The sequence below is a fragment of the Sphingomonas crocodyli genome, from assembly GCF_004005865.1.
Classification (GTDB): Bacteria; Pseudomonadota; Alphaproteobacteria; order Sphingomonadales; family Sphingomonadaceae; genus Rhizorhabdus; species Rhizorhabdus crocodyli.
In genome coordinates this window covers 56,283-111,072 of the sequence record NZ_SACN01000002.1, presented here as the reverse complement: position 1 = coordinate 111,072, position 54,790 = coordinate 56,283, and the positions used below count along the sequence as shown (strand labels likewise).

56 protein-coding genes and 3 tRNA genes (2 of these 59 only partly in view) are annotated in these 54,790 nt (G+C 65.8%); 36 read left to right on the top strand and 23 right to left on the bottom strand.

Features of this window, described 5'->3' with window-relative positions; all coding sequences use genetic code 11:
- Positions 1-1,429, bottom strand: the 5' portion of a protein-coding gene (locus tag EOD43_RS15110; RefSeq protein ID WP_240653256.1) for an amidase. Its footprint begins 395 nt before the window's first position; 1,429 of the gene's 1,824 nt are visible here — the first part of the coding sequence; its start codon is at positions 1,427-1,429; its stop codon lies beyond the left edge, outside the window.
- 158 nt (positions 1,430-1,587) lie between these two features.
- On the opposite strand from EOD43_RS15110, the gene EOD43_RS15105 reads away from it, so the two are divergent.
- From EOD43_RS15105 to EOD43_RS15085, 5 genes are all read left to right on the top strand, one after another.
- The gene (locus EOD43_RS15105) at positions 1,588-1,959 is read left to right on the top strand and encodes a cupin domain-containing protein (protein WP_127744878.1); all 372 of its coding nucleotides are present in this window, start codon (positions 1,588-1,590) and stop codon (positions 1,957-1,959) included.
- Between the two features lie 74 nt (positions 1,960-2,033).
- Complete coding sequence (locus EOD43_RS15100) at positions 2,034-2,549, top strand: helix-turn-helix domain-containing protein (protein WP_127744877.1); 516 nt, start codon at positions 2,034-2,036, stop codon at positions 2,547-2,549.
- 58 nt (positions 2,550-2,607) lie between these two features.
- Positions 2,608-2,964 (top strand): hypothetical protein, encoded by a 357-nt coding sequence (locus tag EOD43_RS15095; RefSeq protein ID WP_127744876.1) that lies wholly within the window; start codon positions 2,608-2,610, stop codon positions 2,962-2,964.
- A gap of 46 nt (positions 2,965-3,010) precedes the next feature.
- Positions 3,011-3,451, top strand: coding sequence for a hypothetical protein (locus EOD43_RS15090; protein WP_127744875.1), 441 nt, complete (start codon positions 3,011-3,013; stop codon positions 3,449-3,451).
- Positions 3,452-3,464: 13 nt separating this feature from the next.
- A complete protein-coding gene (locus EOD43_RS15085; RefSeq protein WP_127744874.1) occupies positions 3,465-3,863 on the top strand; it encodes a helix-turn-helix domain-containing protein in 399 nt (132 codons plus the stop codon).
- A 51-nt stretch (positions 3,864-3,914) separates the two neighbouring features.
- On the opposite strand, the gene EOD43_RS15080 is transcribed toward EOD43_RS15085, so the two are convergent.
- A tRNA-Tyr gene (locus EOD43_RS15080) sits at positions 3,915-4,000 on the bottom strand.
- A gap of 123 nt (positions 4,001-4,123) precedes the next feature.
- Here EOD43_RS15080 and rlmB point away from each other — a divergent pair.
- Entirely contained in the window at positions 4,124-4,867 is a 744-nt protein-coding gene (gene rlmB / locus EOD43_RS15075) for a 23S rRNA (guanosine(2251)-2'-O)-methyltransferase RlmB (RefSeq protein WP_127744873.1), read from the top strand.
- Positions 4,868-5,013: 146 nt separating this feature from the next.
- Here the strand turns inward: rlmB and EOD43_RS15070 are convergent, their stop codons facing one another.
- Positions 5,014-5,331 carry a 2Fe-2S iron-sulfur cluster-binding protein gene (locus tag EOD43_RS15070; protein WP_127744872.1) on the bottom strand — a complete coding sequence of 106 codons (318 nt, stop codon included), beginning with the start codon at positions 5,329-5,331 and terminating at the stop codon, positions 5,014-5,016.
- Between the two features lie 75 nt (positions 5,332-5,406).
- On the opposite strand from EOD43_RS15070, the gene EOD43_RS15065 reads away from it, so the two are divergent.
- On the top strand, positions 5,407-6,051 hold the full coding sequence (locus EOD43_RS15065; RefSeq protein ID WP_127744871.1) for a DNA-3-methyladenine glycosylase family protein: 645 nt from the start codon (positions 5,407-5,409) through the stop codon (positions 6,049-6,051).
- 59 nt (positions 6,052-6,110) lie between these two features.
- Positions 6,111-7,382: an NAD(P)/FAD-dependent oxidoreductase gene (locus EOD43_RS15060; protein WP_127744870.1), complete on the top strand. Its 1,272-nt coding sequence runs from the start codon at positions 6,111-6,113 to the stop codon at positions 7,380-7,382.
- Between the two features lie 61 nt (positions 7,383-7,443).
- On the opposite strand, the gene EOD43_RS15055 is transcribed toward EOD43_RS15060, so the two are convergent.
- The 6 genes from EOD43_RS15055 to infA form a co-directional block, all read right to left on the bottom strand.
- The gene (locus tag EOD43_RS15055; protein WP_127744869.1) at positions 7,444-9,951 is read right to left on the bottom strand and encodes a TonB-dependent receptor; all 2,508 of its coding nucleotides are present in this window, start codon (positions 9,949-9,951) and stop codon (positions 7,444-7,446) included.
- 336 nt (positions 9,952-10,287) lie between these two features.
- Positions 10,288-10,363, bottom strand: a tRNA-Phe gene (locus tag EOD43_RS15050).
- 72 nt (positions 10,364-10,435) lie between these two features.
- On the bottom strand, positions 10,436-10,612 hold the full coding sequence (gene yacG, locus EOD43_RS15045; RefSeq protein WP_127744868.1) for a DNA gyrase inhibitor YacG: 177 nt from the start codon (positions 10,610-10,612) through the stop codon (positions 10,436-10,438).
- Complete coding sequence (locus EOD43_RS15040; protein ID WP_127744867.1) at positions 10,590-11,591, bottom strand: ribonuclease; 1,002 nt, start codon at positions 11,589-11,591, stop codon at positions 10,590-10,592. The genes yacG and EOD43_RS15040 overlap by 23 nt, the downstream gene beginning before the upstream one ends.
- Positions 11,584-12,168 (bottom strand): Maf family protein, encoded by a 585-nt coding sequence (locus EOD43_RS15035; RefSeq protein WP_127744866.1) that lies wholly within the window; start codon positions 12,166-12,168, stop codon positions 11,584-11,586. The genes EOD43_RS15040 and EOD43_RS15035 overlap by 8 nt, the downstream gene beginning before the upstream one ends.
- Positions 12,169-12,181: 13 nt before the next feature.
- The gene (infA, locus tag EOD43_RS15030; protein WP_003049127.1) at positions 12,182-12,400 is read right to left on the bottom strand and encodes a translation initiation factor IF-1; all 219 of its coding nucleotides are present in this window, start codon (positions 12,398-12,400) and stop codon (positions 12,182-12,184) included.
- Positions 12,401-12,537: 137 nt separating this feature from the next.
- Here infA and EOD43_RS15025 point away from each other — a divergent pair, with 137 nt between their 5' ends.
- The 10 genes from EOD43_RS15025 to cysK all read left to right on the top strand — a co-directional run bounded on the left by EOD43_RS15025 (position 12,538) and on the right by cysK (position 24,912).
- Positions 12,538-13,029, top strand: coding sequence for a flavin reductase family protein (locus tag EOD43_RS15025; protein WP_240653255.1), 492 nt, complete (start codon positions 12,538-12,540; stop codon positions 13,027-13,029).
- Positions 13,030-13,082: 53 nt separating this feature from the next.
- Positions 13,083-15,860 carry a DNA polymerase I gene (gene polA, locus EOD43_RS15020; protein ID WP_127744865.1) on the top strand — a complete coding sequence of 926 codons (2,778 nt, stop codon included), beginning with the start codon at positions 13,083-13,085 and terminating at the stop codon, positions 15,858-15,860.
- On the top strand, positions 15,857-17,368 hold the full coding sequence (locus EOD43_RS15015; protein ID WP_127744864.1) for a lipopolysaccharide biosynthesis protein: 1,512 nt from the start codon (positions 15,857-15,859) through the stop codon (positions 17,366-17,368). Before polA ends, EOD43_RS15015 begins: the two co-directional genes overlap by 4 nt.
- Complete coding sequence (gene folK, locus EOD43_RS15010) at positions 17,365-17,847, top strand: 2-amino-4-hydroxy-6-hydroxymethyldihydropteridine diphosphokinase (RefSeq protein WP_127744863.1); 483 nt, start codon at positions 17,365-17,367, stop codon at positions 17,845-17,847. Before EOD43_RS15015 ends, folK begins: the two co-directional genes overlap by 4 nt.
- A 17-nt stretch (positions 17,848-17,864) precedes the next feature.
- Positions 17,865-17,940, top strand: a tRNA-Lys gene (locus EOD43_RS15005).
- 343 nt (positions 17,941-18,283) lie between these two features.
- Positions 18,284-20,569 carry an ATP-dependent helicase gene (locus tag EOD43_RS15000; protein ID WP_127744862.1) on the top strand — a complete coding sequence of 762 codons (2,286 nt, stop codon included), beginning with the start codon at positions 18,284-18,286 and terminating at the stop codon, positions 20,567-20,569.
- Between the two features lie 67 nt (positions 20,570-20,636).
- Positions 20,637-21,272: a TMEM175 family protein gene (locus EOD43_RS14995; RefSeq protein ID WP_127744861.1), complete on the top strand. Its 636-nt coding sequence runs from the start codon at positions 20,637-20,639 to the stop codon at positions 21,270-21,272.
- Positions 21,269-22,630, top strand: coding sequence for an MFS transporter (locus EOD43_RS14990; protein ID WP_127744860.1), 1,362 nt, complete (start codon positions 21,269-21,271; stop codon positions 22,628-22,630). Before EOD43_RS14995 ends, EOD43_RS14990 begins: the two co-directional genes overlap by 4 nt.
- 81 nt (positions 22,631-22,711) lie before the next feature.
- Positions 22,712-23,998 (top strand): MFS transporter, encoded by a 1,287-nt coding sequence (locus EOD43_RS14985; protein ID WP_127744859.1) that lies wholly within the window; start codon positions 22,712-22,714, stop codon positions 23,996-23,998.
- Positions 23,995-24,912, top strand: coding sequence for a cysteine synthase A (gene cysK / locus EOD43_RS14980; protein WP_127744858.1), 918 nt, complete (start codon positions 23,995-23,997; stop codon positions 24,910-24,912). Before EOD43_RS14985 ends, cysK begins: the two co-directional genes overlap by 4 nt.
- On the opposite strand, the gene EOD43_RS14975 is transcribed toward cysK, so the two are convergent.
- Complete coding sequence (locus tag EOD43_RS14975) at positions 24,913-25,836, bottom strand: LysR family transcriptional regulator (RefSeq protein ID WP_127745331.1); 924 nt, start codon at positions 25,834-25,836, stop codon at positions 24,913-24,915.
- A gap of 109 nt (positions 25,837-25,945) precedes the next feature.
- Here EOD43_RS14975 and EOD43_RS14970 point away from each other — a divergent pair, with 109 nt between their 5' ends.
- From EOD43_RS14970 to EOD43_RS14960, 3 genes are all read left to right on the top strand, one after another.
- Complete coding sequence (locus EOD43_RS14970) at positions 25,946-26,257, top strand: hypothetical protein (protein WP_127744857.1); 312 nt, start codon at positions 25,946-25,948, stop codon at positions 26,255-26,257.
- A 23-nt stretch (positions 26,258-26,280) separates the two neighbouring features.
- Positions 26,281-26,979, top strand: coding sequence for a pirin family protein (locus tag EOD43_RS14965; RefSeq protein WP_127744856.1), 699 nt, complete (start codon positions 26,281-26,283; stop codon positions 26,977-26,979).
- Positions 26,980-27,198: 219 nt separating this feature from the next.
- Positions 27,199-28,119, top strand: coding sequence for a pirin family protein (locus EOD43_RS14960; RefSeq protein ID WP_127744855.1), 921 nt, complete (start codon positions 27,199-27,201; stop codon positions 28,117-28,119).
- On the opposite strand, the gene EOD43_RS14955 is transcribed toward EOD43_RS14960, so the two are convergent.
- The 3 genes from EOD43_RS14955 to EOD43_RS14945 form a co-directional block, all read right to left on the bottom strand.
- Positions 28,120-29,457, bottom strand: a complete 1,338-nt coding sequence (locus EOD43_RS14955) for an MFS transporter (protein WP_127744854.1) — start codon at positions 29,455-29,457, stop codon at positions 28,120-28,122.
- 202 nt (positions 29,458-29,659) lie between these two features.
- Positions 29,660-30,112: a nuclear transport factor 2 family protein gene (locus EOD43_RS14950; protein WP_127744853.1), complete on the bottom strand. Its 453-nt coding sequence runs from the start codon at positions 30,110-30,112 to the stop codon at positions 29,660-29,662.
- Positions 30,113-30,136: 24 nt separating this feature from the next.
- The gene (locus EOD43_RS14945; RefSeq protein WP_164857251.1) at positions 30,137-31,024 is read right to left on the bottom strand and encodes a Coq4 family protein; all 888 of its coding nucleotides are present in this window, start codon (positions 31,022-31,024) and stop codon (positions 30,137-30,139) included.
- Positions 31,025-31,226: 202 nt separating this feature from the next.
- Between EOD43_RS14945 and EOD43_RS14940 the strand changes: the two genes are divergently transcribed.
- Together EOD43_RS14940 and EOD43_RS14935 are read left to right on the top strand one after the other, a co-directional pair.
- Positions 31,227-32,081, top strand: a complete 855-nt coding sequence (locus EOD43_RS14940; protein WP_127744851.1) for an SDR family NAD(P)-dependent oxidoreductase — start codon at positions 31,227-31,229, stop codon at positions 32,079-32,081.
- Positions 32,082-32,188: 107 nt separating this feature from the next.
- Positions 32,189-33,043: a helix-turn-helix domain-containing protein gene (locus EOD43_RS14935; protein WP_127744850.1), complete on the top strand. Its 855-nt coding sequence runs from the start codon at positions 32,189-32,191 to the stop codon at positions 33,041-33,043.
- Here the strand turns inward: EOD43_RS14935 and EOD43_RS14930 are convergent, their stop codons facing one another.
- Complete coding sequence (locus EOD43_RS14930; protein ID WP_127744849.1) at positions 33,044-33,394, bottom strand: type II toxin-antitoxin system RelE/ParE family toxin; 351 nt, start codon at positions 33,392-33,394, stop codon at positions 33,044-33,046.
- Positions 33,391-33,663 (bottom strand): type II toxin-antitoxin system Phd/YefM family antitoxin, encoded by a 273-nt coding sequence (locus EOD43_RS14925; protein WP_127744848.1) that lies wholly within the window; start codon positions 33,661-33,663, stop codon positions 33,391-33,393. The genes EOD43_RS14930 and EOD43_RS14925 overlap by 4 nt, the downstream gene beginning before the upstream one ends.
- 167 nt (positions 33,664-33,830) lie before the next feature.
- On the opposite strand from EOD43_RS14925, the gene EOD43_RS14920 reads away from it, so the two are divergent.
- On the top strand, positions 33,831-34,991 hold the full coding sequence (locus EOD43_RS14920; RefSeq protein ID WP_127744847.1) for an LLM class flavin-dependent oxidoreductase: 1,161 nt from the start codon (positions 33,831-33,833) through the stop codon (positions 34,989-34,991).
- Between the two features lies 1 nt (position 34,992).
- Positions 34,993-35,778 carry an SDR family NAD(P)-dependent oxidoreductase gene (locus tag EOD43_RS14915; RefSeq protein ID WP_127744846.1) on the top strand — a complete coding sequence of 262 codons (786 nt, stop codon included), beginning with the start codon at positions 34,993-34,995 and terminating at the stop codon, positions 35,776-35,778.
- Positions 35,779-35,921: 143 nt separating this feature from the next.
- Here EOD43_RS14915 and EOD43_RS14910 read toward each other — a convergent pair whose 3' ends face one another.
- Positions 35,922-36,488, bottom strand: a complete 567-nt coding sequence (locus EOD43_RS14910; protein WP_127744845.1) for an HNH endonuclease — start codon at positions 36,486-36,488, stop codon at positions 35,922-35,924.
- Between the two features lie 188 nt (positions 36,489-36,676).
- Here EOD43_RS14910 and gluQRS point away from each other — a divergent pair, with 188 nt between their 5' ends.
- From gluQRS to EOD43_RS14890, 4 genes are all read left to right on the top strand, one after another.
- The gene (gene gluQRS / locus EOD43_RS14905; protein WP_420822455.1) at positions 36,677-37,528 is read left to right on the top strand and encodes a tRNA glutamyl-Q(34) synthetase GluQRS; all 852 of its coding nucleotides are present in this window, start codon (positions 36,677-36,679) and stop codon (positions 37,526-37,528) included.
- 67 nt (positions 37,529-37,595) lie between these two features.
- A complete protein-coding gene (gene pheS, locus EOD43_RS14900) occupies positions 37,596-38,687 on the top strand; it encodes a phenylalanine--tRNA ligase subunit alpha (protein WP_127744843.1) in 1,092 nt (363 codons plus the stop codon).
- Positions 38,684-41,059 (top strand): phenylalanine--tRNA ligase subunit beta, encoded by a 2,376-nt coding sequence (pheT, locus tag EOD43_RS14895; protein WP_127744842.1) that lies wholly within the window; start codon positions 38,684-38,686, stop codon positions 41,057-41,059. Before pheS ends, pheT begins: the two co-directional genes overlap by 4 nt.
- Before the next feature lie 141 nt (positions 41,060-41,200).
- Complete coding sequence (locus EOD43_RS14890) at positions 41,201-42,385, top strand: aromatic ring-hydroxylating oxygenase subunit alpha (RefSeq protein WP_127744841.1); 1,185 nt, start codon at positions 41,201-41,203, stop codon at positions 42,383-42,385.
- Between the two features lie 12 nt (positions 42,386-42,397).
- Here EOD43_RS14890 and EOD43_RS14885 read toward each other — a convergent pair whose 3' ends face one another.
- On the bottom strand, positions 42,398-43,591 hold the full coding sequence (locus tag EOD43_RS14885; RefSeq protein ID WP_127744840.1) for a cytochrome P450: 1,194 nt from the start codon (positions 43,589-43,591) through the stop codon (positions 42,398-42,400).
- A 187-nt stretch (positions 43,592-43,778) separates the two neighbouring features.
- On the opposite strand from EOD43_RS14885, the gene EOD43_RS14880 reads away from it, so the two are divergent.
- Positions 43,779-44,207: a hypothetical protein gene (locus tag EOD43_RS14880; protein WP_127744839.1), complete on the top strand. Its 429-nt coding sequence runs from the start codon at positions 43,779-43,781 to the stop codon at positions 44,205-44,207.
- Between the two features lie 97 nt (positions 44,208-44,304).
- The gene (locus tag EOD43_RS14875) at positions 44,305-45,003 is read left to right on the top strand and encodes a Crp/Fnr family transcriptional regulator (protein WP_127744838.1); all 699 of its coding nucleotides are present in this window, start codon (positions 44,305-44,307) and stop codon (positions 45,001-45,003) included.
- Between the two features lie 48 nt (positions 45,004-45,051).
- Here the strand turns inward: EOD43_RS14875 and EOD43_RS14870 are convergent, their stop codons facing one another.
- On the bottom strand, positions 45,052-45,468 hold the full coding sequence (locus tag EOD43_RS14870) for a hypothetical protein (protein WP_127744837.1): 417 nt from the start codon (positions 45,466-45,468) through the stop codon (positions 45,052-45,054).
- Between the two features lie 64 nt (positions 45,469-45,532).
- Positions 45,533-45,994, bottom strand: a complete 462-nt coding sequence (locus EOD43_RS14865) for a GFA family protein (protein ID WP_127744836.1) — start codon at positions 45,992-45,994, stop codon at positions 45,533-45,535.
- 48 nt (positions 45,995-46,042) lie between these two features.
- Between EOD43_RS14865 and EOD43_RS14860 the strand changes: the two genes are divergently transcribed.
- Positions 46,043-46,489 carry an EF-hand domain-containing protein gene (locus tag EOD43_RS14860; protein ID WP_127744835.1) on the top strand — a complete coding sequence of 149 codons (447 nt, stop codon included), beginning with the start codon at positions 46,043-46,045 and terminating at the stop codon, positions 46,487-46,489.
- Here the strand turns inward: EOD43_RS14860 and EOD43_RS14855 are convergent, their stop codons facing one another.
- Positions 46,490-46,918 (bottom strand): acyl-CoA thioesterase, encoded by a 429-nt coding sequence (locus tag EOD43_RS14855; RefSeq protein ID WP_127744834.1) that lies wholly within the window; start codon positions 46,916-46,918, stop codon positions 46,490-46,492.
- A gap of 124 nt (positions 46,919-47,042) precedes the next feature.
- Between EOD43_RS14855 and EOD43_RS14850 the strand changes: the two genes are divergently transcribed.
- The 4 genes from EOD43_RS14850 to EOD43_RS14835 all read left to right on the top strand — a co-directional run bounded on the left by EOD43_RS14850 (position 47,043) and on the right by EOD43_RS14835 (position 51,960).
- Entirely contained in the window at positions 47,043-47,870 is an 828-nt protein-coding gene (locus EOD43_RS14850; protein WP_164857250.1) for a Type 1 glutamine amidotransferase-like domain-containing protein, read from the top strand.
- Between the two features lie 80 nt (positions 47,871-47,950).
- A complete protein-coding gene (locus EOD43_RS14845) occupies positions 47,951-49,405 on the top strand; it encodes a tetratricopeptide repeat protein (protein WP_127744832.1) in 1,455 nt (484 codons plus the stop codon).
- 81 nt (positions 49,406-49,486) lie between these two features.
- Entirely contained in the window at positions 49,487-50,323 is an 837-nt protein-coding gene (locus EOD43_RS14840; protein WP_127744831.1) for a DUF3667 domain-containing protein, read from the top strand.
- Positions 50,324-50,355: 32 nt separating this feature from the next.
- Complete coding sequence (locus tag EOD43_RS14835; protein WP_164857249.1) at positions 50,356-51,960, top strand: TPM domain-containing protein; 1,605 nt, start codon at positions 50,356-50,358, stop codon at positions 51,958-51,960.
- Here the strand turns inward: EOD43_RS14835 and EOD43_RS14830 are convergent.
- From EOD43_RS14830 to prfB, 3 genes are all read right to left on the bottom strand, one after another.
- Positions 51,957-52,817, bottom strand: a complete 861-nt coding sequence (locus tag EOD43_RS14830; protein WP_127744829.1) for an ankyrin repeat domain-containing protein — start codon at positions 52,815-52,817, stop codon at positions 51,957-51,959. The two genes, EOD43_RS14835 and EOD43_RS14830, sit on opposite strands and share 4 nt — an antisense overlap.
- Complete coding sequence (locus tag EOD43_RS14825) at positions 52,817-53,680, bottom strand: Tle-like phospholipase domain-containing protein (protein WP_476712814.1); 864 nt, start codon at positions 53,678-53,680, stop codon at positions 52,817-52,819. Before EOD43_RS14825 ends, EOD43_RS14830 begins: the two co-directional genes overlap by 1 nt.
- Before the next feature lie 82 nt (positions 53,681-53,762).
- Positions 53,763-54,790: the 3' portion of a peptide chain release factor 2 gene (prfB, locus tag EOD43_RS14820; protein ID WP_127744827.1), read on the bottom strand. Its footprint extends 100 nt past the window's final position; only the last 1,028 of its 1,128 coding nucleotides appear in the window; its start codon lies off the right edge, out of view; its stop codon occupies positions 53,763-53,765.

Sequence of the window (54,790 nt, the reverse complement as noted above, 5' to 3'; positions counted from 1 at the left end):
ACCCGTAAGCGAGGCGCAGCAGGGTCGGCTCGGCAAAGGGCGCGCCCATCAGTTCGAGGCCGATCGGCAGCGCGCGATCGGTGAGGCCCGCGGGGATCGCGATGACGGGCAGGCCCGCCGATGCGCTCAGCTGGCAACTGGGCAGGATGCCGCTCTCATCCCCGCCGATCAGCGGCGGGCGGCGCAGCGTTGTGGGATAGAGGATCGCGTCGAGATGCTGTTCGGCCATCAGCTTGAGCACCGCCGCGCGGACCGCCGCGCGCTTCTCCATCGCCCTGGCATAGGCCGCCTCGTCGCGCTGCGCGGGCGCGTCACGCTGGCGGAAGCGCGCATCGAGTTCGTCGTGCTGGAGACCCAGCGCCAGGATCTGCGACAGCGACGCGACGGGCGGATAAGGCTGCGCCGCCAGATAGGCGGCCAGATCATATTTGAACTCGTGCAGGATCAGCGCGCTGTCCGCCAGCATGTCGTCGAGGCCGGGGATCGTCACGTCGGTCAGGTCCGCACCCGCATCGCGCATCTGGCCGAGCGCGCGATCGACCAGATCCTGCCCCTCCTTATAATCGGGCACCGGCCCGAAATAGCCGCGCAGCACGCCGATGCGCGCACCCTTCAACCCATCGCCGCGCAGCGCAGCGCGGTAGGAGCCGCGCGACTTGCCGTCGACGCGATCGGGCACGGTGGCGTCGAGCATGATCGCGAGATCGTCGACCGAACGGGCGAGCGGCCCCGCCACGTCCTGCGTATGCGACAGCGGCATCACGCCCTTCGTGCTCGAAAGCCCGCTGGTCGCGCGCAGGCCGACAAGGTTCTGATAGGCCGACGGGATGCGGATCGACCCGCACGTATCGCTGCCCATCCCCGCCGCCGCGAAGCTGGCCGCGACCGCAGCGCCCGTGCCCCCGCTCGATCCGCCGGGCGAGCGCGCGGGATCATAAGGGTTGCGGCTATAGCCGGTCAGCGAGGAGACGGTGGTCGTGCCCGCCGCCAGTTCGTGCATGGTCGTCTTGCCGATGATGATCGCGCCGGCCTTGCGGAGCATCGCAACCTGTTCGGCATCGGCTGTGGGCTGCAGCGTGGCAAGCGCGAGCGTGCCGCCGCTCGTCGGCATGCCGGCAGTATCGTAATTGTCCTTCACCAGAATCGGCACGCCGTGGAGCGGCCCGCGCGGCCCCTTGGTCCGCCGCTCGCGATCGAACGCGTCGGCCTCGGCCAGCGCCTTGGGATTGGTGCGGACAATCGCGTTGAGGCGCGGCCCCGCACGATCATAAGCCGCGATCCGCGCGAGATAGGCTTCGACCAGGTGGCGCGAAGTGACGCGGCCGTCCGCCAGCGCCGTATCGAGATCGGCGATCGACGCCTCGGTCACGTCGAAGGCCGGAGGCGATGCACCGACCGATAGCAGCGAGGCCGCCACGAGAAGCCCCATCTTCCGAACCCGACCAGCCCGCATCGCGCCGCCCCCCATCGCCTGCCCGACCCGAATGCTATCCGCGCGCATGCCCGCCCGCAACGCCACGATCGGCGGATTTGCGCGGCGCAGACACGCTGATAAGCTCCGCCTACAATCTCGAAGGGGGCGAGCATATGAACGGGAAGATCGGGCTGGTCGCGGCGCTGGCGATCATTGGGGCTGCGGGCATCGGCAATGCGGCCGGAACCGCGCAGACCGGGCGCACGCCCCTGTTCCAGAATCCGCAGGCGCGGGTGTGGAAATCGGTGATCGCGCCAAACAGCCCCCTGCCCTTCCATCGCCACGAACATCCCCGCGCGCTGATCGCGCTCAAGGGCGGGACGATGAAGATCCTCGAGGCGACCGGCGAAAGCGAGCTGCACGAATGGAAGGCGGGCCAGGCCTATTGGCTGCCCGCCAATGTGCCGGGCACGACGCATCAGGACGTCAATGTCGGTAACGAACCGATCGAGGTGATCGTCGTCGAGCTTTCGAAGGAAAGCTGACCGCCCGCCATTTTGTCCGAAGCGGCGCATTCATACGGGTTGCTGGCGCGGCTCCCGCGCTACATAAAACCGCTATGGACCGATCCGGCATCGACGCGCTCAGCGAACGTCAGAAGCAGATCCTTCGTCTCGTCTGGCAACATCTTTCGTCGAAAGACATTGCCCGCGAACTTGGCATTTCGCCCAACACTGTCGACCAGCACGTCCGTTTCGCCATCCGATTGCTGGGCGCGAAGGACCGGTTCGATGCCGCCCGTCAGCTCAATGTTACGGACAATGTAACTCCCCAATCGCTGGGGATCATACCGCAAAACCTTGCCGATCACGCCGATTCGGACAGTTTCTCGTCCTCAGTCGAGCGGCGAGAACGCCAGGGGATTTACGAGATGGGGGAAGCGCAGCAGCCATATCTGGTCGCTGCCGGACCCGCCCATCTCTGGCGCCTCCCGCTCCCGGAACGAGGGAGAGAGCGCAATGACCTGAGCAGCACGCAGCGAATGGCCTGGTTTCTGATTCTGGGGCTGATCTGGACCATGCTGGCCATCGGTTCGGTCCTCGGGCTGGCCGCCCTGAGCCGCCTCATCAACTAATCGATTTTTCACCGCAGCTTTTCAGCGTGCCGACCCCGTCGGCGCGAAAGGAGACCCTATGCCTATCTCACAATTGCGCCGCGAACGTATCAAGTCTGCCGTCGATATCGCCCATCACATCAACGACACCGAAGCCGCGATCGATGTCGCGCTCGAAATGATGGGTGGCCTCATCCAGGCGATCCCGGCCGCCCGCCGCAGCTGCAAAGTTTCCGCCGCCGAAGGGCAGGAGGCGATCGACGCCGTTCTCGAAGCCGCGCTGGGCCTGAACCAGGCCCGCCGCAAACTGGGCGTCGACGCGCATGGCGCCTTCCTCGTCACGTCCGGCCGAATCGGCGTGCCCGAAACCAGCTTCGGCTCCTTCCCCGAGAAGAGCGCGTCGACCGAAACGGTCGAACTGGTGAAGGCGGCCTGAATGATGCGGCTTGACCGGGGCAACCGAAACATGATCCGGTCAAGCCGTGATCGCCGGCCTGATACCCCTGCTGTTTCTCGTGTTCACGCTGGTGGGCTGCGCCTACGCCTTATGGCGTGGCGATATGCCGGAACGGTGGGGGGTCGCCATCTATCTGGGCGGCGCGCTGCTGACGCCGGTGGCCTACGGCACCTTCTGGCCGGCGTGGCACGAGGTGAATATCGGCGTCTTCATCATCGACATGATGGTGCTCGCGGGCTTCGTGATGCTGACGCTCCATTACGATCGCTATTGGCCGATCTGGGCCGCCAGCCTGCAACTGCCCGGCCTGATCGCGACGATCATGACCTTTCTGCAGCTCAATCGCGACGTCAGGGCCTATGCCCATGCCGAGGGCTTCTGGGCATGGCCGACCTTGCTGGTGATCGTGATCGGCGCCGCGCGATACAATCGAACCCGGATCAAGGCGATCGGCCGGCAACCCTGACGGGAGGCCGCGCATGCCGCCGCTAGCACAACGGGCGGCCGCGATCCTGGAGTTGCGCCGCCGCCGCGACGCCCAACTGGGCAATCTGTTCGGCGAGCCGGCGTGGGACATCCTGCTCGGCCTCTATGTGGCGGCGTGGAAGGGACGCAAACTCGCCGCATCCGCCGTGGGGCTTGAGGCCGCGATACCGCCCACGACGGCGCTGCGATGCCTCGCGACGCTCGAACATTATGATCTCGTGAAGCGCGAGCGCGACAGCGAGGATCAGCGGCGGGTGTGGATCCTGCTGTCGTCGCGCGGCATCGATCGGATCGAACGGCTTCTCAAGCTGGTCACGATCGAAACCGTCGAACCGCCATCGACGGTGCATCGCGCGCCCTATCTCGAATGGATGTATGCGGAGAAACGATAGCCGCGATCGGGGCCGCCTTGGCGGCCCGCACGATCGGTCTGAAAGTCGAAATGGTGGATGGGGCTGGATTCGAACCAGCGTACGCTTGCACGGGCAGATTTACAGTCTGCTGCCTTTAACCACTCGGCCACCCATCCAAAGGCGCCAAAAGCGAGGCGCGTCTTTGGCAACCCGAACTCCACCTGTCAACGGCGTGCGCAGCATAAATTGTGCTGAGGCCACAGCTTGCATCGCGAAGCGCGAACGCCGATAGCGCGGCCATGCGCAAAGGCCATCGTCCGTCCCAGCCCGCCAGCGGCAAACCCCGCTTCTGGGGGCGCCATGCCGTCACCGCGGCGCTCGCCAATCCAGAACGCACCGTGCGCCGGATCTGGGCGACGCGCGAGGCGATGGCGTCGCTCGATATCCCGCCGGTCATCCCGGTCACGCTTGCCGATGTCGCCGATCTTGGCCGGATGGTGCCTGCGGACGCGCCGCACCAGGGCCTGATCGCCGAAGTCGATCCGCTGCCCGATATCTGGCTGGGCGACCTTCTGGAGCGCGGCCGCGACGATCGCCGCCCGCTGGTCGTCCTCGATCAGGTCACCGATCCGCACAATGTGGGCGCGGTGCTGCGGTCGGCAGCTGCGTTCGACGCGCTGGGCATCGTCACGCAGGATCGCAACTCCCCGCCCGAATCGGGTGCGCTGGCGCGATCGGCCTCGGGCGCGCTGGAGCTGGTGCCGTGGGTGCGCGTGGTGAACCTGGCCCGCGCGCTCGACGAGATCGCCGAAGCCGGCTTCTGGCGCGTGGGTCTCACCGGCCACGCCAAGGGCACGCTGTCGGACGTGATGGGCGAATCGCGGATCGCGATCGTGCTGGGCGCCGAAGGCGAAGGGATGCGCCAGAATACCGAAGCGCATTGCGACGAACTGGCGAAGCTGCCGATCAGCCCACGCGTCGAGAGCCTCAACATCTCCAACGCCGCCGCCATCGCCCTCTACGCGATCGCAACGAGGGGCTGATCTGGAGCCCGGCAACGGGCCGCAGGCCCGCAAGGCCGAACGGCCGCCCGCGCTTATTGCGCGGAAAGCCAAGGAGCGCGGATGCGCTCCGCCCGGCGCCTGAGGGCAAACAAAAAACTTGGGCTAATCAAATTAACCCGAGGACTTCAGTCCTCGGGCGCAATGGTAACGATCATGCCGTCGAGATCGTCCTTCATGATCACCTGGCACGACAGGCGCGAACCTTCGGTGCGGTGATCCGAGCTGTCGAGCAGTTCGTTCTCGTCGTCGCTCATTTCGGGCAGCAGGCTGGCGAAGGCCGGATCGATGATGACGTGGCAGGTCGCGCACGAGCAGCAGCCGCCGCACAGAGCGAGCAGTTCGTCGACGCCATTGTCGCGAATGACCTCCATCACCGAAAGCCCGTCCTCGGCCTCATAGACCGATTCGTCGCCTTCGCGCGTGATCACGACCAACTTTGCCATTAAACGCTCCCCGCAATGCCTTATAACGTGGCGGCTATCGTGCCCGCCGCGCGAAATCAAGGGAGCGGAGACGTCATGGGCCTGACCGCCGAACAATTGCAGCGCAGTCTCGACGCAATCGCCGGGATGGAGCCGGTCATCGAACGGCGATTGGCGGAAATCGGCTATCCCGAACCGCGCATCCGCGAACGCGGCTATCAGACGCTGCTGCGCACGATCGTGGGCCAGCAGGTGAGCGTCGCCGCCGCCGCGTCGATCTGGGCGAAGCTGGAAAATGCGGTGGGGTGCGATCTCGTCCCCGAGGCGGTGGCCGCCGCGCCTGACGATCTGCTGCGCTCTGCAGGGCTTTCGCGCCAGAAGGCGAGCTATGCCAAAAGCCTGGCCGAACATGTGGCAAGCGGATCGATCGACTTCGCCAATCTGCCCACCGATGATGAGGAAGCGATCGCGCAGATGACCGCGATCAAGGGGATCGGGCGCTGGTCGGCCGAAATCTATCTGCTGTTCGCCGAGGGGCGCGGCGACATCTGGCCGGCGGGCGACCTGGCCGTGCAGATCGAGATGGGCGTGCTGTTCGGCCTGCCTGAGCGCCCGTCCGAGCGGGAGACGCGGCGGATGGCGGCACCCTGGAGCCCGCATCGCGGCGCGGCCGCCGTCTTCGCCTGGCACGCCTACGGCACCCGCCTGAGCGGCGAAAAAGCGAGCAAATTGCCCGTCTGATCGCTTGCCCGCTTTTTCCTGTTGCGACATGTTGCATCGCAACAGGAAAGCGAGGCGGCATGGCGGATATCGGCAGACGGGGACTGTTGGCAGCGGGCTTGAGCGGCGCGGTGGCCGCGAGCCTGTCCGGAGAGCGCGCGCAGGCCGCGCCGAAATCGCGTGCGCCGGAGATCAGCAAGAAGCTGCCCGATATTGTGATCGTCGGGGCCGGGGCCTTTGGCGCGTGGAGCGCGCTGGAGCTGCGCGAACGCGGTGCGCGCGTCACCCTGCTCGACAGCTATGGTGCGGGCAATGCGCGCGCGACATCGGGGGATGAGACGCGGCAGATCCGGTCGGCTTATGCCGATCGCGAAATCTACAGCCGCTGGGCCGATCGCGCCTTCACTTTGTGGCACGAGCGGCAGGCCGAGTTCGGTCGTCGCCTGATCTTCGCCAATGGCGTCCTTTCGCCCAACGAACCCGCCGCGCAGTTCGAGGCGGAGAAGCGCATCTTCGCAAAGCTTGGCATCCCCTTCGAAGTGCTCAGCCCCGACGAGTGCCGCAAGCGCTGGCCGCAGGGCGGCTTCGACGGCGACGAGCGCGCGCTATACGAACCGCGCGCGGGCACGGTGAAGGCGCGCGAGAGCCTTATTGCCGTCACCGAGACCTTCGTCGCCAAGGGCGGCCAGACGAGGATCGCGATGGCGAAACCCGGCGCGAGCGCGGGCGGACGGCTCACCGATCTGGCCCTCTCCGACGGCAGCCGCCTGTCGTGCGGCCTCGCCATCTTCGCCTGCGGTCCGTGGCTGCCGACGGTGCTGCCCGACGTGCTGACCGGCTTCGTCCGCCGCACCCGATCGGAGGTCTTCTACGTCGGATCGCCGCCGGGGGATCTCAGCTATCATTGGGAGCGCTTCCCCAACATCTGGCACGGTGGCGGCGGCTATTCGCTGTCCGACGTCGACTATGGCTACAAGATCGCCCCCGGCATGGGGGTGAGCCTGCCGATGGACCCCGATCGCGACGAGCGGATCGTATCGCCGATCATGTGGGATATCGCCCGCCGCTTCATCGCGCGGCGCACCCCCGGCCTCGTCGGCCAGCCGATGGTGGCCAGCCGGGTCTGCTCGCTGGAAAATAGCGACAACGGCCATTTCATCATCGATCGCCACCCCGGCCTCGCCAACCTGTGGGTCGCGGGCGGCGGATCGGGCCATGCGTTCAAGATGGGGCCGATGACCGGCCGGTATATTGCCGAACGCGTGCTGGGCATCGCCGATCCGGAGGAGGAGCGCGCCTTGTTCGCGCTTTCCGCGCACAAGCCCTGGCCGGCGCCGGCCACGCCTGCTTGATAAAAAAAGGGCGCGGTGGACGGGTCCACCGCGCCTTAGGGGGCTTTCGCTTAAGGGATTATCAGAACTTGATGGTCGCTTCGACGCCGTAGGTGCGCGGCATGTTGAAGTTGCCATATTCACCCAGCACGTTGGCGATGCTGCCCGTGCGGACGTTGGTCGAGGTCGGACCAGCCGGCAGAGCCTGGGTCGGATCGCGACGATAGACGTAGGCGGTGTTGAACAGGTTGCGACCCCAGACGCCGACGGTCAGCTTCTGATCGCCATCACCCATGTTGATGTCGGCGAGCGAGATGCGGCCGTTGAACACCAGCGAGGAGTCGTTCTTCCGCGCATAAGCGTCGAAGGTCTGCGTCGCCTGGGCATAGTTACCATCGAAGTGGAACCGGATGGTGGTGTCGCCACTGCCGACCGGCACCGCATAATCGATCGAGCCGCTGGCCGCGTTACGCGGCGTGAACACGACGTAGAACTGCTGGTTCACGGTGGTCGAGTCGGTCACCACGCCAGCCGCGTTGCGCACCGAGTAGGTGATCGGCGTCAGCGGCAGCTTGGTGTAGGTGTAGGCATAGCTGGCGTTCAGCGTCAGGCCTTCGACCGGACGGACGGTCAGGTCGGCTTCGATACCGCGGATCTTCGCCTTACCCGGAAGATTGATCGTCTCCAGGTTGTTGAAGGTGCTGGTGCCGAAATACAGGAAGCTGTTGATGTCGACCTGGCTGTCCTTACGGTCCATGATGTAACCGGTCAGGTTGAAGCGGGCGCGGCGATCCCAGAAGTCCGCCTTGATGCCGGCTTCATACGACTTCACCGATTCCGGATCGAACGGCAGGTAGTTGATGGTGCGCGAGCTGGCGCCACCGGCGCGGTAGCCGCTGGCATATTTCGCATAGACGTGAACGTCGGTGCTCAGGTCGTAGGCGACCGTGACCATCGGATCGAAGCGGTTCCAGGTGCGATCGAGCGGCGCATAGCCACGCGCCGCGCCCAGCGCCGGATTGGCCTGATAGTTGACGCCGCCGGCGATCAGAAGATCACCGTGCTTCTTGTCCTTCGTGTAGCGGCCGCCAGCCGTGATGTGCAGCGCGTCGGTCGCATGCCAGGTCGCCTGACCATAGACCGCGTAGCTGCGCGAGCGGACCGCCGAAGCGCGGTCGATCGTGGCGAACGGGCTGGTGAACACGGCCGGGTTGATCGTGTAACGCAGGCCATCGGCGCCGACGTCGGGCTGACCGTCGCCATTGGCGTCGGCATTCCAGCGGTTCGAGCTCGGCGTCGCGGCGTCATCGCTGACGCGCTCGTTGAAGTAGAACAGGCCCGCGACATAATCGATGTTGCTGATCGAGCCGACAGCCTGCAGTTCCTGGCTGAACTGGCGCTGACGCAGGTTCGCAAGGCTGTAACGGCTGAAGAGGCTGCCGGGGGTGTAAACCGGCGGACGGTGCGCGCCACCAGCATTATCCCACTGCTCCACGTTGACGCCGCGCCACGCGGTGATCGAGCGCAGTTCGAGTTCCGGCGCGATCTTCCACTTGAAGTTGTTGGTGACGCCGAAGGTCTTGTCGACGCTGGGCTGCTGCACCACGCCGATGTCGGCATTGCGCATCAGCGTCTTGCCGTTGGTGACGACGCCGGTCGGAACCGGACGCACCGCGCCGGTCAGGCTGGTATAGTTGGTGCCGGGCAGGACGCAGTTCGGCGAAGCCGACTGGGGGCCAGCGGCGCAACCATAAGGGTTGAACGCCAGCAGCTGGCTGTAGAAGGGCGAATTCTTGTCCTTCGCCTTGTCGAAGGCGAAGTCGTTGGTGATGCCCTCGAACGGCTGCCAGCGGACGGCGATACGGCCGCCGATGCGGTCGTAATAGCCCCAGCCGGTCTGGCCTTCGAGCGGGTTCTTGGTCGTCGGACCCTGATACTGCTTCACAGCATCGACCTTGACCGAGAAGTTGTGGAACTCGGGCAGGTCGACGTGCGCGGCGCCCGAATAGGCGCCCAGGTTGCCGAAGCCGCCTTCGAAGCGGCCACCGAACTTGCCACTCGGCGCCTTGGTGACGATCGAGAGCGCGCCGCCTTCGGTGTTACGACCGAACAGCGTGCCCTGCGGACCCTTCAGAACTTCGACGCGCTCGGTGTCGAACAAAGCGGCGTTCAGACCATGCTGACGGCCGAGATAGACGCCGTCGATATAGACGCCGACGCCCTGTTCGCGGGCGGGCTGGTTCGCGTCGAGCGGAACGATGCCGCGGATACCGATCGTGAGCGCCGACTGGCGGGCTTCGAACGTCGTCACGCGCAGCGAAGGAACGCCGCCATCGGCGAGGTCGAACAGGCTCTGAACGTGACGATCCTTGATCATCTCCTGGTTCACGACGCTGATCGAAATCGGGGTCTTCTGCAGGCTCGTTTCGCGCTTGGTGGCGGTGACGACGATGTCGCTCAGGCCGGTGACGTCTTCCGGAGCGGCGCCCGGGGCAGCTTCCTGCGCAGAAGCGAGGGCAGGCATGGTGAGCATCGCGGCGAGGGCGCCACCGATGAGCAGCTGCCGGCGAAGACCGGTATCAAATCGCATGAGAGAGTTCCCTTTTGGCGAGACTTTAGTGTCCCGTTCGGGGCGGCCTCTACACAGGCTGTGAGACACTTTTGTTGCAGTGACCGTCATCGATTGAACGCGACAAGGTCACATTTCCGTCATCGATGCTGCAGCGCCGAAAAGAGCTTGGGTTTCTGCGTCTTTTGCCACTGTCGGAGAGCATCGGCATTCTTGCCACACCCCGAATCTTTTTCGCCCGACTTCCGGTTTTGTCGGGCGTTTCAGTCACAGCCCGAAGTAAATGACGCCGGATCAGGCGAATCGCCACGCAGATGCGGAAAATCCGGCATCAAACAATTGAGATATCTTGGAAAGTGGTGCCCGGGGACGGGGTCGAACCGCCGACACTGCGATTTTCAATCGCATGCTCTACCAACTGAGCTACCCGGGCACGGAAGCGTTGGAGCGGTGCCTATAGGGACCACATTCCAGCACGTCCAGCCTGATTTTCAGACGTTGGAAATCAATCCTCTTCGCGCTCCCCCGCGCCCCGATCGGCGGGCGGGCCGGGGATGCGATAACCGTCGTCGAGCCAGCGCAGCAGATCGCGGTCGCGACAGCCCTGGCTGCAGAAGGGCGTGGTCGCGGCCATGCTCGGCTGGCCGCAGAGCGGGCACTTAGGGGTTTTGGGCTTCGGCATGTCCCGCCGATATGGCGAGGCCGGGCTCGCCCCGCAAGCGCACCGGCGCGCCGATCCGCCGTTCGAGTTCTGCAATCCAGTCGGGGCGGCGCTCGATCGCAGCGATCACGGCGGGCGCGGCCGTCAGCGTGCGCGGCCCGATCCCCTGTGCGCGTTCCGCACGCCTTATAAGAGCGCGGGCAGCCGATCCGACGGGATCCTGCTGCAACCGCTCCGGGATCGACAGGCGCGCACGCCGGCGCACGATCTGGAGAAAACCGAATCCGTTGACCGCGGTGCGATCGAACGGCTGGGGCAGGATCGCATCGACCGCCTCCGCCGCCGACAGCCGCGCGGCCTTGCCCTCGACAGTCGGCAGGTCGATGCCGATCGATCCACCGATGTCATGCCGCCGGATCATCATCGCAGCTGCTCCTGCGCCCGCCACCGCGAGATCGGCGATCGGCAGCCAGCCGTCGACGTCGATCAGGGTCATCGCCGGGGTCAGCGACAGGCGGAGCGCCCCGCCGTCGAAATCGGCATGGCCGCTCGACGCCTCCTCGATCAGTTCGGACCAGCCCGCCGCTTCGAGCCGATCGGGGCCGAAGCTCGTCAGTTCGCGCACCAGCACATTATCCGCCGCGATCCGCGCGCGCAGATCGCGGCCGGGCGCCACGACAGCGTCGGCCGCCGCGGCCCGCGCGATCGCCAACTTGCCGCGCCCCGGCTCGGCAATCGCGGCGCGGGCGATCTCTACCAGCAGCCGCCCGCCTTCGGTGACGCCGCGCGGCAGCGGCTCGATCATCGCCTCGGTCCCGTCGTCGAGCGTGACGATCCCGCGCCGACCGGGTGCTGTGATCCGTGTCAGTCGCGCGGGCGCGATCGTGCCCGCGCGCAGGCCATCGTCATCGGCCTCGATCGCCGCCTGTATGATGATGTCATTGTCGACGAGCGCGGCGCGCGCCTCGCCGATGCCGGCTTCGTAGAGCCACTCAGCCAAGAATGCCCGCCGCGGTCAACAAGGCACGGGTTTCGAACAACGGCAGGCCCATCACCCCCGAATAGCTGCCCGACAACATCCGCACCCAGCTTTCGGCATAGCCCTGGATCGCATAGGCGCCCGCCTTGCCCTGCCACTCGCCACCCGCGAGATAGGCATCGATCTCGGCATCGGAGAGCGGCTTGAACGCGATGATGCTGGACGAGATGCGGTGTCGCGCGAAGCCAGCCGCATCGATCACCGTCACCGCCGAATGGCAGCGATGCCGCCGCCCGGCGAGCAGCTTCAAGAAAGCCCGCGCCTCGGCCTCGTCATCGGTCTTGTGGAGCAGCCGCCGGCCCGCCGCGACTACCGTGTCGGCGCCCAGCACCACCGCACCTTCATGGCGCGCGGCGACGAGCGCCGCCTTTTCGGCCGCGATCCGCTTCGCATAAGCGAGCGGCAGCTCGCCCTTGCGTTCGGTTTCGTCGATGTCGGCGGGGTCGATCGCGTCAGGCTCGATCCCCAGCCGGCCGATCAGTTCGCGGCGGCGCGGGGACGAGGATGCGAGGATCAGGCGCGGACGCGTGTCAGCCATGCGTCCGGCCAGCTTACTTGAAGCGATAGGTGATACGGCCCTTGGTCAGGTCGTAGGGGGTCAGTTCGACCAGCACCTCATCGCCCACCAGCACGCGGATGCGGTTCTTGCGCATCTTGCCCGCGGTGTGGCCAAGGATCTCGTGATCATTTTCAAGACGCACGCGGAACATCGCGTTGGGCAGGAGCTCGACCACCTGGCCGCGCATCTCCAGCAGTTCTTCTTTCGCCAAACGAAGCCTCTATCTTTTGGGGTATTGTTCGAAAAGTCGCGCCGCCCATACGCTCCTGGCCGCAAAAAGAAAAGCTTGGGGCTTTGCGAACGCCAGATGAGCGGCTAGCGCACATCTGAAACAGTTAGAGGAATTAGATGGTGACCGACGAGGCGCTGAGCAATGGGTTCAAGCAGGCGATGCGTCGCCTGGCCACCACGGTCGCGCTGATCACGTCGGGCAAGGGCGATAATTGGGCGGGCATGGCGGCGACCGCAGTCGTCTCGGTCTGCGCCGAACCGCCGACGATTCTGGTCGCGGTGAACCGTTCGGCCAGCCTCTATCCCACGCTCCACGCCGAACAGCGTTTCTGCGTGAACCTGCTGTCCGAACGGCACAAGGATCTGGTCGGCATCTTCAGCGGCAAGAAGAAGGGCCGCGAGCGTTTCGAGGATGGCGCCTGGACCGCCGGCGAATGCGGCCTGCCGATCCTGTCCGACGCGCTGTCGGCGCTGATGTGCAAGACGGTGTCGACCGTCGACGTCGGCACCCACACCCTGTTCATCGGGGAGGTCGAATCGATCGAGAACCATATGGATATCGATCCGCTGATCTGGGTCGACGGCGGGATGGCGAGCGCGGCGCGCTGAGCCGCCCGCGCTAACCTTCCAAGTCGTTCCGGGGGCTGCTATCCCCCGCGCTTATGTCTTCCAACCATCTCTATCTGGTCGACGGCTCGGGCTACATTTTCCGCGCCTATCACCGCCTGCCGCCGCTCACGAATCGGCACGGCACCCCCGCAGGCGCGGTGTTCGGCTTCACCACCATGTTGTGGAAGCTGGTCGACGAACTGCACAAGGCCGACGGCCCGACCCATCTCGCGGTCATCCTCGATGCGTCGTCGAAGACGTTCCGCAACGAGATGTACGATCAGTATAAGGCGCATCGCCCGCCGCCGCCCGAAGATCTCGTCCCGCAATTTCCGCTGATCCGCGATGCGGTGCGCGCCTTTTCCGTGCCGTGCATCGAGGAACTGGGGCTGGAAGCCGACGACATCATCGCCTGCTATGCCGAGGCCGCCTTGGCGCAGGGTTGGCAGGTGACGATCGTGTCGTCGGACAAGGATCTGATGCAGCTGATCCGCCCCGGTCTCGACCTGCTCGACACGATGAACAATCGCCGTCTCGGCGCGGAGCATGTCCTGGAGAAATTCGGGGTCGAGCCCGAGCGGCTGGGCGACGTGCTGGCCCTGATGGGCGACAGCGTCGACAATGTGCCCGGCGTTCCCGGCATCGGCCCGAAGACCGCGAGCCAGTTGATCCAGCAGTTCGGCGATCTCGACACAGTCCTCGCCTCGACCGACGCAATCACCAAGCCGAAGCTCAAGCAGTCGCTGATCGACCATGCCGACAATGCGCGCCTGTCGCGCGAACTCGTCCGCCTGAAGTGCGATGCGCCGCTGCCCGAGCCGCTCGACGATCTGGCGCTGAAAGGCCTGCCGCCCGAGCCGCTGCGCGCCTTCCTGGAAGATATGGGGTTCAAGTCGCTGCTCGCTAAGGTCGGCGGCACGTCGACCGGCGGGCCGACCGTCCTCGCACTCGCGCCGACCGGGCAGGAGGCTCCGCCCCCGCCGCCCAAGCTCGACGCGGTGCCATTCAACCACAAGGATTATGAGACCGTCGTCGATGAGGAAGCGCTCGATCGCTGGATCGCCGAGGGTTTCAAATGCGGGCGGATCGCGGTCGATACCGAGACCGATTCGACTGATCCGGTCCGCGCGCGCCTCGTCGGCGTCAGCCTCGCGACCGCGCCGGGCAAGGCCTGCTACATTCCGCTCGCGCATATCGGCGACGGCCTGCTGTCCGAAACGCCGAAGCAGATCGCCAAGACCACCGCGATCGCGAAGCTGAAGCCGCTGCTCGAAGATCCGTCGATCCTGAAGATCGGCCAGAACATCAAATATGACATGGTCGTTCTGGCGGGCGAAGGCATTCAGGTCGCGCCTTATGACGATACGATGCTGCTCAGCTATGATCTCGACGCGGGCCTTGGCGGGCACGGCATGGACGATCTGGCGCAGCGCCACCTCGATCATGCCTGTATCGAGTTCAAGACGGTGTGCGGCACCGGCAAGGCGCAGATCACCTTCGACAAGGTCACGCTCGACCGCGCGACCGAATATGCGGCCGAGGATGCCGACGTCACGCTGCGGCTGTGGCAGACGCTGAAAGGCCGGCTGGCGCGCGAAGGCGCGACGCGGGTCTATGAACTGGTCGATCGCCCGCTCGTCCCCGTCCTCGCGCGGATGGAGACGGCCGGCATCAAGGTCGATCGCGAGGAACTGGCGCGCCTCTCCGCCGAATTCGCCGGCGAAGCATCGCGGCTCGAAGCCGAGATTCACAAGGAGGCCGGCGGCCCCTTCACCGTCGGCAGCCCCAAGCAGCTGGGCGACGTCCTGTTCGATCGCATGGGCCTGAAGGGTGGGCGCAAGGGCAAGTCGGGCGTCTATTCGACCGACGTTAACGAGATGGAGCGGCTGGCCGGCGAAGGCGTGACGATCGCGCGCATGGTGCTCGACTGGCGCCAGCTCACCAAGCTGCGCTCGACCTATACCGAGGCGCTGCAGGAGCAGATCAACCCGAAGACGGGGCGCGTCCACACCAGCTTCTCGATGGCGGTCGCGCAGACCGGGCGCCTGTCGTCGACCGACCCGAACCTGCAGAATATCCCGATCCGCACCGAACAGGGCCGCCGCATCCGCGATGCCTTCGTGGCCGAACCGGGCAAGGTGATCCTGTCGGCCGACTATTCGCAGATCGAATTGCGCCTTGCCGCGCATATGGCCGATGTGCCCGCGCTCAAGGAGGCTTTCGCCAAGGGCGAGGACATCCACTCGCTGACCGCGCAGGAGGTGTTCGGCGAAGTAACGCGCGACACCCGCGCGCGCGCCAAGACGATCAACTTCTCGATCCTCTACGGCATCTCCGCCTTCGGCCTCGCCAACCGGCTGGAGGTGCCGCGCGCCGAGGCGCAGGCGATGATCGACCGCTATTTCGCGCGCTTCCCCGGCATCAACCACTATATCGCCGCGACGCTCGCCGAAGTGCGCGAGAAGGGCTTCACCACCACATTGTTCGGCCGCAAGACCCATCTGCCGTGGATCCGTTCGTCAAAGCAGGGCGAGCGCCAGTCGGCCGAACGTCAGGCGATCAACGCCCCGATCCAGGGCACCAGCGCCGACATCATCAAGCGCGCGATGCTGCGCATGGAGCCGGCGCTCGCTGCCGCAGGTCTCGCCGACGTGCGCATGCTGCTGCAGGTGCACGACGAACTGGTGTTCGAACTCGCCCCCGATCAGGTCGAGGCCGCGAGCGTGGTGATCCGTGAGGTGATGGCGGGCGCATGCGAACCCTATGTCTCGCTGTCAGTGCCGCTGGGTGTCGAAATCGGCACAGGTTCGAGCTGGGGCGCCGCGCATTGAGCCTTCCGCCCGAGACCGCGCCACAGGATGGCGCGACGCCGCCCAAGCAGGGTGACGACATCCAGGCGCTCGCCAAAGGCGGGCGCACCAATTTCTTCGGCTTCCTGCTGCGTCTCGCCGCGCGGCTGCCTTTCCTGTTCATCGCCGGCCGCTGGTATGGGGCCGAGGCGCTGGGTCGCTTCGCTTATGCGATCATCATCGTCGAATTCGTCGCGACGCTGGCAACGCTCGGCCTGAAGCGCGGGCTGGCCGAACAATTGTCGGCCACCGATCGACCGCACGTTCATGTCGTGTGGGATGCGCTGCTGCTCGGCGCGATCGCCTCGGCCATCGCTGCGACCACGCTCGGCTATCTACCCGAACTGATGTTCCCCAACAGCGGCATCAACGGGCTCGAATGGCTGCTACCGCTGACGATCTTTGCGCTCGCCTGGTCGGACATTTCGCTGGCCGCGCTCGCCTACCGCCTCGATATCGCGGCGACGGTGCGCGCGCGATCGATCATCGAACCGTGGACGATCAGCATCGCGGCCTTCGGCCTTGCCTTCTATTCGCTGCGCGACGGACTGATCATCGCCTATGTCGTGTCGATGGGCGCGGCTCTGGTCGCCTCGATCATCCCGCTGATCCGCAGCTTCGGCTGGCCGCGCGGCTGGCGACCGCGGCTCGCAGGGCTGCTCTACATCGTGAAGCGCAACGTGCCGCTCGCCGCCGCCGACGCGATCGAATGGGGTTCGCGCCGGCTCGACATCGCGATCCTCGGCCTGTTCTTCTCGCCCGCGATCGTCGGCATCTATTATGTCGCGCAACAGGTCGCTTCGCTGCCACAGAAGCTCAAGACCAGCTTCGATCCGATCCTCGGCCCGGTCATCACCCGCAACCTCGAAGCCGGCAACAAGGCCGCGGTTGCGCAGCAGGTGCGGCAGGTCGGCTTCTGGATCATCGCCGCGCAGGCGGGGATCGGCCTTGCGCTGGGCATCACCGGCGAGGGCGTGATGGGTCTTGTCGGCCCGAACTTCGTCGGCGGCGCGATGGCCTTGTCCTTCCTCCTCCTCGCCGAAGTCGTCGCGGCAACGGCGGCGGTATCCGAATCGGCGCTGATCTACGTCGCGCGCCACCTGAACCTGATGATCTCGCTGGGCATGATCGGCATCCAGATCGCGCTGAGCTTCGCCTTCGTGCTGGTGCTGCGGGACGAATTCCACCTGCCCGTATTGTGGCAGGCGGCGGCGCCGGCAATGGCGCTGGCCACCGCGCTGGGCATCGCATCGGTGATGAAGTCGTCGCTCCTGTCGCGACTGCTCGGCGCGCCGGTGTCGGGCTGGCGCTGGCCGCTCATCTGGGCGGCGCTGGCGGCGGGCGTGGTCGGCATGGTCGCGGTGCAATTGCCCGAATGGGTCGAGCTGGCCTTCGGCATCCCCGCGATCCTCGCGGCGTTCGGCGCGGTTATCTGGCGCTTCGGCTTTACCAAGGAAGACCGCACCCTGTTCCGCCTCAAGGAGGCATGATCCAGACTTACGCCATCGCGCTCGGATCGAACCGGCGCCACGGCCGCCACGGCGCGCCGGCCGCGGTGCTGCGCGCCGCGATCGCCGCGCTGGAGGTCGAAGGCGTGGCGATCATCGTGACCTCACCGATCCTCGCCACCCCCGCGCTTGGCCCCGCCGGCCGCGCCTTTGCGAACGCCGCCCTGCTCGCCGAGACGCCGCTCGATCCGCCCCAGCTGCTCGCCTTGTTCAAGCGCATCGAGCGCAGCTTCGGCCGCCGGCGTGGGCGGCGCTGGGGTCCGCGCGTGCTCGATCTCGATATCATCCTGTGGTCGGGTGGCGCCTTCCGCAGCCGTCGGCTGTCGATCCCGCACCGGGAAACGGCGAAGCGCGCCTTCGTGCTGAAACCGCTCGCCACGATCGCATCGCACTGGCGCCTTGGGCCGGGCAAAGTCGCCCATGCCCTCGCCCGCCTTGACCGCGCCCGCCCTCGCTCCTAGAGACGCCAGCCTTGGTCGAGCTCGTAGCTCAGTCGGTAGAGCAACGGACTTTTAATCTGTAGGTCATGGGTTCGAATCCCATCGAGCTCACCAAGCATCCCACCCCACAGCGCCCGCCATTTTGTTACCGCACCGCAACGTGCGCGTAACGCAATTGTCTCGCGGCGCAGCGTTCGATCTTAGCACTGGCAAAAGTCGCGAAAGTCTCACATTTGAGACAGGCCGTTGCGTCGTAGCGTTCAAAAAACAATTTCCCCGGAGTCCAGGATGCTGCCGACTGCCCCCGCCGCCGCTATCGCGCCGCAACTCGTGTTGAGCGTTCGCCACGCCTTCGGTTTCGCCTTGTCGACCGTCATGTGGCTCGCGATCGGCGCCGCCTTCCTCTGATAGAAAGACGGGGTTGCCCGCAGCGGCTCCGTTCCCTACCTGTTCGCGCGTGAACAGTGACGCGCCCATTTCCGAACCCGGCTATCTGCAAGGCCTGAACCCGCCCCAGCGTGAGGCGGTGCTGACAACCGAAGGCCCGGTGCTCGTCCTCGCCGGCGCGGGCACGGGCAAGACCGCCGCGCTCACCGCCCGTCTCGCACATCTTGTCGCCACGCGCCGCGCCTGGCCATCCGAGATTCTCGCCGTCACCTTCACCAACAAGGCCGCGCGCGAAATGCGCGAGCGCGTGGGCAGGCTGCTGGGGCAGGCGGTCGAAGGGATGGCGTGGCTCGGCACCTTCCATGCGGTCGCCGCGCGGATGCTGCGCCGTCATGCCGAACTGGTGGGCCTGACTCCCAGCTTCACCATCCTCGACACCGACGATCAGTTGCGCCTGATCAAGCAGATCCTGGCCGCCGCCGACCTCGACGAGAAGCGATGGCCCGCGCGCCAGTTCGCCGGCGTGATCGATCGCTGGAAGAATCGCGGCCTCACCCCGGCGGATATCGACGCGGGCGAGAGCGAGCAGTTCGCCAACGGGCGCGGCGGCGAACTCTATCAGCAATATCAGGATCGGCTGCGCGCGGTGAACGCCTGCGACTTCGGCGATCTGCTGCTCCACATGCTGACCATCCTGAAGACGCATCGCGACGTGCTGGAGGCGTATCAGGAGCGCTTCCGCTACGTGATGGTCGACGAATATCAGGACACGAACAGCGCCCAATATCTGTGGCTCCGCCTGATCGCGCAGCGGCGCAAGAATATCTGCTGCGTCGGTGACGACGATCAGTCGATCTATTCGTGGCGCGGTGCGGAAGTCGCCAACATCCTGCGCTTCGAGCGGGACTTTCCGGGCGCCGCCGTCATACGCCTCGAACAGAATTACCGGTCGACGCCGCATATCCTGGCCGCCGCGTCGGGCGTGATCGCGAACAATGGCGGGCGGCTGGGCAAGTCTTTGTGGACCGAGGCGGCCGACGGCGAGAAGGTTCGCGTCGTCGGCGTCTGGGACGGCCCCGAAGAAGCCCGCCGCGTCGGCGAGGAGATCGAGACCTATCAACGCAATGGCGGCAAGCTCGACGACGTCGCGATCCTCGTGCGTGCGCAGTTTCAGACGCGCGAGTTCGAAGACCGCTTCATCGCGATCGGCCTGCCCTATCGCATCGTCGGCGGCTTCCGCTTCTACGAGCGCGCCGAAATCCGCGATGCGCTCGCTTATCTGCGCGTCATCAGCCAGCCGGCCGACGACCTCGCCTTCGAACGCATCGTCAACACGCCCAAGCGCGGGCTGGGCGACAAGGCGGTGTCCAAGCTCCACATGCTCGCGCGCGCCGAGGGCATCCCCCTCACGCTCGCCGCCGCGCGCATTCTCGGCACCGACGAACTCACCCCGCAGGCGCGCCGCGCACTCGGCAATCTGGTCGGCGATATCGCGCGCTGGCGCGATCGGATGAACGATCTGCCGCACGCCGAACTGACCCGGCTGGTGCTGGAGGAATCGGGCTATACCGCGATGCTCCAGGCCGAAAAATCGACAGAGGCCGACGGACGGCTGGACAATCTGAGCGAACTCGCCCGCGCGATGGAGGATTATGAAAACCTCCCCGCCTTCCTCGAACATGTCAGCCTGGTCATGGACAATGATGCCGACGCCGATACGGCGAAGGTGACGATCATGACGATCCACGCCGCCAAGGGGCTGGAGTTCGGCACCGTGTTCCTCGCGGGCTGGGAGGAGGGCGTCTTCCCCTCGCAACGCGCGCTCGACGAAGGCGGGCTCGCCAGCCTCGAGGAGGAGCGTCGCCTCGCTTATGTCGCGATCACGCGCGCACGGCGGAAATGCACGATCATCCACGCCGCCAATCGCCGCATCTACGGCCAGTGGACCTCGTCGATCCCGTCGCGCTTTGTGGGCGAACTGCCCAAGGAGCATGTCGATGCCGAGACGACGATGTCGGGCGGCGAATCGCTGTGGCGCGCGCAATGGTCCGAACAGTCCGATCCGTTCGCGCATGTCGCCCGCGCGCAGGGGCGCGGCCCCGGCTGGCAGCGGGCGGCGGCGGTCGGGCCGATCCCCAAGTCGCCGGGGGCCAGCGGCCGCGTCCTCGAATCGCGCGCCTCGGCCGTCAGCATCGCGCAGCCCTCACGCAAGGACATCGCGCTGGGCACCCGCGTCTTCCACACCAAGTTCGGCTATGGCGCGGTGGTCGAGATCGAGGGCAACAAGCTGGAGATCGACTTCGAACAGTCCGGCCGCAAGCGCGTCCTCGACAGCTTCGTGAGCGTGCCGGGCTGATTTCCGCGCGTCTTGGGCAAGGGCATACGCTTGCGCCAATGCACCCTGCCGTTAAGGCTGGCCAACGATGACCTCCGTCTCAGCCCGTCTCGACGCGTTCACCGACGCCGCTTTCGCCTTTGCGGTGACCGTGCTGATGGTGTCGGGCGGCATGTCGACCGAGGGTAGCGATGCCGATCTCATGACGATCGTGCGCCGCATCCCGGCCTTCGGGATCGGCTACGTGATCGTTGGCATGTTCTGGTTCGCGCATGTCCGCTGGCGGCGGTTCCGCGGCGAAGGGGACTGGCGATCGGTGTTGCTCACCTTCCTGCTGATCTTCGTGGTTCTGATCTACATCTTCCCGCTGGGCGCGATGGCGACCGACCTGTCATCGCTGATATTCGGCGAACCGGACCCCGATCGCCCGTCCGTGCGGATGCTGTTCACCGTCTATGGCGTCGGCTTCTTTGCGATGTCGGCCACGACCTCGCTGCTGTTCTGGGACGCCTTCGTCTCTACCGAGCTTGATCCGGCGCTGCGCTCCCCCGTGAAGGGAGAGGCGATCATCTATGCGATCCTCGCGGGAACCGCCGTCGTCTCGACCGCGCTCGCGATGGCAGGGGGCAGCCCGGCCTTCTTCGCACCCTTCATCTACGCGAGCCTGCCGATAACGATCGGGGTCTTTTCGTGGTTCTGGCATTGGGGCGATACGCCGGCATGAACGAAGACGGCCTTCCCCAGCCCCGGCGACTGCTGGCGATCATCGCCTTGTCGATGGGCACCGCGCTGACCACGATCGACGGCGCGATCGCCACGGTCGCGCTGCCGACGATCGCGCGCGATCTGCATGTCGACGGATCGGCGGCGGTGCTGGTCGTCACCGTCTATCAGCTGACCCTGTTGATGACGATGCTGCCCTGCGCGGGGATCGGCGATCGGATCGGGCTGAAACGCTTCTACCAATATGGGCAGATGCTGTTCGCGATCTCGACCATCCTCTGCTTCTTCGCAAAAAGCCTGCCCTTCCTGCTGGTGGTGCGCGCGATGCAGGGGCTGGGGGCCGCCGCGACGCTCAGCATGATGGCGGCGATGATCCGCAACATCTATCCGTCGAGCCATCTGGGGCGCGGGTTGGGTGTCAACAGCGTGGTCGCGTCGAGTTCGGCGGCGCTCGCGCCGACATTGGGCGGCTTCATCCTGCTATACGGCCAATGGCCCTGGGTGTTCGCTGCCGCCGTGCCCTTCGCGATCCTGTCGCTGATCCTCGGGCGTCACGCGCTGCCGGACATTCCGCCGTCGGAGGGCAAGTTCGATCTGGTGGGATCGGTCTATAACGTCATCGTCTTCGGCCTGCTGATCTTCGGGCTCGAAGGGCTGGTGCATGGCGATTCGCCGATCGTGTCGCTGGCGGTAATGGGCGTGGGCGTGCTGGTCGCGATCCGTTTCGTGAAGCACGAATTGCAAGAGGAGCGGCCGATCCTTCCGGTCGATCTGTTCGCCAGCAAGCTGATCTCACTGTCGATCGCGGGCGCATTGCTCGTCTTTATGGCGAATGTCAGCCTGACCTTGTCGATGCCCTTCCGCCTCCAGCATCTTTACGGCTTCACGCCCGCACAGGTGGGTGCGGTGATGACGCCGATGCCGCTGACGCTGATGGTGATGGCGCCGATCTCCGCGACGCTGGCCGACAAGCTCAACGCCGGCATATTGGGCGCTTCGGGCATGTTCGTGTTCGTGATCGGCCTGTTGCTGATGGCCTTCCTGCCCGTCCACCCGACATCGTTCGATGTCGCCTGGCGGATGGCCGTCTGCGGCGTCGGGGTCGCGCTCTATCTGCCGACCAACGTCCGCCTCGTGATGGCGGCAACTCCGCGCGATCGCGCGGCGGCGGCGGGCGGGCTGACATCGACCACGCGAATGACCGGGCAGACGCTGGGCGCGACGATGGTCGCCGCGCTGCTCGCGATAGGCATTGGCGATGGCCGCGCGCCCGTGCTGATCGCGGCGGCCTTCGCGGTGATCGGCGGCCTGTTCAGCCTTGGCCGCATCAAGCTCGGCAAACCCGGCCAATCTCTATAATCTACCAATATAGTAGAATTATCACACTCCCGCGACCAGCGGGCTTGCGGCGGGGGCGTAGGCGCGCCTAGGACAGGCGCCATGTTCCGGTCGACCTCCCCCTTTTCGATTCCGGCCTATCGCTATTACTGGCTTGGCCGCCTTGCATCGACGCTCGCGCAGAACGGGATGGTCGTGATCATCGGCTGGCAGGCGTATGATATTGCCCGCCGCACGATGGCTCCGCGCGATGCCGCGCTCCAGCTCGGCTGGATCGGCGTCGCCCAGTTCCTGCCGCTGATGGCGCTGACCCTCATCACCGGCTGGACGGCCGACCGGATCGATCGCCGCTTCATCGCGCGGACCACAGCCTTCCTCGAAATCCTCTGCGCGGGTTCGCTGGCGTGGATGGCGTTCCAGGGCACGACGACGCTTCCCGCCTTGTTCACGATCGCCGCTTTGCTGGGCGTCGCGCGCGCCTTCGCGGCGCCCGCGCTCCAGGCGTTGTCCCCCAACCTCGTCCCGCGTGAGATCCTGCCCTCGGCGATCGCGATGAGTTCGATGGCGTGGCAGACGGGCGCGGTGCTCGGCCCTCCGCTCGGCGGCTTCCTCTACGCGCTGGGGCCGGCCGCGCCTTATACGTCGAGCACCATCTTGTTCAGCGTCACCCTGCTGATGATGCTCCTGATCGGCCCGGTGCCGCGCACCGCGCTCGATCGCGGGCGGCATCCGTGGGCGCAGATGATGGACGGCTTCGCCTATCTCGGGCGCAACCGGCTGGTGCTGGGCGCGATCTCGCTCGATCTGTTCGCGGTGCTGCTGGGCGGCGCGACGGCGATGCTACCGGTCTATGCGAAGGACGTCCTCCACGTCGGATCGGAAGGGCTGGGCGCGTTGCGCGCGGCGCCGGCGGTCGGCGCGGTGCTGACCGCATGGTGGCTCGCCCGCCATCCGCTCAAGGTCAATGTCGGGCTGAAGCTGCTGATCGCGGTCGGCGCGTTCGGCGTCGCGACGATCGCCTTTGGCTATTCGCGCATCCTGCCGCTGTCGCTGGTCTGCCTCTCCGCGCTTGGCGCGGCGGACATGGTGTCGGTCTATGTGCGCCAGACATTGATCCAGCTTTACACACCGGATTCGATGCGCGGCCGCGTCGGCGCGGTCTCCACCCTGTTCATTTCGGGATCGAACGAACTGGGCGAGGCGGAATCGGGCTTCCTCGCCGCCGCGATCGGGCCGGTCGCCGCGGTGGTGGCGGGTGGGGTCGGCACGATCCTGGTCGCGATCACGTGGTCGAAGCTGTTCCCCGAACTGTTGCGTGCGCGCACCTTCGATCCGCCCGAAACTCTCGAATTCGCTCCCACCGATTCACCTACGGAGAAGGCCGCATGACCAAGGCAGCTTCGGTTCTCGAAACCATCGGCAACACGCCGCACATCCGGATCAACCGCCTGTTCGGCGATGCCGAAGTGTGGGTGAAGTCCGAACGATCCAATCCCGGCGGTTCGATCAAGGATCGCATCGCGCTTTCGCTGGTCGAGGACGCCGAAAAGAGCGGCAAGCTCAAGCCCGGCGGCACGATCATCGAGCCGACCAGCGGCAATACCGGCATCGGCCTCGCGCTTGTCGCCGCGGTGAAGGGTTACAAGCTCGTCCTCGTCATGCCCGAAAGCATGTCGATCGAGCGCCGTCGGCTGATGCTGGCTTATGGTGCGACCTTCGATCTGACGCCGCGCGAAAAGGGCATGAAGGGCGCGATCGAACGCGCGCTGGAGCTACAGTCGCAGACGCCGGGCGCGTGGATCCCGCAGCAGTTCGAAAACCCCGCGAATATCGACGTCCACGTCCGCACCACGGCCGAGGAAATCTACGCCGATTTCAAGGATAGCCCGATCGATATCATCATCACCGGCGTCGGCACCGGCGGCCACATCACCGGCGTCGCGCAGGTGCTGAAGGAACGCTGGAGCGGCCTGAAGGTGTTCGCGGTCGAACCGACCCTTTCGCCGGTCATCTCGGGCGGCCAGCCCGGCCCGCACCCGATCCAGGGCATCGGCGCGGGCTTCGTCCCCGCCAATCTGCACACCCAGCTGCTCGACGGCGTGATCCAGGTCGATCCGGCGGATGCCAAGGATTATGCGCGCCGTTCGGCGCGCGAGGAAGGGCTGCTGGTCGGCATCAGCTCGGGCGCAACGCTCGCTGCGATTGCGCAAAAGCTGCCCGACGCCCCCGGCAAGCGCATCCTGGGCTTCAACTACGATACCGGTGAGCGTTACCTGTCGGTACCCGACTTCCTGCCGGAATAATCAGACGGTCGCGAAGCCCGCGCCGCCATCCTCGGCGCTCGACACGAACTGGTCGAGCAGCCAGGAGGCGGCCGGGCCGGGCGGTGTGTCGCGCCGCCAGATGCCGGCAAAGCCGTAGCTGCCGCCCGTCGAATCGGGCATCTGCAACCGCACCAGCGTGCCTGCGACCAGATCGGCTTCGATCATGGGAAGCGGCATATTTCCCCAGCCGATCCCCTCCCGCAGCAGCTGATGCTTCGCGCCCAGATCGGCGAGCCGCCAGGTGCGCGAGGATGAGACCGCGAAATCCCGACCAGCCGTCAGCGGCGAACGATCGGTCAGCACCAGCTGGATATGATCGCGTCCCGCGCCGGGCGGCAAGGGATGTTGGCGCGCCAACGGATGATCGGGCGCGGCGACCGGCACCATCAGCACCGTGCCCGCCTCGACATGATCGATCCCCTCCATCCCGAACGACAGCGGCCCGCTGATCCCCACCACCGCCTGCTTGTCGAGCACCAGTGCCGCGATCGCGCCCAGCGCTTCGACATGCAGCCGCAAGGTCACCGTCGGGAATTGCGCCGAAAAGGCGCGCAGCACGCGGCCCAGTTGTTCGGACGGCAGCATGACGTCGACGGCGATGCTCACCTCCGCCTCCAGCCCGTCGAGCATTCCCTTCACCTTGGCGCGCAGCCCGTCGATCCCCTGCGAGACGGCGCGCGCCTCGGCCAGCACCGCCTTGCCCGCGATCGTCAGCTTGGGGCGGCGAGTCCCCTCGCGATCGAACAGGCTGAGGCCCAGCTGCGCCTCCAGATTGGCGATGCCGTAGCTGATCACCGAAACCGCGCGATTGAGCTTGCGCCCCGCGCCCGCAAAGCTGCCGGTTTCCACCACCGCGAGGAAGATCCGCAGCTGATCGAAGGTCGGCATGCCCGGATTTGCCACAACTGCCCCCATTTCAACTTCATCGAATAGTTGGAACGATTTTATCCGTCTGATCCGAGAAGTCGAGAGCCGGTAGAAGGCTCTCAACACGAAGGATCAGGAGGACGAGATGGGACAGCAGCTAGCAACGATGCCGACGCTCAGCACCGCCGAATGGCGCGCTGTCTCGGTGGCCTTCAACGACGCGGCGGATGTGCGTTGCGGGGTTTCGGCAACGCCGGGCCGGTTCTCGCGGATCTTCACCGCGCTGACCGGGATCGAGCCGAAGCGGCCGCTGGCCGACGCCCGGCTGGAGGCTCTGCGTGGCTTCGTCTGCCAGACCCGCACGACCCGCAAGGAAGCGGCCGAGCTGGTTCCCGTCTTGATCGAGCAGGGTTTCAACCGCGCCCAAATTTCGGCGCTCGCCCTGCTCGCCGCCTGAACCGAACACGAGGAGTAAGTAAGATGATCGAACTGCGTCCCTTCAACAGCCTCGGCGGCGAAAATCACGGCTGGCTGAACGCCAAGCATCATTTCTCCTTCGCGGGCTATCATGATGCGGCCCGGATGGGCTGGGGCAATCTGCGCGTCTGGAACGATGATATCATCGCGTCCAAGTCGGGCTTCCCGCCGCACCCGCACCGCGACATGGAAATCATCACCTATGTCCGCGAAGGCGCGATCAGCCACCAGGACAATCTGGGCAACAAGGGCCGCACCGAAGCCGGCGACGTCCAGGTGATGTCGGCTGGCACCGGCATCACCCACGCCGAGTATAACCTGGAGGACGTCGAGACCCGGATCTTCCAGATCTGGATCACGCCGACCCGCAGCGGCGAAAAGCCCAGCTGGGGCGCCAAGCCCTTCCCCAAGGGCGAACGCGCCGGGCAATTCGTGGTGCTCGCTTCGGGCTTTGCGAACGACAATGATGCGCTGCCGATCCGCACCGATGCCCGCGTGGTGGGGGCGACGATCAAGGCCGGCGAAACGGTCGAATATCCGCTCGGCAAGGACCGCCGCGGCTATCTCGTCCCCGCCACCGGCAAGATCGAGATCGACGGCATCACCATCAACGCCCGCGACGGCGCCGCGATCAGCGAGATCGAGGTGCTGAAGGTCACGGCGATCGAGGACAGCGAAATCGTCCTCGTCGACGCGGCGTAACCTAACCCCTGGGCCGACGGGACTCCCTCTCCCCTCCCCGTCGGCCAGGCTGCCGGACCCAAGCCCCTACAGGGTCCGGCAGCCCCCCTTTCCCAAAAAACACCGTCGCCCCAGCGAAGGCTGGGGCCTATCTCTCTCCAAACAGGCGATACCGCTTGAGGCGATAGACATGGGCTCCAGCCTTCGCTGGAGCGACGGGCTCTTGAATGGAGACGATCGATGACCCTGCGTACTTCCGACATCGACGGCGTCGACATGGTGATCCTGCCGCCGGTCCGCGATCTGGGCGACGGCTTCACGGTGCGCCGCGCATTGCCGTCCGCGCATCGCCGGATGGTCGGCCCCTTCATCTTCTTCGATCAGATGGGCCCGGCAGCCTTCACCGGCGGCGAGGGGCTGGACGTCCGCCCGCACCCGCATATCGGCCTGGCGACGATCACCTATCTGTTGGAAGGCGAGATCATGCACCGCGATTCGGTGGGCAGTGTCCAGCCGATCCGCGCGGGTGAGGTCAACTGGATGACCGCCGGTTCGGGCATCGTCCATTCGGAACGTACGCCGGACGAACTGCGCCCCTCGGGCAGCCGCCTTGCCGGCCTGCAGACCTGGGTCGCGCTCCCCACGCGCCATGAGGAAACCGATCCCAGCTTCGCGCATCACAAGGCCGATACGATCCCGGTGATCGAGGATGCGGGCACGAAGCTGACCCTGATCGTCGGCACGTCTGACGGGCTGAAGTCGCCGGTGAAGACGTTCTCCGACATGGTCTATGCCGACATCGTCCTCGCGCCGGGCGCCCGCTATCAGCTCAAGGCCGAGCATGTCGAACGTGCGGTCTATGTCGTGTCGGGCGAGGTCGAGGTGGTCGGCCAGTCGGGCAGCTTCGCGGCCAACGAACTGGTCATCTTCAAGCCCGACGCCGAAATCGTGCTGCGATCGACGGCGGGCGCTCGCCTGATGCTGATCGGCGGCGAGCCCTTCCCCGAGAAGCGCAACATCTACTGGAACTTCGTCTCGTCCTCGCAGGACCGGATCGAACAGGCCAAGGCCGACTGGCGCGCCCAGCGTTTTGCCCGCGTGCCCGACGAGAGCGAATTCATCCCGCTCCCCGAAGACCCCAAGCCTGTTCGCTATCCCTGATTAGTCGCCTGCCAGCGCCTGCCGCTCCGCCATCCGGCGGGCGGCGGGGATCGAGAGGATGAAGCAGATCAACGCCAGCGGCACCGAGATCGCGAACACGGCGGTGATGCCCGACCCGACATGCTGCGGCCCGCCGAACACTTCCTCGGTAAACCAGGCGACCGATGTTGGCCCCGCCATCATGCCGACCATATTGATCGCCAGCGTGTAGATCGCGATCGTGCGGCTGTGGAAGCGACGCGGCGCCACGATCTGCACCAGCGCGATCGCCGGGCCGGTGAACGGGATCGTCAGGTAAAACAGCGCGAGCCAGATGAGCAAAGCGTTCAGGCTGTCCGCGAACAGGAACGCACCCAGCCCCGAAATCCCCGCCAGCGCCAACGCACCGATCAGGTAGCGCAGATGCGCGTCGCGCACCCCGCGCGACACCATCCAGTCGACGAACCATCCGCCCGCAACGAAACCGATGATGCCGAGCAGCTGGATCGATCCGATCGTCAGGCCAACCTTGCTGACATCGACCCCCATCGTGCGCGTCAGATAAGCGGGCAGCCACGCGCCCAGCGCATAGGAGATGATTCCCGCAAAGGAGATGGCGGTGAAGAAGGGTACGATGAACGCCCAGTTCTGGCCGATCCACGGGAAGAAGCCCTGATCCGCCTGCGCGTGGGTGGTAACGTGTGCGCGGCGCTTTTCGGGAACGATGAAGATCAGCGGGGCGATAAGCAGGCCCGGCAGACCCACCAGCATGAACACGACCTGCCATGTCGCGAACCCCGAAATCCCGCCGACATGATCGACCCAGGCGATGATCGGCCCGCCGATCAGGAAGGCGATCGCCGATCCCGCCGCCGTTCCCATCGCGAGAATGCCGAGCGCGAGGCCGAGCCTGCGGCGCGGGAAGAGTTCGCCCACGATCGCATAAGCCGCCGGGGTCAACGCGGCCTCACCGATGCCCACCGCGAAGCGCGCGACCGCCAATTGCCCGAAGCTCCCAGCGAAACCACAGGCCGCGGTCGCAAGCGACCAGCCGCCGACACCGAGAAAAATCACCCAGCGACGCGGAAAGCGATCCGCCGCCCACCCCATCGGCACGCTGAACATCGCGTAGAACAAGGCGAAGGCGAAACCGAGCAGCAGGCTCATCTGGATATCGTCGAGGCCCAGATCGGCTTTGATCGGGTCGACCATCAACGACATGATGTTGCGATCGATGTAGGACAGGATCGTCATCAGCAGCAGGATGGCGATCGCGATCCAGCTGATCGTCGTCACGACCGGTTCGGGCCGCCCGCTCTTGCCATCCTCGTTCACGCTGGTCGCTGCACCGTCGAGCACGATCTTCTCCCGCAAAGCCGCTTCATTCGGCCGTTTCGCCTGTTAGACGCCATTTTCGTGCAATCGAAAACGAAAAAGGCCCCGCCGCCCGAAGGCGACGGAGCCTAGCGTCCTCTGGAGAGAGGAACCCGTTACGCGAACAAGATCGCGTTCGGAGCCTCTCAATGTCGATCCCATTCCGCCCGGTTCCGCCTATCCGGGGTCAGCGCTTGTCGACGCGCGAGCGCTGCAGATTGGTGAAGCTGATCTTCCAGCCCTTGTCCGTCTTGCGATAGCGATCGTGATAATTACCCCAGCCGTGGAGATATTCGAAGCCGACGCCCTTGGCGCCGTCGATCAGCCACAGCCGATCCTCCATCGGCCAGTTACCCGTCGCCTCGGTGGGCGAGAGGATATCGATCTCGGGATTATGCCCGTGATGCGCGGTCGTATAATCGGCCAGCGCGCGCAGGCAATTCTTGCTGAAGGCGTCGGGATCGTGGACCACCGCGCCGCCCGTCCCCGGCCCGGTCGGATTGCGCATGTCGATCTCGCAATCCTCATCGGCGAAGACGCTGCGCAGCAATTCCAGATCCTTGCTGTCCACCCCGCGCCAGTAGCGCGCCTTGAGCGCCTTGATCTCTTCAATCGCCGCCAGCTTTTCGATCAGGTCCATCTTTCCCTCTCCAATGTTTTTTGTTCAGGCCGGGTTCGCCAGATCGGGTCGCCCGATCCGCGTCAGTTCGTCCAGCGTCGGCTGGCGCTGTTCGATGAACACCTCGTCATCGTGCCAGCTGTCGACATCCTCGGCGTTGCGGACGCCCAGCATTTCGCGCGCTTCGGGCAATGGCAGGTGCAGCGCATCCTCGTACCGCGCCATCAGGATCGATTCCGAGGTTAGACCGATCTTGATGCCCCGCTGCATGAGATCGAGCGTGGTCAGCCAGCTGGTCGGATAATGCAGCCCCGCGCGCATCACCATGCGGAAGCCGCCGAAGACGTAGAGCTCGGTCAGCTCCTTCGCCAGCTCGGCGCTCATATGCTGATAGGTGTTCGACATGCGCACGAAATAGGGCAGCAGCTCGCCCAGCGAGTTGAACCCGCCGCCGGTGATCAGATGCTCGAAATCGTGTGTCAGGCCGAAACGCTGGAAGATGAATTCGAAGTCCGAACAGGGCAGCTTCACCGCGCGCCCGAAATTGACCTCATAGCCATATTTGACGAGGTAGGAGTGGAAGATGCCGCCCAGCGAATTGGCGGGATATTTCGCGAAATCCTCCTTCGTCATGCTGGGGAGGTAGCGTTCCTCGACCCATGCCTTGAACTTCGGATTGATCTCCTTCTCGCGGTCGATCAGCGCCTGAAGCCGGATCGGATCGCGGATCTTCATCAGCTCCTGGCTCAGCCCCAGCGTCGTATCGGGCGGCACCGGCTGATCCTGCCCGTTGCGGCGCAGATAATGGCTGGTCAGCCAGTCGCGGATCACCGGGCTGTTGAGATATTTGGACGAGCTGATCAGCAGGCTGCTCTCGGTCGTCTGCGGCGTGATGCCCTTGTGGAAATAGGAAACGTCGCGATCTTCGAGCATCTGGCCTCTCCTCATCCGGCCGCACTCATGGCGCGCGCCATGCGGTCCGCCTTATCCCGATTTGCATAGGTCGCGGCCGCCCGATCTTTGCCCGGACCTGCCAGAATGATGCGAAGTCGCCACAGGCTCGGAAAAGGTGCGGGCGTGCTTGGCAGGCGGCGAACAGCGCGAAACAGCTGGGCAACGTCAGACGGAGAGCGAGATGCAGATCAGCCTGGAGGGCAAGGTTGCCCTGATCACCGGCGCGGGCGCCGGGATCGGCAAGGCCACCGCCGAAGCCTTCGCCGCGATCGGCGCACAGCTTGCGATCGCCGAGATCGATGCCGGCAAATGCGCGGCATTGGCGCAGCAATTTCCCGACGCGCTGATCGAACCATGCGACGTGCGCGATGTCGCCGCAGTCGAAGCCCTGTGCGCCAGGGTCGCCGATCGCTTCGGCCGGCTCGACGTGCTGGTCAACAATGTCGGCCACCATCTGGGCATACGCTGCGATTTCGAGAATTCGACCGAGGATCAGTGGCAGGCGATGTACGACGTCAACCTGCGCCAGATGATGATCGTCACCCGCGCCGCGATCCCGCTGATGAAGCAAACTGGAACCGGCGGCAGCATCATCAACATATCGTCGGTCGAGGGCTTTCGCGGCTTCCCGTACAATATCGTCTATACGACCTTCAAACATGCGGTGACCGGCTTCACCCGCGGCCTTGCGGTCGAGCTGTCGACCCACGGCATCCGCGTAAACCTGATCGCGCCCGAGACGACCGACAGCGAACAGGTGCCGCTCGATCGCATCCTCGCCTCGCCCGAAATGCGCGCGCAGGCCGACGGCACGATCCCGCTCGGCCGCTTCGGCACCCCGCAGGATCACGCCAATGCGGCGGTCTATCTGGCGACCGACCTGTCGAGCTGGGTGACGGGTCATTCGCTGTTCGTCGATGGCGGCGCGATGGCGGCGGGCGTGTTCCAGCGGACGCCCGACGGCCACTGGACCAACATGCCGATCGTTTCGGGGCGCTGCACCGCGGGCGTCACCGGCGCGAAGCAGCGATCTTGAAAAGAGATAGCGGATTTGAACGAGCAGCCGTTTTTCGCTAAATCACGCGATGCACGCCGCCGACAGACGCGGCGGCGGCGAGTCGGCGTATTTGAGGACCGGGTTGGATGGCACTGATCGAAGCAGACATCGAAGTCGAAGGCATGCGGCTGCAATTGCTGCGCGAAAACTTTCCCGCGCCCAGCCATCACCACACCTGCGACACCGATCACACCGTCACCCTGTTCCTGCCGCCGGTGGGTTTTTCGGGGCAGATCCGCTTCACCGATCGCAATGACGGGGAATATCGTCCGATCTCGCCGCTCTATTTCCGCGCGGCGGGCGTCGGCATCCAGTCGGTCGGCACCGGCGGCGATGCGCGTTGGGTGCGCCTCAGCTTCAGCCACGATCATTTTGTCGAGCTGCTCGACCACGAGTTCGACTGGACCTGGGCGAAGCTCGAAGCCGGCCTCACTTTGTCGGGCACCCCGGTCGAACCGCTGATGATGCGGCTGGGCCGTGAGGCGATGGCGCCGGGCCTGGCCAGCAAGACGCTGATCCAGGCGCTCGGTACCGCCGCGATCATCGAGGTCGCCCGCCTGCTCGACAGTGGCGAGGAACAGCCGCGCAAGGGACAGCTCAGCGCCGGCCAGCTCAACGTCATCCGCGAACGCGCCGCATCGCTCAGCGAACCAGCGCCCAGCCTCGCCGAACTCGCGCGGCTGTGCGGGATGAGCGAACGCAACCTGCTGCGCCTGTTCAAGCAGACCACGGGCGAATCGGTTGCCGCCTTCGTGCGCAACATACGCTGCGATCGCGCGCGCGAAATGCTAGCGCAGACCGAATTGCCGCTGAAGGAAATCGCCTACCGGCTGGGCTTTGCCAGCCATTCGAGCTTCACGGCAGCCTTCCGCCGCGAAACCGGCATCAACCCCACCGACTTCCGCCGCGACCACGCCATCCGCCGCGCGCGGGCGCACTGATCAACGGCGATTGATCAGGCGCTCCTGCAACAGGGTAGTGAAGTCCCTGCGCGCATCGGCGACGATCTGGACGACCACCGCTATCTCGCCGTCAATCTCTTCCTGCGAATAGATCACGCGATAAGGCGGCACCGACAGCTGGCGATGTGACCTTGTGCCCATAGCTTCGAGTTCGACGGGCAAGGGGCCCCGCGATGGCCAGTCCGCAAGGCCTTCAATCGCGGCGACAAGTGTGACGAGCAATGCTTCGGCACCATCGCTCCCGTCCGCGCCTCGCTGCAGCAGGCGACGGTGATAAATCTCGGCAAGATCGCCTTCGGCGCTGGGAGTAAGGCGAACCCGCGCCTTCATTCGCGGAAGCGGTCGCGGATACGATCCGCCAATCCTTCGACAGGCACGGTTTCGCCGCGCGCGATTTCTTCACGCCCCATCGCCAGTAGCTTGAGCAACGCCAGCGTCTCCTGCGTCGCGTGCCACGAGCCGATATCCTGCAGGACGGCCTTTGCCTCGCCATTCTGCGTGATGATCAGCGGGGGGGCGCCATCCGCCAGTTCGCGGATCACTTCGGCGCTGTTCGCCTTCAGATAGCTGATCGGCTTGATGCGGTCGTGGCGGCCCATGATCGACTCCGGTGCATATTCGGTCCGAATATAGTCCACCGCTGACAAGCAGCCAAGCGTTCGACTGGCGTCGTCACGAAAGGATTGCCGCTTTTCAACAAGCGCCGCGCCCGCAAGCCGGCAACGATCGGATATCCCTTGGCCAAACAAGCGAGAGGATGCCGCTCATGAAATTCTCGATGATCTTCGAAGCGCAGCTTTCGAACCCCACGCCGGAGCGCGAGCATCAGCTGATTCACGATTGCATCGAGCAGTGCGTGGTGGCCGAGGAGGTCGGCTTCGACGGGGTCTGGGCGGTCGAGCATCATGCGCTCAAGCGCTATTGCCACATGAGCGCGCCGGAGATCTTTCTGACCGCCGTCGCTGCGCGGACCAGGCGGATCCGGATCGGCCACGGCGTCGTCTGCATGCCCTTCGGCTACAACCATCCGGTGCGCGTCGCCGAGCGGGCGGCGATGCTCGACATCGTCTCGAACGGTCGGCTCAATCTCGGCGCGGGGCGCGGCGGCACGCTGCAGGAACGCACGCTCTGCCAGGTCGATGAGGAGCTGATGTATGCGCAGGTCGAGGAAGGGCTGAAGATCCAGTCGAACATCTGGCGCAAGGACAGCTTCGAATGGGAAAGCGACCTGATCACGATCAAGCCCGCGCCCGGCATGCCCCCGCATGAGATCGTCCCCCGCCCCGTCCAGCTGCCGCACCCGCCCTTGTTCATGGCGTGCACCAATCCCGAAACGGTGAAGCGCGCCGCCGAATATGGCGTCGGCGCACTGATCTTCGGATTTGGCGGGCTCGACAGCATCCGCGAGCAGAAGGAAATGTATGACGAGGCCGCCAAGGCCACCGACGGCAGCCGCTTCGTCTCGACCGAAGTAAACCATTACATGTCGGCGCTCTGCCCGACCGTGGTGATGGACGACGCCGACGAGGCCCGCCGCGTCGGCGCGCGCGGCCAGCGTTATTTCGCGGAATCGATCGGACAGTGGGCGCGCCCCAACCAGCCCTTGCCCAATGAGAATACCGAGGGCGAAGACAATTACGCGTACATGAAGGGCATGGCCGATAAGATCCTGGAGCAGGCCAAGAGCGATCCCGCGCTTGCCGCGCAGGCGACCATCGCGGTGCGCAGCTTCAACGTCGACCACGCCTACGGCAACGCGCAGGACGCGATCGCCTATGTCGAGGAAATGGAGAAGGCGGGCGTCGACGAGGTGATGTGCCTGATCCAGATGGGCACGATCACGCAGGAACAGTGCCTCCACACGATCCGCCAGTGGGGCGAACATGTCATCCCGCACTTCCGCGCCAAGAAGAAGGTAGCCGCCTGAAATGCACGACGCCGTCGATAAAATCCTGCCCGCGGGTCCGCGTCTGGCGGGCCGCAAGATCCTGATCACCGGCGCGGCATCGGGCATGGGCCGCGCGATCGCCGAACTGTTCGCGCATGAAGGCGCCGCGCTCGCCCTGCTCGATGTGCAGGAAGGCCCGCTCAACGAAATCGCGGCCCAGACCGGTGGCACCGCGATCAAGGTCGATCTGCTGAACGAGGCCGATGTCGTCGCGTCGGTCCACACCGCCGAACAGGCGCTCGGCGGGCTGGACGGCATCGTCAACGCCGCCGGCATCCTGCGCACCCTGCCGCTGGCCGACACCACCCCCGACATCTGGCGCCAGATCCACACGATCAACCTGTTCGCGCCCTATCTGATCGCCAACACCGCTTTGCCCGCGCTGCGGCGTTCGGGCACGGCGACGATCGTCAACATCGCGTCGATGGGCGGGATCGAGACCCCGCCGATGATGGCCTCCTACGGCGCGTCCAAGGCGGGGCTGATCGGGCTGACCAAGGGGCAGGCGACCGAATGGTCCCCCATCGTCCGCGCCAATGCGATCTGCCCCGGATCGATCAAGACGGCGATGACCGACGCGATCCCCGGCTACAACAGCCCGGAACAGATCGAGCGCCGCCGCGTCACGATCGGCATGGAGCGCCAGGGCACATCGCTCGAAATCGCCTATCTCGCGCTTTTCCTGACCAGCCGGGAATCGGGCTTCGTGAATGGATCGATCTACGAAATCAACGGCGGCCGGACCTTCGCGGGAAAGGCCAGCTAAATCCTCCCCCGGCGGGGGAGGGGGACCGGCGCAGCCGGTGGAGGGGTATTCTCCACAAACGCGACGTGCCGTTGCCGGCCAATACCTCTCCACCACGCCTGTCGGCGCGGTCCCCCTCTCCCTCCGGGAGAGGATCGAAGAGATCACGCCTCCAGTTCGATGTCCCAATAGAGCCAGTCGCGCCAGCTCTGGTGGAGATAGTGGGGTGGGAAGCTGCGGCCATGTTCCTGCAGCTGCCAGCTCGTCGGGCGGATCGGCTGTTCGTACAGCTTCATCTGCGCCTGCTTGGGTGTGCGTCCGCCCTTGCGCAGATTGCACGGCGCGCAGGCGGTCGAGACATTCTCCCACGTCGTGCGCCCGCCCTGCGAGCGCGGGATGACGTGATCGAAGGTCAGGTCCGCGCCCGATCCGCAATATTGACAGGTGAAGCGATCGCGCAGGAACAGGTTGAAGCGCGTGAAGGCCGGATGTTCGGACTGGCGCACATATTGGCGCAGCGCGATCACCGACGGCAGCTTCATCGCGAAGGTGGGGCTGTGCACCTCCCGCTCATAATGCGAGACGATGTCGACCCGTTCGAGGAAGACCGCCTTGATCGCGGTCTGCCACGACCAGATGCTAAGGGGATAATAGCTGAGCGGCGTATAGTCCGCATTGAGGACGAGCGCCGGACAACTGTCGGGGTGTCGAAGGATATCGGGGTGGTACATGAACGAACCAGAGCCTCCCGCACGCGATGGTCGAGCCCCGCCTGCCTGCTCTCAGGTTCCGTTCGCACACCGGAACGCGATCGCCTGTCCGGCCGCGCCCTTCGTGACCACGCAATGGCTGCATTGCGTGACGTGAGCATGACAGCATTTTCATTGACTCCTCGTCAAGAGTCCCCATCGCCCAAATCGTGATTTCCCGATTCGCGCCAAGCCCGACGGGGCGCCTGCACCTGGGCCATGCCTATTCGGCCCTCGCCGCGCATGACTTTGCGCGCGAACGCGGCGGGCGCTTCCTGCTGCGGATCGAGGATATCGATACGACGCGCAGCCGGCCGGAGCATGTCGCGGGCATATTCGAGGATTTGGCGTGGCTCGGCCTGACGTGGGACGAACCGCCGGTCTTCCAGTCGCAGCGCATGCCGCTCTACGAACGCGCCTTGGCCGATCTGAAGGCGCTGGGCGTCCTCTACCCCTGCTTCTGCACCCGCGCCGACATCGCGGCCGAAGTGGCGGCGAGCGGCTTCGCCCCGCATGGGCCGGATGGCCCGCTCTATCCCGGCACCTGCCGCCACCTTACGCCGGACGAGCGCGCCGCACGGATCGGCAGCGATGCGCATAGCTGGCGGCTCGATGTCGATGCCGCGCTGAAGATCACCGGTCCGCTTGTCTGGCATGAGGGCGATCGCGCGATCGACGCCACCCCGCAGGTCCACGGCGATGTCGTCCTCGCACGCAAGGATCTGGGCACCAGCTACCACCTCTCGGTCACGATCGATGACGCCGCACAGGGCATCACCGATATCGTCCGCGGGGTCGATCTGTTCGATGCCACGCATGTCCACTGCCTCCTGCAGGCGCTCTTGAATCTCCCGGCTCCGCGCTATCACCACCACCCCCTGCTCACCGCCCCCGACGGCTCCCGCCTCGCCAAGCGCCACGGCGCGCCGAGCCTCGCATCGATGCGCGCAGAGGGTGTCGATCCGGCAACGCTTGTCGCCGAACTGCGAACACGGCGCGCAGCCGACCGCAGCATCACTTGATCCCCCCCCGCTCGACCCGCTAACGGGTCCGCGCCGGCCACTTCGTCGGCTTCCCCAGAGGACCAGCATGTCGGACGTAGAGCAGCTTCAATCGGGCCTTCTGGCCGAGATCGCCGGGGCGGGCGACCTTGCCGCGGTCGAGGCGATCCGCGTGAAGACGCTCGGCAAGGCCGGCGCGATCACCGGCCTGCTCAAGACGCTGGGCGGGATGAGCCCCGAGGAACGCCAGACCGCCGGCCCGCGCATCCACGGCGCGCGTGAGGCGATCACCGCCGCGCTGGCCGATCGCAAGGCCGTGCTGGAGACTGCCGCGCTCGACGCGCGCCTCGCCACCGAAAAGCTCGACATGACCCTGCCCGTCTCGGCGGGGGCACAGGGTTCGGTCCACCCGGTCAGCCAAGTGATGGACGAACTCGCCGAAATCTTCGCCGATCTGGGCTTCGCGGTCGCGACCGGCCCCGAGATCGAGGACGACTGGCACAATTTCACCGCGCTCAACATTCCGGAAACGCACCCGGCGCGCGCAATGCACGACACCTTCTACTTCCCCGACGATCAGGCGCGGGATGGCAAGAAGATGCTGCTGCGCACGCATACGTCGCCGGTGCAGATCCGCACGATGATGAGCCAGCAGCCGCCGATCCGCATCATCGCGCCCGGCCGCACCTATCGTTCGGACAGCGATGCGACCCACACGCCGATGTTCCACCAGGTCGAAGGTCTGGTGATCGATCGCGGCATCCACATGGGCCATCTCAAGTGGACGCTGGAGACCTTCGTGAAGGCCTTCTTCGAACGCGACGACATCGTCCTGCGCCTGCGCCCCAGCTTCTTCCCCTTCACCGAGCCTTCGGCGGAGGTCGACGTCGGCTATACGCGCGACAAGGACGGCCGCCGCATCATCGGCGGCGCAGAGCCGGACGGCTGGATGGAAATCCTCGGTTCGGGCATGGTCCATCCGCGCGTGATCGCGGCGTGCGGGCTCGATCCCGACGAATGGCAGGGCTTCGCCTTCGGCTGCGGCATCGATCGCCTCGCGATGCTCAAATATGGGATGGATGATTTGCGCGCCTTCTTCGACGGCGATCTGCGCTGGCTGAAACATTATGGCTTCGCCGCGCTCGACGTACCCACCCTGTCCGCAGGAGTCGGCGCATGAAGTTCACCCTCGGCTGGCTCAAGGAGCATCTGGAGACCGACGCCTCGCTCGACGCGATCCTCGACGGCCTGACCAAGGTCGGGCTGGAGGTCGAAGGCGTCGAGGATCCGTCGGCCAAGCTCGGCATGTTCAAGGTCGCGCGCGTCCTGACCGCCGCGCCGCATCCGCAGGCGGACAAGCTGCAGGTGCTGTCGGTCGATGTCGGCGGGCCGGAACCGCTCCAGGTCGTCTGCGGCGCGCCCAATGCGCGCGCGGGCCTGATCGGCGTGCTCGGCCAGCCGGGCGACTATGTCCCCGGCCTCGACGTCACGCTCAAGATCGCGGCGATCCGCGGGGTCGAATCGCGCGGCATGATGTGTTCGATGCGCGAGCTGGAACTCGGCGAAAGCCATGAAGGGATCATCGAGCTTCCGGCCGATGCCCCGATCGGCACGCCGTTCATCGACTATGCCGGCTTGGCCGATCCGGTGATCGACGTTGCGATCACGCCCAATCGGCAGGATTGCATGGGCGTGCGCGGCATTGCGCGCGACCTCGCCGCCGCCGGCCTCGGCACGCTCAAGTCGCTCGTCATCCCGACGATCAAGGGCAGCGGCGATTGCCCGATCGCGATCGAGACGCTCGATACCGATGGTTGCCCCGCCTTCTTCGGCCGCGTCGTCAAGGGTGTGGTCAATGGCGACAGCCCCGACTGGATGGCCAAGCGCCTGAAGGCGGTGGGCCATCGCACCATCTCCGCGCTCGTCGACATCACCAATTATGTGATGATCGATCTCGGCCGCCCCCTGCACGTCTATGATCTCGCCAAGCTGAGCGGGCCGATCGTCGCGCGCAAGGCGAAGGCGGGCGAAAGCGTCCTCGCGCTCAATGGCAAGAGCTACGCGCTCGACGAGACGATGACCGTGATCGCCGACGCGAACGGCGTCCACGATATCGGCGGCATCATGGGCGGCGAACATTCGGGGGCGACGGGCGCGACCAGCGACGTCCTGATCGAATGCGCCTATTTCACGCCCGAGGCGATCGCCCGCACCGGGCAGAAGCTCGCCCTCACCAGCGATGCGCGCACCCGCTTCGAACGCGGCGTCGATCCCGATTTCCTGGCCGACGGCCTCGCCATCGCGACCAAGCTCGTCACCGACATTTGCGGCGGCACGGCCACGCAGGCGATCGAGGCGGGCACGCCCCCTTCGGGTGGCAAGGCGCTGCGTTACGATCCCGCGCTCACCGAAAAGCTCGCAGGCCTCAAGGTCGCGCCGGAAAAGCAGCGGGCGATCCTGACATCGCTCGGTTTCGGCATCGATGCGGTCTGGAACGTCTCGGTCCCCAGTTGGCGCCGCGACATCGACGGCACCGCCGATCTGGTCGAGGAAGTCGTCCGCATCACGGGGATCGACGAAGTCCCCTCCACCCCGCTGCCGCGCGCCGAGGGCGTCGCCAAGCCCACCGCCACGCCCGCGCAGGCGATCGAACGCAAGGCGCGCCGCACCGCCGCCGCACGCGGCCTGAACGAAGCCGTGACGTGGAGCTTCATTTCCGAAGCCGAGGCCAAGCCCTTCGGCGGCGGTGAGTGGAGCCTCGCCAATCCGATCAGCGAAGACCTGAAGGTCATGCGCCCCTCGCTGCTGCCCGGCCTGATCGGTGCCGCGCGGCGCAATGCCGATCGCGGCGCGGACAGCATCCGCCTGTTCGAGATCGGCCGCCGCTACCTCGCCGATCGCGAGAGCCTGACCCTCGGCCTGCTGCTGGCAGGCGACAAGGCCCCGCGCGACTGGCGCACCGGCAAGGCGCAGCCGTTCGACGCGCTCGATGCGAAGGCGGAGGCGATCGCGATCCTCGCGGCCGCGGGCGCGCCGGTCGATCGGCTGCAGGTATTCGAAGCCGTATCGGCGGGTGTCTATCACCCCGGCCGTTCGGCGACCCTGCGCCTCGGCCCCAAGACGATCCTCGCCGAATTCGGCGAACTCCACCCCGCCGCCGCGCGCGCCTTCGATATCGACGGTACCGTGATCGCGGGTGAGATCTATCTGGACGCCATCCCTGCCCGGCGCGGCGGCAACGATCATATCCGCGTGGCCTATGCCCCGCCGCCGCTCCAGCCGGTCCGCCGCGACTTCGCTTTCCTGGTGAGCGCGGACAAGCCCGCCGACGATCTGCTGCGCGCCGTGCGCGGCGCCGACAAAGTGACGATCGTCGACGCCAAGCTGTTCGACATCTTCACCGGCACCGGCGTCGCCGAGGGCGAAAAGTCGGTCGCGATCGAAGTGACCCTCCAGCCCGCCGACAAGAGCTTCACCGATGCCGACCTGACCGCGATTTCGGACAAGGTCGTCGCGGCGGCGGCGAAGGCGGGGGCGCGCCTCAGAGGCTGACGAAAGCGGCGTCGCGCCACGGGGCGGGAGTGAAGACTCCCGATTGACGGCGCGCGTCCGCTGTGAATACTCTTACGCTATATAAAAAAGACGGGGCGCAGCTGTCCGACTCGGCTCGCCACCGGTGGCGAGGAGAGAAACATGCAGCGCGAGGCACGCATCAAGATCGCTCGAGAACTTCTCGACATGATCGACAATCACGTCATCCAGACATCCGAGGAGCCGGCGGTCGAACTCGACATCGGCCGCTTCACCGATCCGGCGCGGTTCGAGAAGGAAAAGCAGGAGCTGTTCCTCAACCGGACCCAGCTTCTCGCGTTCAGCGCCGACGTGCCCGAACCGGGCAGCTATTACGCCACCGAGGTCGCCGGCCGCCCGATCCTGATCGTGCGCGGCAAGGATGAGAAGGTTCGCGCCTTCCTGAACGCCTGCCGCCATCGCGGGGTTCAGCTGGCCGAAGGCTGCGGCAAGGCAAAGGCGTTCGTCTGCCCCTATCATGCCTGGACCTTCGGGCTGGATGGCGCGCTGGTCGGCGTGCCGGGCCGTGTGGCGTTCGACAATCTGCTCGAACATCGCGACCTGATCGAGCTGCAATGCGTCGAGACGATCGGCTTCATCCTGGTGAACCCGAACCCCGCCGCGCCGCCGATCGACGCCGACGAATTCTTCGGCCCGATGAAGGATCATCTCGCCGGCTATCATTACGACAATCTGCACCTCGTCGCCGAGTTTCAGACGGTCGCGCGGATCAACTGGAAACATGCGGTCGACGGCGGGGTCGAGGGTTATCACGTCCCCTTCCTCCATCCCGAGACGGTCGGCCCGATGACGCTGCCGCAATTCCTCCACCTCGACTGGGGGCTGCACCACACGCTCGTCACCACGTCGCCCGACATCGTGAAGCTGAAGGACATTCCCGAGGAGGAATGGCCCGAACATCCCTATTTCTCCTGCTCCAACTCGGTCTTCCCCAATTCGATCGTGATCGCGGGGGAATCGGTCGGCATCTTCCAGCGCAGCGATCCGGCCGATGAACCGGGCAAGTGCAACTACATCTTCCGCGTCTATGGCTGGGGCAAGAAGCCGTCGCCCGAGCGCGAGGCGAAGGACAAATATATCGCCGACATGCTGTTCAAGGTCGCGATGGACGAGGACATGAAGGTCCAGTCCAATTCGCAGATCATGATGGAAAATGGCGCGGTGCCGTCGATCATCCTGGGCCGCCGCGAACAGAACGTCCTGCGCATGCACAAGAATTACGACCGCATCATCGGCCATGATCCGGCGGTGGCGCTGGCCGAGTTGTACGGGCAGGCGGCGGAGTGATCCGCCGCCGACTTAATCGCAGGTGATCACCGCGTTGCGCAGTTCGTAACCGGTGACCAGCCTGTTCCACTTTATGTCGGGCGCGCGTTCCAGTTTCAGCCCCGGCGTCGCCAGCAGCCGTTCGAGGAACAGGCAGGTTTCGTAGAGCGCGACCTGCGCGCCGGGGCAGCGATGCTCGCCATCACCGAACGAAAGCCCGGCATTGCCATATTTGGCGCTGACCTTGCGCCCCGGCTCAACCGCGTGGGGGCAGGCGCCGAACGCCGCCTCGTCCGTATTGGCGGCGCGCACGTCGATCGCCACGGCCTCGCCCGCCTTGATCGACGCATCATCGCCCGGCAGATCGGCCTTCATCCGGCGAAACAGGAAGCCCACGACGGGTTCGAGCCGCAGCAACTCCTCCAGCAGCGCGATCTTCCCGCTCTCGTCGGCCGCCAGGAAGGCGGTGCGCAATTCCTCGCGCTCCAGCATGTGCCACGCCGCCATGACAATGAACTCGCGCGTCGTCGCCATGCCCGCCGCGCCATAGACGAGGCACTCGGTCAATATTTCGCGGCCGGTATAGCCCTCGTCGATCAGGTGCGAGATCACGTCGTCCTGCCGCGCCTTCTTGCGCGCGCGGATCGCAGGCACGACGTCGCGATAGTAGAAGGCGAACACGCGCACCTGCGAATGAACGATCCGCTTGATCGCCGCCCACTTGCCCGATGTCTTCTCGAAGCCGCCGGTGAAGAAGGCGTCCAGCCGCTTCGACAGGCCACGAATGTCATTGGTGTTGAGGCCGACGATATCGCCCGCCACCGCCACCGCGAGTTCGAGGCTGAGATCGTCGAGCCGCGCGCGCTTCTTCTTGCGGAAGCCGCCGACCAGATCGTCGCTCAGCCGCACCATCAGATCGCGATAGCGCGTCGTCACCACGCGCGGCGTGAAGAAGCGCGCGGTGGCGCTGCGCTGCACGCGATGCGCCTCGCCCTCCAGATAGAGGATGGGCTGGCGCATCGGCTTGCTGATCCGCCCGACCTGCTCGGCCAGAAATCCCGCCTGGCTGGTATGGCCGCTGCGCAGGACGGCGCGCGCCTGATCGAAGGTCGCGGTGGAAATATCGGGCGCGATCGTCCCGCCGCCCGCCGCGAGCCGCGCCGATTTGCGCTGATCGGGGCCGCCATGAACGGGGCATGCTGTTTCCGGGGTGGTCGCAACCGACATGGCACGTCTCCCGATGTGATTTATCGTGGATCATAAAAATAGGGTCTGCTGGGAAGGCGTCAAGTTTGGCGGATTGCCGCGATTGTCGGCACGCCGAGACACAATCGTTGGACCTTGGTCGAACCGACAGGCGCACGGTTGCGAATCTCTACGCGGCCTTAAGACTATTCCTGCCACGCCGCCGGACATGGCAACCGCGCTCATCCCCGATGAATCGCCGCTTTGCGCATCCTTCCGGGGTGCGGGCGATGCGCGCGATCTCTATCGCATCTGGGTGGACGGCCCCGTCCTGCAAATCGAAGCCTGCGGCCATTGGTCTCTCGCGGTCGCCAAAGCCTATGATCGCGACATCCGGCGGATCATCGCCGCCTGCCGGCTCATCAGCCCCCATCTGCGCGTGATCGCCGATCGCAGCGAGATCCCCAGTTTCGATCCCGGCGGGCACGAACTGCTGCTGGCAACATATAACGACATCCTGCGCGAGGGCGACCGGATCGCGCTGGTCGTCGATTCCAGCGTCACCAAAGGCCACATCCGCCGCATCGCCGGTCGCGAGGAAACCCAAGCCTTCCTGTCGCTCTCCGCCGCGCGCACCTGGGTACTCGCCTACGGCTGAGCCCGGCGCACCGCATCCGTCGGCAATTCGACAACGGCTATATCTGGCACCGCGGCCACAAATCCCCTATTTCCGCCCCGAAATCATCGGAGTGCCCATGTCGTCCGCCGCCCCCGTCCGTTGCGAAGGTTGCCCCGTCCGCGATCAGGCGGTGTGCGCCGCGCTGACCGATGAGGAGCGGGCGGCGCTCGCGCGGATCGGCGTGACGCGCGAGTTTGCGCGCGGGGAGACGATCTTCGCCGCCGGCGACGATAGCGTGGCGTGCGCGACCTTGATCTCGGGCGCCGCCAAGCTGTCGGGGATCGATGCCGAGGGGACCGAGCGGATCGTCGCGATCGTCCACCCTTCGGGTTTTCTGGGGCAATTGTTCGCGGCCCAGGTCGATCATCATGCCGTGGCGCTGACCGACAGCCGGCTGTGCCTGTTCCCGCGCGGCGGGTTCGAAGCGGTGATGGCCGAACATCCCGCACTGCTGCGCTCGATCCTCGATCGCACGCTGGTCGATCTGGCCGAGACGCGGTCGCTGGTCGATCTGATCGGGCGGCGATCGTCGCGCGGGCGGGTGGCCGGGCTGATCCTGCTGTTCGCGCGGGCGGCGTCGGATGCGCCGTGCCACAGTTCGCTCGCCTTCGATCTGCCGCTGACGCGCGGAGAAATGGCGGCCCTGCTGGGCCTCACGATCGAAACGGTCAGTCGGCAGCTCGGCCAGCTGGAAAGCGACGGGCTGATCGCCCGGATGGGGCCACGTGGCCTGATCGTAAGAGATCCCGCCGGGCTGGAAACCGCGGCGGGATAAGGTTAGCGGCACCGGTCAGAGGAGAGGTTACCGGCGCCGCTAGAGGATTCAGATCGTCAGCTTGATGATCAGGATCGCGGCGCTCCACGCGACGATCAGGATCGGCAGCACCATCACCTGCGCGATCGCCTCGCGGCCCTTCAGCCGGCCTGTGGCGCAGACGATGCCTTCGTGCATGAACTCGTCCCAGCTCTGATGCCGGCCCGGCGCGCGCGGGGCGATCTTCGCCCACATGCCGGGGACCAGAAACGCCATCGCGATGAAGGTGCCGAAGATCGCGAAGGGGATGAACAGCTCCGCATTCATGAAGGCCGCGCCCATGAAGCCGAGAAAGGCGAAATAGGCCCCAAAGGTCGCGACGTGGAGCACGGGCGGGAGATCGAAGGTCCGCGGTGCGTGTTGCCCGCTGTGGCGAGCGACATGGGCGGCGGCGTGAAGCTGTGCCTGGGTCAGATGCCTGGTCATCGAAGGTCTCCTGAACTGATGATTCGGTTCTAGGAGAGTCGCGGCGACCGCGCTTTGACGGGCGTCAAAGCCCCCGCGTGGCGCGATATTCGCCGATCAAAGCCTGATACTGGTCCATCGGCGGGAAGCGTTCGAAGCTTTTGGTCGCCCCCGTTTCGGCCCACGGCAATTTCTCCGCCGTCTGCGTTTCCGCCCACGGCGCGAACCAGCCGGCATCGTCGAGCAGGGTCGCGCGGACGTTGACGAAGCCCAGGTCGCCGCGCGGCCGGGTGAAGACCCAGCTCTTGCACCAGTCGCAATGATGATGATCGGCCTGATCGCCGTGCATCCCGCCGACCACCGTTTCCCCGCCGATCAGTTCGAACCCGCTGTCGGGCATGATGAGCGTGGTCGAAAAGGCGCTGGCGGTCATGCGCTGACAACCGCGGCAATGGCACACAGTCTCCATCCACGGCGCCTCGGTCAGGCGGAAGCGAACCCGGCCGCAGCAGCAGCCGCCTTCGATCGGGAATGTCGGCATTGCCATCATCGTCTCCTTTCGTAAGCTGAACGCCTGCTAGGGGGATTGGGGCCGATGTGGAAGTTCCTGGGCGGCGTTATCGCCGCGATGCTCGTGATGGGCGGCGGGCTGCTGATCTGGCAGGGCATGGGCGATCGCCCGCATGTCGCCGCGTCCGCTCCCTCGGCTTCCGCCGCCAACGCCGCCGAGCCGCTCGCCACCCCGCCCGCCGCCGATGAGGCGACCAAGGAGGAGCGCCGCTTCAACCGATATGACAAGGATCGCGACGGGAAGATCGGCGCGGACGAATATCTCGCTAGCCGCCACAAGGCCTATGCGAAGCTCGACACCAATGGCGACGGCCGGTTGAGCTTCGAGGAATGGGCGATCAAGACGACCACCAAGTTCGCGGGCGCCGATGCCGACAAATCGGGCACGCTCGACGCCGCCGAATTCGCGACCACCAAGGTCGTCCGCAAGACGCGGGCGCCGGCGCCCTGCAAACCCGACGCGGACGACTGATCAGGCGATCAGCGCGGCCTCCAGCTTCGCGCGCACGGCATCGGGAAACGGCGTCGGCCGCCCGTTCAGCATCGCGACCAGCATCACCTCGGCAAAGGCGGTGAGTTCGCCGCCCTGCTCCGCCGTTTGACCGAGCAGGAAGGAGGACCGGCCAATCTCGAGCACGCCGGTGCGGATATGGAGCGGCTCCCACGCCATCTCGCCCGCAAACTCCAGCTGCACCCCGGCGACCACTGCCGTCCCGCCGATGGCGATCAGATCGGCGAGCAGATGCTGCCGGTTGAAGCGTGCGCGCGCCTCTTCGAAGATCACAGCGACCGCGACATTGTTCACATGCGCCTGGATATCGAGATCGTCGAAGCGGACGGGAATCTCGATCTCATTGGGGAAAACACGTCCGATCAACCGGCTTCGATCCAGACGCTGCATGTCACTCTCCCCCTTCTTATTCCCGCCCGCCGTAGCATCGCGCGATCACCCAGGTCGACCCATTGTGCAGCGCAACGAAACGCGCCAATTTGTTTCCCGACAGGAAACAAAAGGGGACGCATATATGACCGAGCCGACCGACATCAGCCGCCGTGCCTTCGTGGGCGGGACCGCCGTCGCTGCGGCTGCCGCGACGATCGCCACCGCCGCGCAGGGCGCCGCCCCACCCCCGGCACCCGCGGGCCAGAAGGTGCCGACCATCTTCGCGAGCGGCGGCGGCTTCTTCCCGCAGGCGTGGGAGACATCTTTGATGCCCGAATATCTGCTGGGCCTGAGCGGATCGAAGCGCCCCAAGATCTGCTGGCTTGGCCCCGCGTCGGGCGAGAGCGCCGCCAATTTCGAGACGTTCGCGCGCGGCATGGAAACCCATCCGTGCGAGGTGCGCCACTTCAACATCTACCAGCCCGAAACGCTCGATTTCGCCAATTATCTGATGGGCATGGACATCGTCTTCGTCGGCGGCGGATCGACCCGCAACATGATGACCTTGTGGCGCGACTGGGGCTTCGACAAGGCGCTCAAGACCGCGTGGGAGGCGGGTGTGGTGATGTCGGGCGGCAGCGCGGGGCTGATCTGCTGGTTCCAGTCGGGCCTGACCGACAGCTTCCCCAAGGTACTGGCGCCGGTGGGCGGCCTGGGCTTCCTGCCTGGATCGACCAACCCGCATTACAACGTCCGCCCCGATCGCATCTCGCAATATCGCAAGTTCATCGCCGACGGATCGATCGACAGCCCCGGCATCGCGCTCGAAAACGATGCGGCGGTCCTCTATCGCGGCACCGAGATGGTCGAGATCGTCTCCACCCGCAAAGCGGCCAAGGCCTTCCGCCTGACGCGCACTGCAACCGGATTTGAGGAAGTGCCGCTGCCGGTCCGATATCTGGGTGTCTGACGCGCCGGTGCGATCGGTGCGGCATCGGGATTGATGAAATCTCGATTGCGAATGTTTCGCAATGGCAACAATGATGCGCCATGTCGCACCTCGCCCGATTCATCGCCCTGCTTTGCCTGATCGCGCCCGCGACACTGCAGGCGCGCTGGATCGAGGCGCGATCGCCCAACTTCATCGTCTATAGCGACGGTGGTGAGGGCGATCTGCGCAAGTCGGTGGCGCTGCTCGAAAATTACGATCAGATCCTGCGCACGCTGACGGGCACGATCGCGCCGCCATCGCGCGCGCCGCTCAAGGTCTATCTGGTCAAATCGCCGAAGGATCTTGCGATCGTCGAGCCGGTGCCGCCGGGCGTGCTCGGCTTCTATCGTGCGCGCGTCGGCGGCACGGCGGCCTTCGCGGTGCGCAGCGGCCAGCCGGGGCTGGGCGGTGAGCAGGTGCTGCTGCACGAATATGCCCACCATTTCACCGCACGTTACTATCCGGCCTACTATCCCGGCTGGTTCAACGAAGGCTTCGCCGAATATGTGATGACGGCGAAGGCCGACGGCGATCGGATCGAGATCGGCCGCTACAATCCGGGGCGCGCGGCCGATCTGCTGCGCGGGACGTGGCTGCCGGTCGACCGCATCCTTTCCGGAAAATGCTGCACGAACCGCGCGGAAATGGCGCAATTCTACGCCGAAAGCTGGCTGATCGTGCATTATCTGTTCGCCGACGAGGGGCGTCGCGCGGCGTTGACACGCTATCTGGCCGACCTGCAGCGCGAAGTGCCCGAAGCAGAGGCGTTCAAGGCCGCGTTCGGCATCGATCATGACGCCTTCGAAGCCCATCTGAAGCGCTACATGACGGCCGGCATCCCCTATGGCGCGATGCCGCGTCCGGTCGGGCCGCAGGCGGCAATCACGATCCGCACGCTGCCGCAATCGGCCGACGATCTGCTGCTGCCCCATGCCGCGCTTATGATCGGGGTGGTCCCGTCGGCGCGCGAGCCCGCGCTCGTCGCCGCGATCCGCAAGGCCGCCGCACTTTATCCCGACGATCCCTATGCAAGGCGCGTTCTGGGCCGCGCCGAGATTGCCGGGGGCGACAAGGCGACGGGCATGGCGATCATCGATCAGTTGCTCGCCGCCGATCCCGAAAATGCCGAACTGCTCTATATTCGCGGCACGGTCGATTTCTATGCGGGGCGCAAGGACGATGCTCGCCGCGCCGAACTCTATGCGGCGGCCAATCCCTGGTTCAAACGCGCCGCCGCCGCCGACCCGGCCTATTACACCGCCGTCTATCGGCTGGCGCAGACAAGCTTGTCGCCCGCCGGGCAGGTCGCCGACGCGACGGTCGACCAGCTTTTAAGCGCGCACGAACTCGCCCCATTGGTCGGCGACATCGCGATCGACGCGGCGGCCGCGCTCTATGCCAAGGGGCGGAAAGCCGAGGCGGAGATCGCACTCGTGCCGATCGCGACCAACCCGCACAACGGCAATGCCGAACGCGCGCGACAGCTGCTGCAACAGGTCCGCGCCGCCAAATAGCGGCCGCCTTCCGCCTGCCCGGTGAAACCCCGCGCCGTCTGCGGTGTTTTCCTGAAAGGAAAGCGCAGACGAGGAGCGGCAATGCTGATCTTCCGCCGGGCGGTCGACATGGTGTTCGAGACCAAGGAGAGTCCGCGCGCGCAGATTCCCGATGGCCCCGTCGACCCCGCCTGGTTCGGTGCCACAACCTGCCTCAATTGCGGTGCCGCGATCGACACGCCCTTTTGCGGGCAGTGCGGGCAGAAGGCGGCGGCGCGCTTCGCGTGGCGCGATATCGGGCGTGAGGGGTGGGATCGGGTCCGCTGGTTCGAGTTTCAGCTGACCCGCACGTTGCGCCATCTCGTCACCGGCCCCGGCCGGGTGGCGCGCGAATATGTGATGGGCCGGCGGACCGCGTATATGCACCCGCTCAAACTGCTGGTGGCGTTGGTCGCCGCGCTCGTCCTGATGCTCGCCATCAACAAATATTTCGGCGTCTATGCCTTTCGCGACACCGATGTCGATCGGATGGCCGCGCGGGTGATGGCCTATGCCAACTGGTCCTTTTCGATCGGCATCTTCGCGATCTTTTTCGGATCATGGATCGGCCTCTACGGGCGGCTCGGCTATAACTGGATCGAGCATGCGGTGCTGGCGATCTACGTCCAGTGCCTGATCCTGGCTGTCATCATCGCCAATATGCTGCCGACCCTGATCTGGCGCGATGCGGGCTTCGTCCTGGCGCACAAGGCCGCGTCGCAGGCGTACATGCCGATCGTGAAGTTGGGCATCGTCGCGATCGCCTATCGCCAGTTCTTCCTGATCGATCTGCGGCGCGAATGGCTGCGTTGGCTGATCGCCTGCCTGATCTACGCCGCTTTAGCGTGGGGGCTGCTGCGCCTCTACGCGATGGCGATCCTGTGGCTCGTGACCCGATAATCACCCCCCCAATCATACCAAGGAGTGGCCTGATGCGACGGACCTGGATGCTCTCGACGGCCTCGGCCGCACTTCTGCTGGCAGGCTGCGATTCCAAGGATGCCGAGACCGCCGCGCAGATTACCGGCGGCGACAGGGTCGAAGCGATCGCCTCCACGCTCCAGGCCTGTTCCTATGATGGCGAGCCGGTGAACGCCGCGCCCGCATCGCTCAACGGCAATGCCCCCGCCGACTGTTCGATGTCGGTGAAACGGATCATGGGCTTTACCGGCCTGCCCGCCAACTTCGTCGTCGTATCCGGCCCGGTGCCGAACGCGGCGGCGGTGATCATGCTCGATCAGAACCGGATTTCCCGCCGCGTGATCGCCTTCAACCCCAATTTCATGGCGATGGCACAGCAGACGGCGAAGGGCAGCCAGTGGGGGCCGATGAGCATCATGGCGCACGAAATCGCGCACCATCTGTCCGGCCACACGATCGTCCCCGGCGGCAGCCGGCCCGAGATCGAGCTGGAGGCCGACAAGTTCAGCGGCTTCGTGCTGCAGAAGATGGGCGCGCCGATCGACGCCGCGACCCAGATGATCCTGGCGATGGGCACCAACCACGGCACGCCGACCCATCCCGACAAGCAATCCCGCGCCGATGCGATCCGGCAAGGCTGGAACGAGGCGAAGGCGCAAGGTGGCGGCGCGTCTCCGCCCGCTGCCCAGCCCGCAGTAACGCCCCCCACGGCGCCACCCGCCGTCGTGGTGCCGGCGGCCGCGACCGCGCCGATCGTTCTGCCAAAGCCCGGATCGATCCCGTTCAAATATGGCCGCTTCGTCGTCGACGAGACGGGCAAGCTCGATCCCGCGCGCGTAAAGCCGATGGAGGACAAGCTCCGCGCGCTGGCGAAGGATGCCGGGGTCGAGATGACCTTCCTGGTCGTCAACGATCTGAAGGGCATGTCGGCCGACGATTATGCCTGGGCGATGATGCGGCAGTTGCGCATCGGCAAGCTCGACGTCGGCAATGGCGCGGTCGTCGTGGTCGCCCCGCGCCAGAAGCAGGCGGCGGTCGCTTATGGCCCCGGTCTCGCCAAGGAGGCCGAATTCTCCGATCCCAAGAAGCAGTTGCTCAGCTGGATCGACAATGGCTGGCGCTATTGCGACGATGCCGATGGCTGCAAGACGTGGACCGACAGCCTGTTCTCGGTCTTCAACGGCACCTTGTTCAATGCCGAACGGACCAAGTGGACGATCCAATATCCCACGCTCGGCGCGCTGATGGACCATTATAAGGCGGTCAACGACGATCGGATGAAGACCAAGCGGCCGTTCGATCCCAAGACCGATCAGCCGCTGGGCAATCTGATCCGGATCAGCGGCAAGATCACCAGCCTGTCGCCACCCACCGGCATCGGGCAGGTCAATCCGAAGCTGATCGGCGGCCCGCTCGGCTACACCGCGGTCAGCATGACGACCGACGACGGGCATGACGTGATCCTCTACGTCTCCCCCCGCCTCGCCCCGCTGATGCCATCGGGCAAGATCAAGGATGGCAGCCGCTACACCGCCGTCGGCCGGCTCAACAGCACCGGCGACAAGGCGAGCGGACAGGCATCGAGCCTCTGGCTGTTCAGCTATGACGAGATTTAGGGCTTAAGCCCGGCCGGCGGCCAGGCGCCGTCGCGGACCATCGCGGACACCTGCTTGGGATCGGGCGGCGGCCACGGCGCGCCCTTGCGCTGGAGCTTGGCGATCAGACGCTGACGCGCAGCCTCCTCGGCAGGTGAACCGATCCGCAACGGCTCCCAGATGCCCCGCGCGGGGATCGCGCCGCCCGCGCTGACCGCCCAGGGATCGCCACCATGCGCGATCAGCGCCTCGGCCACCTGCATCGAATCGGCGTCCACCACCGTCTGCAGCACGGTAATATCCGCCCCATCGCGGGCATTGGGATCGGCGCCGTGGCGCAGCAGCAGGTTTGCGGCATCGACATCTTCATGTTCGGCCGCCGTCACCAGCGGAGGAACGCGGGGACTGCCCTTCCCGCCATTCGCATCGGCGCCCGCCGCCAGCAGCTTTTCGGCCAGATCGTGCGCGCGGGTGGCGATGGCCAAGGTCAGCGCATCGCCCTGAATGGCGGGCGGCACCTTCAGCGCCAGCAAAGTATCGAGCATCGATCCGTCGCAGCGCGCCACCGCGAAGGTCAACAGGTCGCCAAACTGCCCATCGGGTGCGAAATCGGGATAGGCGACCGGGGGCACATGGGTCGATGCGAGTTGCGGATCGCGCGTCAGGCGGCGGCGAACATCGTCGGCATCGCCCGCGAAGATGGCGGCGGCGAGATCGCGCCCCGCCTGCCCGTTCGTAACCGCGCCCAACACCTTGCGCTCGTCAGGCAACTGCACATTGGTCTCCGGATGGCAGGCCCGGCCGGGGGCGCAGGCCGTGGCGAGGAACATCGTGCCGACTATGATCGCGCCGGCCCTGCCGATCCATCCGACGATCATCAATGCGGCAGGCTGTTGAGCACCCAGTCCATCCCATGCTTGTCGACCGGATTGTGGCGTTCGACCCAGTTCTTGTCGTCGGGCGCCTGCGCGTCAAGCCCGTGACGCACGCCATAAGCCGGCGGCGCATCGGCCAGCAGCGCGCCCGGAATGCCGCCCAGCACGAAGCCCGCGACCCGATCGCCGCCATCCTGCGCACCCGACAGCACTTCGCCGCGCACGAACCAGGCGTCGACACGCGGCCGCGATCCGCCCGCATCACCCCGGATCGCGGCCGCCTGTTCGATCGTCTTGTCGCTGAGGCCCGCCGCGTTGAACGTGTCGGCCGGCCGACCCGCCGCCAGCGCCGCCGCCGAAGCCAGCCCGCCGCCCAGCGAGTGGCCGGTGAAGTCGACCTTGCCGGCCAGATCCGATCGCCCGATCCGCTCGCCAATCTCCAGCGCCTGTCGATAATGGACCGAATCCATGCCCACGCCCTGGCGCAGGTTCGTCACCCAATCGCCCGCGCTCTGCGATCCGCGAAAAGCGATCGTGTAAGTGGGGTTGTCCGCCGTCCCGCCGACATAGACCCGCGCCCGGAAATCGCCGCGCGCGAGCATGGCGGGATCGAGGCCCAGTTCCTTCAGCTCCGCCGTGCTGGCCGTGCGATAGCCGGCCGGCGGGCTTGCCCGGTCATTATAGACGTCCTGCGCCATCAGCGCGTGTGCGCGCAGTTCGGCATTGCTGCTGGAGGCGGGTTCGGGCCGTGCGGCGGGCGCGATCGTCGCGGGTTCGGCGGGCCGCGAAAGTTCGCGCGTCGCGGCGACGCCATCGAACACGCCCGGCGATCGAAAGGCGGCTGCGCCTATGCCCGAAACCTGCATCACCGATCATCCCGCATCCCAAGGTGATGCGCTTATCGGCCTTTGCGGCGATCCGGTCTGTAGTCGGATCGCCTAGGTCGGATCAGTCCACATCCTCGACATCGACCTTCTCGCCCGTCACGCGCTGCGAAAGGGCGGCGGCCATGAACTTGTCGAGATCGCCGTCGAGCACGTCGGACGGCGCGGTGGAGGTGACGCCGGTGCGCAGGTCCTTCACCATCTGATAGGGCTGCAGGACGTAGGACCGGATCTGGTGGCCCCAGCCGATCTCGGTCTTGGCGGCATAGCCCGCCATCGCCTCGGCCTCGCGCTTCTGCAATTCCTGTTCGTAGAGGCGCGCTTTCAGCTGCTTCATCGCCTCGGCCTTGTTCTTGTGCTGCGAACGCTGGTTCTGGCAGGCGACGATGATGCCGGTCGGAACGTGCGTGATGCGCACCGCCGAATCGGTGGTGTTGACGTGCTGACCACCCGCGCCCGACGATCGATAGGTGTCGATCTTCAGATCCTTTTCCAGCACCTCGATATCGATATCGTCGTCGACCTCCGGATAGACCCAGACCGACGCGAAGCTGGTGTGGCGGCGCGCGGCCGAATCGTAGGGCGAGATGCGGACGAGGCGGTGAACCCCGCTCTCGGTCTTGGCATAGCCATAGGCATTCTCGCCCTTGACCAGCAGGGTCGCGGACTTGATGCCCGCCTGCTCGCCCGCATGGTAATCGACCAGTTCGACCTTGAGGCCGCGGCGCTCGGCCCAGCGCGAATACATGCGCTGGAGCATGCCGGCCCAGTCCTGGCTCTCGGTGCCGCCGGCGCCGGCATTGACCTCAATATAGCTGTTGTTGCCGTCGGCTTCGCCCGCGAGCAATGCCGAAATCTTGTCCTTCTCCGCACGTTCGGCCAGCGCCGCCAGCGCCTTGACGCCGTCGTCGACCAGGCCGTCATCGCCTTCGGCTTCGGCCATGTCCATCAGCTCGACCGTGTCGTCGCGCTCGGTTTCGATCGATTTGACCGCGGTGACCGCCTCGTCGAGCCGGCGACGCTCGCGCATCACTTCCTGCGCGGCCTTGGCGTCATCCCACAGCTTGGGATCCTCGACGCGGTTGTTGAGTT

What these genes read in the sequence shown, in the direction of transcription:
- EOD43_RS14950 (WP_127744853.1), bottom strand. Translation starts at nt 30,112, where the DNA reads ATGGACCTGATCGAAAAGCTGGCGGCGATTGAAGAGATCAAGGCGCTC.
- rlmB (WP_127744873.1), top strand. Translation starts at nt 4,124, where the DNA reads ATGCGCAAAGGCCATCGTCCGTCCCAGCCCGCCAGCGGCAAACCCCGC.
- folK (WP_127744863.1), top strand. Translation starts at nt 17,365, where the DNA reads ATGATCCAGACTTACGCCATCGCGCTCGGATCGAACCGGCGCCACGGC.
- EOD43_RS14910 (WP_127744845.1), bottom strand. Translation starts at nt 36,488, where the DNA reads ATGTACCACCCCGATATCCTTCGACACCCCGACAGTTGTCCGGCGCTC.
- EOD43_RS14995 (WP_127744861.1), top strand. Translation starts at nt 20,637, where the DNA reads ATGACCTCCGTCTCAGCCCGTCTCGACGCGTTCACCGACGCCGCTTTC.
- EOD43_RS14840 (WP_127744831.1), top strand. Translation starts at nt 49,487, where the DNA reads ATGCTGATCTTCCGCCGGGCGGTCGACATGGTGTTCGAGACCAAGGAG.
- EOD43_RS14875 (WP_127744838.1), top strand. Translation starts at nt 44,305, where the DNA reads ATGTCGTCCGCCGCCCCCGTCCGTTGCGAAGGTTGCCCCGTCCGCGAT.
- pheS (WP_127744843.1), top strand. Translation starts at nt 37,596, where the DNA reads ATGTCGGACGTAGAGCAGCTTCAATCGGGCCTTCTGGCCGAGATCGCC.
- EOD43_RS14960 (WP_127744855.1), top strand. Translation starts at nt 27,199, where the DNA reads ATGACCCTGCGTACTTCCGACATCGACGGCGTCGACATGGTGATCCTG.
- EOD43_RS15025 (WP_240653255.1), top strand. Translation starts at nt 12,538, where the DNA reads ATGGTGACCGACGAGGCGCTGAGCAATGGGTTCAAGCAGGCGATGCGT.
- EOD43_RS15070 (WP_127744872.1), bottom strand. Translation starts at nt 5,331, where the DNA reads ATGGCAAAGTTGGTCGTGATCACGCGCGAAGGCGACGAATCGGTCTAT.
- EOD43_RS14850 (WP_164857250.1), top strand. Translation starts at nt 47,043, where the DNA reads ATGACCGAGCCGACCGACATCAGCCGCCGTGCCTTCGTGGGCGGGACC.
- EOD43_RS15055 (WP_127744869.1), bottom strand. Translation starts at nt 9,951, where the DNA reads ATGCGATTTGATACCGGTCTTCGCCGGCAGCTGCTCATCGGTGGCGCC.
- EOD43_RS15065 (WP_127744871.1), top strand. Translation starts at nt 5,407, where the DNA reads ATGGGCCTGACCGCCGAACAATTGCAGCGCAGTCTCGACGCAATCGCC.
- pheT (WP_127744842.1), top strand. Translation starts at nt 38,684, where the DNA reads ATGAAGTTCACCCTCGGCTGGCTCAAGGAGCATCTGGAGACCGACGCC.
- EOD43_RS14880 (WP_127744839.1), top strand. Translation starts at nt 43,779, where the DNA reads ATGGCAACCGCGCTCATCCCCGATGAATCGCCGCTTTGCGCATCCTTC.
- EOD43_RS14865 (WP_127744836.1), bottom strand. Translation starts at nt 45,994, where the DNA reads ATGGCAATGCCGACATTCCCGATCGAAGGCGGCTGCTGCTGCGGCCGG.
- EOD43_RS14920 (WP_127744847.1), top strand. Translation starts at nt 33,831, where the DNA reads ATGAAATTCTCGATGATCTTCGAAGCGCAGCTTTCGAACCCCACGCCG.
- EOD43_RS15105 (WP_127744878.1), top strand. Translation starts at nt 1,588, where the DNA reads ATGAACGGGAAGATCGGGCTGGTCGCGGCGCTGGCGATCATTGGGGCT.
- EOD43_RS15035 (WP_127744866.1), bottom strand. Translation starts at nt 12,168, where the DNA reads ATGGCTGACACGCGTCCGCGCCTGATCCTCGCATCCTCGTCCCCGCGC.
- EOD43_RS14830 (WP_127744829.1), bottom strand. Translation starts at nt 52,817, where the DNA reads ATGATCGTCGGATGGATCGGCAGGGCCGGCGCGATCATAGTCGGCACG.
- EOD43_RS15085 (WP_127744874.1), top strand. Translation starts at nt 3,465, where the DNA reads ATGCCGCCGCTAGCACAACGGGCGGCCGCGATCCTGGAGTTGCGCCGC.
- EOD43_RS15060 (WP_127744870.1), top strand. Translation starts at nt 6,111, where the DNA reads ATGGCGGATATCGGCAGACGGGGACTGTTGGCAGCGGGCTTGAGCGGC.
- EOD43_RS14885 (WP_127744840.1), bottom strand. Translation starts at nt 43,591, where the DNA reads ATGTCGGTTGCGACCACCCCGGAAACAGCATGCCCCGTTCATGGCGGC.
- EOD43_RS15095 (WP_127744876.1), top strand. Translation starts at nt 2,608, where the DNA reads ATGCCTATCTCACAATTGCGCCGCGAACGTATCAAGTCTGCCGTCGAT.
- yacG (WP_127744868.1), bottom strand. Translation starts at nt 10,612, where the DNA reads ATGCCGAAGCCCAAAACCCCTAAGTGCCCGCTCTGCGGCCAGCCGAGC.
- EOD43_RS14970 (WP_127744857.1), top strand. Translation starts at nt 25,946, where the DNA reads ATGGGACAGCAGCTAGCAACGATGCCGACGCTCAGCACCGCCGAATGG.
- EOD43_RS14855 (WP_127744834.1), bottom strand. Translation starts at nt 46,918, where the DNA reads ATGCAGCGTCTGGATCGAAGCCGGTTGATCGGACGTGTTTTCCCCAAT.
- EOD43_RS14825 (WP_476712814.1), bottom strand. Translation starts at nt 53,680, where the DNA reads ATGCAGGTTTCGGGCATAGGCGCAGCCGCCTTTCGATCGCCGGGCGTG.
- EOD43_RS14870 (WP_127744837.1), bottom strand. Translation starts at nt 45,468, where the DNA reads ATGACCAGGCATCTGACCCAGGCACAGCTTCACGCCGCCGCCCATGTC.
- EOD43_RS14915 (WP_127744846.1), top strand. Translation starts at nt 34,993, where the DNA reads ATGCACGACGCCGTCGATAAAATCCTGCCCGCGGGTCCGCGTCTGGCG.
- EOD43_RS14990 (WP_127744860.1), top strand. Translation starts at nt 21,269, where the DNA reads ATGAACGAAGACGGCCTTCCCCAGCCCCGGCGACTGCTGGCGATCATC.
- cysK (WP_127744858.1), top strand. Translation starts at nt 23,995, where the DNA reads ATGACCAAGGCAGCTTCGGTTCTCGAAACCATCGGCAACACGCCGCAC.
- EOD43_RS14985 (WP_127744859.1), top strand. Translation starts at nt 22,712, where the DNA reads ATGTTCCGGTCGACCTCCCCCTTTTCGATTCCGGCCTATCGCTATTAC.
- EOD43_RS14930 (WP_127744849.1), bottom strand. Translation starts at nt 33,394, where the DNA reads ATGAAGGCGCGGGTTCGCCTTACTCCCAGCGCCGAAGGCGATCTTGCC.
- EOD43_RS14860 (WP_127744835.1), top strand. Translation starts at nt 46,043, where the DNA reads ATGTGGAAGTTCCTGGGCGGCGTTATCGCCGCGATGCTCGTGATGGGC.
- EOD43_RS14890 (WP_127744841.1), top strand. Translation starts at nt 41,201, where the DNA reads ATGCAGCGCGAGGCACGCATCAAGATCGCTCGAGAACTTCTCGACATG.
- EOD43_RS14845 (WP_127744832.1), top strand. Translation starts at nt 47,951, where the DNA reads ATGTCGCACCTCGCCCGATTCATCGCCCTGCTTTGCCTGATCGCGCCC.
- EOD43_RS14835 (WP_164857249.1), top strand. Translation starts at nt 50,356, where the DNA reads ATGCGACGGACCTGGATGCTCTCGACGGCCTCGGCCGCACTTCTGCTG.
- EOD43_RS14925 (WP_127744848.1), bottom strand. Translation starts at nt 33,663, where the DNA reads ATGGGCCGCCACGACCGCATCAAGCCGATCAGCTATCTGAAGGCGAAC.
- EOD43_RS14945 (WP_164857251.1), bottom strand. Translation starts at nt 31,024, where the DNA reads ATGCTCGAAGATCGCGACGTTTCCTATTTCCACAAGGGCATCACGCCG.
- polA (WP_127744865.1), top strand. Translation starts at nt 13,083, where the DNA reads ATGTCTTCCAACCATCTCTATCTGGTCGACGGCTCGGGCTACATTTTC.
- EOD43_RS14940 (WP_127744851.1), top strand. Translation starts at nt 31,227, where the DNA reads ATGCAGATCAGCCTGGAGGGCAAGGTTGCCCTGATCACCGGCGCGGGC.
- EOD43_RS14935 (WP_127744850.1), top strand. Translation starts at nt 32,189, where the DNA reads ATGGCACTGATCGAAGCAGACATCGAAGTCGAAGGCATGCGGCTGCAA.
- EOD43_RS15100 (WP_127744877.1), top strand. Translation starts at nt 2,034, where the DNA reads ATGGACCGATCCGGCATCGACGCGCTCAGCGAACGTCAGAAGCAGATC.
- EOD43_RS14965 (WP_127744856.1), top strand. Translation starts at nt 26,281, where the DNA reads ATGATCGAACTGCGTCCCTTCAACAGCCTCGGCGGCGAAAATCACGGC.